Annotated in this window: 50 protein-coding genes, 1 tRNA gene and 1 pseudogene (1 of these 52 running past the window's edge); 27 read left to right on the top strand and 25 right to left on the bottom strand. The window is 33.7% G+C overall.

The genetic code is table 11. From position 1 onward, the window contains the following. Positions 1–807: 807 nt before the first annotated feature. Entirely contained in the window at positions 808–1,485 is a 678-nt protein-coding gene (locus AAC069_RS15255; protein ID WP_339921297.1) for a DUF4294 domain-containing protein, read from the bottom strand. A gap of 81 nt (positions 1,486–1,566) precedes the next feature. On the opposite strand from AAC069_RS15255, the gene AAC069_RS15260 reads away from it, so the two are divergent. From AAC069_RS15260 to AAC069_RS15270, 3 genes are all read left to right on the top strand, one after another. Beyond that, complete coding sequence (locus AAC069_RS15260; RefSeq protein ID WP_339921298.1) at positions 1,567–2,655, top strand: M42 family metallopeptidase; 1,089 nt, start codon at positions 1,567–1,569, stop codon at positions 2,653–2,655. Between the two features lie 154 nt (positions 2,656–2,809). Beyond that, the gene (locus AAC069_RS15265; RefSeq protein ID WP_339921299.1) at positions 2,810–3,271 is read left to right on the top strand and encodes a DUF1801 domain-containing protein; all 462 of its coding nucleotides are present in this window, start codon (positions 2,810–2,812) and stop codon (positions 3,269–3,271) included. Between the two features lie 17 nt (positions 3,272–3,288). Then, complete coding sequence (locus AAC069_RS15270) at positions 3,289–3,828, top strand: SRPBCC family protein (protein WP_339921300.1); 540 nt, start codon at positions 3,289–3,291, stop codon at positions 3,826–3,828. 75 nt (positions 3,829–3,903) lie between these two features. Here the strand turns inward: AAC069_RS15270 and AAC069_RS15275 are convergent, their stop codons facing one another. The 3 genes from AAC069_RS15275 to AAC069_RS15285 all read right to left on the bottom strand — a co-directional run bounded on the left by AAC069_RS15275 (position 3,904) and on the right by AAC069_RS15285 (position 8,231). After that, positions 3,904–4,857: a phosphoribosylaminoimidazolesuccinocarboxamide synthase gene (locus AAC069_RS15275; RefSeq protein ID WP_339921301.1), complete on the bottom strand. Its 954-nt coding sequence runs from the start codon at positions 4,855–4,857 to the stop codon at positions 3,904–3,906. Positions 4,858–4,949: 92 nt separating this feature from the next. Beyond that, positions 4,950–7,298: a prolyl oligopeptidase family serine peptidase gene (locus AAC069_RS15280; protein ID WP_339921302.1), complete on the bottom strand. Its 2,349-nt coding sequence runs from the start codon at positions 7,296–7,298 to the stop codon at positions 4,950–4,952. 72 nt (positions 7,299–7,370) lie between these two features. Continuing rightward, on the bottom strand, positions 7,371–8,231 hold the full coding sequence (locus AAC069_RS15285) for a Cof-type HAD-IIB family hydrolase (RefSeq protein ID WP_339921304.1): 861 nt from the start codon (positions 8,229–8,231) through the stop codon (positions 7,371–7,373). Positions 8,232–8,449: 218 nt separating this feature from the next. On the opposite strand from AAC069_RS15285, the gene hmpA reads away from it, so the two are divergent. Together hmpA and AAC069_RS15295 are read left to right on the top strand one after the other, a co-directional pair. Beyond that, the gene (gene hmpA, locus AAC069_RS15290; protein WP_339921305.1) at positions 8,450–9,649 is read left to right on the top strand and encodes an NO-inducible flavohemoprotein; all 1,200 of its coding nucleotides are present in this window, start codon (positions 8,450–8,452) and stop codon (positions 9,647–9,649) included. Between the two features lie 9 nt (positions 9,650–9,658). Then, a complete protein-coding gene (locus AAC069_RS15295) occupies positions 9,659–10,108 on the top strand; it encodes an Rrf2 family transcriptional regulator (protein WP_339921307.1) in 450 nt (149 codons plus the stop codon). 234 nt (positions 10,109–10,342) lie between these two features. Here the strand turns inward: AAC069_RS15295 and AAC069_RS15300 are convergent, their stop codons facing one another. Together AAC069_RS15300 and AAC069_RS15305 are read right to left on the bottom strand one after the other, a co-directional pair. Further along, positions 10,343–11,161, bottom strand: coding sequence for an SDR family NAD(P)-dependent oxidoreductase (locus AAC069_RS15300; protein WP_339921308.1), 819 nt, complete (start codon positions 11,159–11,161; stop codon positions 10,343–10,345). A 155-nt stretch (positions 11,162–11,316) separates the two neighbouring features. After that, a complete protein-coding gene (locus tag AAC069_RS15305; RefSeq protein ID WP_339921309.1) occupies positions 11,317–12,267 on the bottom strand; it encodes a PhoH family protein in 951 nt (316 codons plus the stop codon). Between the two features lie 195 nt (positions 12,268–12,462). Between AAC069_RS15305 and AAC069_RS15310 the strand changes: the two genes are divergently transcribed. The 5 genes from AAC069_RS15310 (at position 12,463) to dnaN (ending at position 17,342) form a co-directional block, all read left to right on the top strand. Further along, positions 12,463–13,293, top strand: coding sequence for an SAM-dependent chlorinase/fluorinase (locus tag AAC069_RS15310; protein ID WP_339921310.1), 831 nt, complete (start codon positions 12,463–12,465; stop codon positions 13,291–13,293). Between the two features lie 54 nt (positions 13,294–13,347). Then, positions 13,348–13,644, top strand: coding sequence for an antibiotic biosynthesis monooxygenase family protein (locus AAC069_RS15315; protein WP_339921311.1), 297 nt, complete (start codon positions 13,348–13,350; stop codon positions 13,642–13,644). A gap of 58 nt (positions 13,645–13,702) precedes the next feature. Next, entirely contained in the window at positions 13,703–14,428 is a 726-nt protein-coding gene (gene gldF / locus AAC069_RS15320) for a gliding motility-associated ABC transporter permease subunit GldF (RefSeq protein WP_339921312.1), read from the top strand. Then, positions 14,428–16,113 (top strand): gliding motility-associated ABC transporter substrate-binding protein GldG, encoded by a 1,686-nt coding sequence (gene gldG, locus AAC069_RS15325; RefSeq protein WP_339921313.1) that lies wholly within the window; start codon positions 14,428–14,430, stop codon positions 16,111–16,113. The genes gldF and gldG overlap by 1 nt, the downstream gene beginning before the upstream one ends. A 110-nt stretch (positions 16,114–16,223) precedes the next feature. Then, on the top strand, positions 16,224–17,342 hold the full coding sequence (gene dnaN / locus AAC069_RS15330) for a DNA polymerase III subunit beta (protein ID WP_339921314.1): 1,119 nt from the start codon (positions 16,224–16,226) through the stop codon (positions 17,340–17,342). A 248-nt stretch (positions 17,343–17,590) separates the two neighbouring features. Here the strand turns inward: dnaN and AAC069_RS15335 are convergent, their stop codons facing one another. The 3 genes from AAC069_RS15335 to AAC069_RS15345 all read right to left on the bottom strand — a co-directional run bounded on the left by AAC069_RS15335 (position 17,591) and on the right by AAC069_RS15345 (position 21,332). After that, positions 17,591–19,363, bottom strand: coding sequence for a DNA mismatch repair protein (locus AAC069_RS15335; protein ID WP_339921315.1), 1,773 nt, complete (start codon positions 19,361–19,363; stop codon positions 17,591–17,593). Positions 19,364–19,448: 85 nt separating this feature from the next. Then, positions 19,449–20,285 (bottom strand): universal stress protein, encoded by an 837-nt coding sequence (locus AAC069_RS15340; RefSeq protein WP_339921316.1) that lies wholly within the window; start codon positions 20,283–20,285, stop codon positions 19,449–19,451. Between the two features lie 213 nt (positions 20,286–20,498). Beyond that, positions 20,499–21,332 (bottom strand): universal stress protein, encoded by an 834-nt coding sequence (locus AAC069_RS15345; protein WP_339921317.1) that lies wholly within the window; start codon positions 21,330–21,332, stop codon positions 20,499–20,501. A gap of 170 nt (positions 21,333–21,502) precedes the next feature. Between AAC069_RS15345 and mnmE the strand changes: the two genes are divergently transcribed. The 5 genes from mnmE to AAC069_RS15370 all read left to right on the top strand — a co-directional run bounded on the left by mnmE (position 21,503) and on the right by AAC069_RS15370 (position 26,650). After that, positions 21,503–22,903: a tRNA uridine-5-carboxymethylaminomethyl(34) synthesis GTPase MnmE gene (mnmE, locus tag AAC069_RS15350; RefSeq protein ID WP_339921318.1), complete on the top strand. Its 1,401-nt coding sequence runs from the start codon at positions 21,503–21,505 to the stop codon at positions 22,901–22,903. Positions 22,904–23,130: 227 nt separating this feature from the next. Further along, positions 23,131–23,307: a histone H1 gene (locus AAC069_RS15355; protein ID WP_074723847.1), complete on the top strand. Its 177-nt coding sequence runs from the start codon at positions 23,131–23,133 to the stop codon at positions 23,305–23,307. Positions 23,308–23,820: 513 nt separating this feature from the next. Beyond that, on the top strand, positions 23,821–24,381 hold the full coding sequence (locus tag AAC069_RS15360) for a DUF6642 family protein (RefSeq protein ID WP_339921319.1): 561 nt from the start codon (positions 23,821–23,823) through the stop codon (positions 24,379–24,381). 314 nt (positions 24,382–24,695) lie between these two features. Continuing rightward, a complete protein-coding gene (locus tag AAC069_RS15365) occupies positions 24,696–25,838 on the top strand; it encodes a saccharopine dehydrogenase C-terminal domain-containing protein (protein ID WP_339921320.1) in 1,143 nt (380 codons plus the stop codon). Between the two features lie 101 nt (positions 25,839–25,939). Continuing rightward, positions 25,940–26,650, top strand: coding sequence for a GYF domain-containing protein (locus AAC069_RS15370; RefSeq protein WP_339921321.1), 711 nt, complete (start codon positions 25,940–25,942; stop codon positions 26,648–26,650). Positions 26,651–26,843: 193 nt separating this feature from the next. Here the strand turns inward: AAC069_RS15370 and AAC069_RS15375 are convergent, their stop codons facing one another. The 3 genes from AAC069_RS15375 to AAC069_RS15385 form a co-directional block, all read right to left on the bottom strand. Further along, entirely contained in the window at positions 26,844–27,437 is a 594-nt protein-coding gene (locus AAC069_RS15375) for a 2OG-Fe(II) oxygenase (protein WP_339921322.1), read from the bottom strand. A 169-nt stretch (positions 27,438–27,606) separates the two neighbouring features. Continuing rightward, positions 27,607–29,070, bottom strand: a complete 1,464-nt coding sequence (locus AAC069_RS15380) for an AAA family ATPase (protein ID WP_339921323.1) — start codon at positions 29,068–29,070, stop codon at positions 27,607–27,609. A 167-nt stretch (positions 29,071–29,237) separates the two neighbouring features. Continuing rightward, on the bottom strand, positions 29,238–30,356 hold the full coding sequence (locus tag AAC069_RS15385; protein ID WP_091093442.1) for a VWA domain-containing protein: 1,119 nt from the start codon (positions 30,354–30,356) through the stop codon (positions 29,238–29,240). Positions 30,357–30,501: 145 nt separating this feature from the next. On the opposite strand from AAC069_RS15385, the gene AAC069_RS15390 reads away from it, so the two are divergent. Beyond that, positions 30,502–31,737: an ATP-binding cassette domain-containing protein gene (locus AAC069_RS15390; protein ID WP_339921324.1), complete on the top strand. Its 1,236-nt coding sequence runs from the start codon at positions 30,502–30,504 to the stop codon at positions 31,735–31,737. A 143-nt stretch (positions 31,738–31,880) separates the two neighbouring features. Here the strand turns inward: AAC069_RS15390 and AAC069_RS15395 are convergent, their stop codons facing one another. Genes AAC069_RS15395 through AAC069_RS15405 form a run of 3 tightly spaced genes read right to left on the bottom strand, consistent with a single transcriptional unit; the run spans position 31,881 to position 32,661 of the window. Beyond that, a complete protein-coding gene (locus AAC069_RS15395; protein WP_339921325.1) occupies positions 31,881–32,261 on the bottom strand; it encodes a YchJ family metal-binding protein in 381 nt (126 codons plus the stop codon). A 5-nt stretch (positions 32,262–32,266) separates the two neighbouring features. Next, on the bottom strand, positions 32,267–32,497 hold the full coding sequence (locus AAC069_RS15400; RefSeq protein ID WP_339921326.1) for a hypothetical protein: 231 nt from the start codon (positions 32,495–32,497) through the stop codon (positions 32,267–32,269). 11 nt (positions 32,498–32,508) lie between these two features. Continuing rightward, positions 32,509–32,661, bottom strand: a complete 153-nt coding sequence (locus tag AAC069_RS15405; RefSeq protein WP_339921327.1) for a hypothetical protein — start codon at positions 32,659–32,661, stop codon at positions 32,509–32,511. A gap of 488 nt (positions 32,662–33,149) precedes the next feature. Between AAC069_RS15405 and AAC069_RS15410 the strand changes: the two genes are divergently transcribed. After that, complete coding sequence (locus tag AAC069_RS15410) at positions 33,150–35,993, top strand: PAS domain S-box protein (RefSeq protein ID WP_339921328.1); 2,844 nt, start codon at positions 33,150–33,152, stop codon at positions 35,991–35,993. Further along, positions 35,990–36,385 (top strand): response regulator, encoded by a 396-nt coding sequence (locus AAC069_RS15415; protein ID WP_339921329.1) that lies wholly within the window; start codon positions 35,990–35,992, stop codon positions 36,383–36,385. Before AAC069_RS15410 ends, AAC069_RS15415 begins: the two co-directional genes overlap by 4 nt. 32 nt (positions 36,386–36,417) lie before the next feature. Here AAC069_RS15415 and AAC069_RS15420 read toward each other — a convergent pair whose 3' ends face one another. Continuing rightward, positions 36,418–36,963, bottom strand: a complete 546-nt coding sequence (locus AAC069_RS15420) for a hypothetical protein (RefSeq protein WP_339921330.1) — start codon at positions 36,961–36,963, stop codon at positions 36,418–36,420. A gap of 94 nt (positions 36,964–37,057) precedes the next feature. Here AAC069_RS15420 and AAC069_RS15425 point away from each other — a divergent pair, with 94 nt between their 5' ends. The 6 genes from AAC069_RS15425 (at position 37,058) to AAC069_RS15450 (ending at position 41,770) form a co-directional block, all read left to right on the top strand. Then, complete coding sequence (locus AAC069_RS15425) at positions 37,058–37,306, top strand: hypothetical protein (protein WP_339921331.1); 249 nt, start codon at positions 37,058–37,060, stop codon at positions 37,304–37,306. A 175-nt stretch (positions 37,307–37,481) separates the two neighbouring features. Next, the gene (locus tag AAC069_RS15430; protein WP_339921332.1) at positions 37,482–37,922 is read left to right on the top strand and encodes a KTSC domain-containing protein; all 441 of its coding nucleotides are present in this window, start codon (positions 37,482–37,484) and stop codon (positions 37,920–37,922) included. A gap of 183 nt (positions 37,923–38,105) precedes the next feature. Then, complete coding sequence (locus tag AAC069_RS15435; RefSeq protein WP_339921334.1) at positions 38,106–38,339, top strand: hypothetical protein; 234 nt, start codon at positions 38,106–38,108, stop codon at positions 38,337–38,339. A 394-nt stretch (positions 38,340–38,733) separates the two neighbouring features. Next, positions 38,734–39,510, top strand: coding sequence for a DUF4369 domain-containing protein (locus AAC069_RS15440; RefSeq protein ID WP_091093468.1), 777 nt, complete (start codon positions 38,734–38,736; stop codon positions 39,508–39,510). A 581-nt stretch (positions 39,511–40,091) separates the two neighbouring features. Beyond that, positions 40,092–40,173 (top strand) — tRNA-Tyr (locus tag AAC069_RS15445). Positions 40,174–40,465: 292 nt separating this feature from the next. Continuing rightward, on the top strand, positions 40,466–41,770 hold the full coding sequence (locus AAC069_RS15450) for a site-specific integrase (protein ID WP_339921336.1): 1,305 nt from the start codon (positions 40,466–40,468) through the stop codon (positions 41,768–41,770). Positions 41,771–42,080: 310 nt separating this feature from the next. Here AAC069_RS15450 and AAC069_RS15455 read toward each other — a convergent pair whose 3' ends face one another. The 6 genes from AAC069_RS15455 to AAC069_RS15480 all read right to left on the bottom strand — a co-directional run bounded on the left by AAC069_RS15455 (position 42,081) and on the right by AAC069_RS15480 (position 52,194). Continuing rightward, positions 42,081–44,147, bottom strand: coding sequence for a glycoside hydrolase domain-containing protein (locus AAC069_RS15455; RefSeq protein ID WP_339921337.1), 2,067 nt, complete (start codon positions 44,145–44,147; stop codon positions 42,081–42,083). 9 nt (positions 44,148–44,156) lie between these two features. After that, entirely contained in the window at positions 44,157–45,419 is a 1,263-nt protein-coding gene (locus AAC069_RS15460; protein WP_339921338.1) for a YdcF family protein, read from the bottom strand. A 54-nt stretch (positions 45,420–45,473) separates the two neighbouring features. Then, complete coding sequence (locus AAC069_RS15465) at positions 45,474–47,141, bottom strand: RagB/SusD family nutrient uptake outer membrane protein (protein ID WP_339921339.1); 1,668 nt, start codon at positions 47,139–47,141, stop codon at positions 45,474–45,476. A gap of 8 nt (positions 47,142–47,149) precedes the next feature. Then, positions 47,150–50,542 carry a SusC/RagA family TonB-linked outer membrane protein gene (locus tag AAC069_RS15470; RefSeq protein ID WP_339921340.1) on the bottom strand — a complete coding sequence of 1,131 codons (3,393 nt, stop codon included), beginning with the start codon at positions 50,540–50,542 and terminating at the stop codon, positions 47,150–47,152. Positions 50,543–50,627: 85 nt separating this feature from the next. Then, a complete protein-coding gene (locus AAC069_RS15475; RefSeq protein WP_339921341.1) occupies positions 50,628–51,227 on the bottom strand; it encodes a sigma-70 family RNA polymerase sigma factor in 600 nt (199 codons plus the stop codon). Then, the gene (locus AAC069_RS15480; protein WP_339921342.1) at positions 51,217–52,194 is read right to left on the bottom strand and encodes a FecR domain-containing protein; all 978 of its coding nucleotides are present in this window, start codon (positions 52,192–52,194) and stop codon (positions 51,217–51,219) included. The genes AAC069_RS15475 and AAC069_RS15480 overlap by 11 nt, the downstream gene beginning before the upstream one ends. Positions 52,195–53,193: 999 nt before the next feature. On the opposite strand from AAC069_RS15480, the pseudogene AAC069_RS15485 reads away from it, so the two are divergent. Further along, positions 53,194–53,622: pseudogene (locus tag AAC069_RS15485) on the top strand (tyrosine-type recombinase/integrase); the annotation flags it as partial. 399 nt (positions 53,623–54,021) lie between these two features. On the opposite strand, the gene AAC069_RS15490 reads toward AAC069_RS15485, so the two are convergent. Beyond that, complete coding sequence (locus AAC069_RS15490; RefSeq protein ID WP_339921343.1) at positions 54,022–54,300, bottom strand: DNA-binding protein; 279 nt, start codon at positions 54,298–54,300, stop codon at positions 54,022–54,024. Between the two features lie 905 nt (positions 54,301–55,205). Here AAC069_RS15490 and AAC069_RS15495 point away from each other — a divergent pair. Both AAC069_RS15495 and AAC069_RS15500 read left to right on the top strand, forming a co-directional pair. Continuing rightward, positions 55,206–55,598, top strand: coding sequence for a single-stranded DNA-binding protein (locus AAC069_RS15495; protein ID WP_339921344.1), 393 nt, complete (start codon positions 55,206–55,208; stop codon positions 55,596–55,598). Between the two features lie 45 nt (positions 55,599–55,643). Continuing rightward, positions 55,644–56,711: a DUF932 domain-containing protein gene (locus AAC069_RS15500; protein ID WP_339921345.1), complete on the top strand. Its 1,068-nt coding sequence runs from the start codon at positions 55,644–55,646 to the stop codon at positions 56,709–56,711. 324 nt (positions 56,712–57,035) lie between these two features. Here the strand turns inward: AAC069_RS15500 and AAC069_RS15505 are convergent, their stop codons facing one another. Both AAC069_RS15505 and traN read right to left on the bottom strand, forming a co-directional pair. Further along, on the bottom strand, positions 57,036–57,311 hold the full coding sequence (locus tag AAC069_RS15505; protein ID WP_339921346.1) for a molybdenum ABC transporter permease: 276 nt from the start codon (positions 57,309–57,311) through the stop codon (positions 57,036–57,038). A gap of 167 nt (positions 57,312–57,478) precedes the next feature. Continuing rightward, positions 57,479–57,671: the 3' portion of a conjugative transposon protein TraN gene (gene traN, locus AAC069_RS15510; RefSeq protein ID WP_339921347.1), read on the bottom strand. It continues 692 nt past the right edge of the window; the window shows 193 of its 885 coding nt (coding positions 693–885); its start codon lies beyond the right edge, outside the window; its stop codon occupies positions 57,479–57,481.

Genomic DNA, 57,671 nt, shown 5'->3' on the forward strand with positions numbered 1-57,671 from the left:
TTTTCTATCGCCTCGATATTCACTTTTCGTGTTTCTCGAAGCGGGTGCAAAAGTACAACTTCTTTTGTTTCTCGCAAGAAAAATTTAAAGTTTTTTTTGAAGACCTAAATCCTCAATTTCTTTATGTTTTCTTACCAGTATATCAACGAACTTTGCATGTTTTGCGGGGTGCAAAAGTAATAAGCAAAATCAAATCTCACAAGCTTTTTTTGATTTATTTTCAGAAATGATTTCTAATCCTAAACCCCTTAATCACCTGTCAATCTTTTAATGAACTTATTCGCTGTTGCGGGTGCAAAAGTAGCACCTTTATACACTACTTCAAGCTTTTTTATTGACTATTTTTTAATGTTTTCCCAACACAACGTTTAACTCGCTGGAAATACGCTTTTTGAAGACGAAAGTTTTTTCCTCTCCCCGGTCCTCTCCGAAGGAGAGGGGGACTTTGCGGACCTGGTTTGTGGGGTTTACTGGCAAATACAGCGTTTTTGCTATGGCTTCGCCATGTGGCAACTGGATTACCAACCTTCCTTTTTACACGATATAAAGGATCCGCCGAGATGTCTTTATATTCAAAGACATCTAACTGTTCTTTTTTTAACTGTGTTTTTCACTTCTAACTTAAAACCACGTCCTTCTAACTTTCTTTAGTTTGCGTTAGGGATAGTAGTGGAAAGCCCACAGTCTCGTCTTTTGGGACGAGACGAGGACTTGTAGCGGATAGCCCGGCCCATTATAAAAAAAAGAGGCTACTCCTTATATATAGGTATAGCCTCTTTTTTATAATGGGGAACGCCCAAATAGTATTTATAGTTTTAGTTTCTGTGCTTTCGCTTCCCAAAAATCATTCAGATTATCGATATCTACCGGATGTGCCGGTGGTTGGTTTTGCAATCTCCCAGATTCAAAGGCTCTTGTAAGTATAGTTTCTATCAAAAAGTCTTCATTAGATACGTAGGGCGCATATTCTGTTTTTAAATTAATATCAAACATGCTGGCTGCAGTGTTAGACCAAAAAGCTTTCCAGCCGCTTTTGAGTGTTTTTACCAATTCAAAGGTTGTTGTTCCCGTTTGGCGATGGATTAACTTTACTAATATTCGTCCTTGACTGCGTGACAATTTTTTAAGCTTTGCCTCAAATTCATCATTAAGATAACTTTCTACTATCTTGAAATACTTCTTCTTTTCTTTATTGGTAGAAAGCCTTTCCATTCCTTTATTCAAAAGCGTTAATCTTTCAGAAGCCAATTTAGCATAAGGATAAGTTCTATAGACTCTACTTTGCAAAATCAGAAACTGCTTCTTAGCATCGGGGTCCAATCTTTCTTTTGAAACAATAATTTCTTCCAGTTGAATGGTGTCATTAAGCGCTTCGTCTGTATCCCTCAAAACATAACCCATTTTTGTTGTGTCTTTAGAAATAACCTGTCCATGGGAAACTACCGTTAAAAAAAGAAAGAAAATTGAAAATCTAATAAACTGCATACAGAAAAAATTTAATGTAAAATTATACATTATATACGCAAGTGTAATGCCAATTCTATAATTTAGCAAAAAATATATTTTATGAGCACAAAATCGATATTAAAAGAATCCTCTATCACTTTTTTAGAGCAATATTTAAACAACGCCTCCCCTACTGGATTTGAAGCTGAAGGACAGAAACTATGGATGGAATACTTAAAACCATATGTTGACACATTTATAACAGACACTTACGGAACAGCAGTAGGGATTATTAATCCTGACGCTCCTTATAAGGTGGTAATTGAAGGTCATGCAGACGAAATTGCATGGTATGTAAACTACATTACTGATGAAGGAATGGTTTATGTAATTAGAAACGGTGGATCAGATCACCAAATTGCACCTTCTAAACGTGTAAATATTCATACTAAAAAAGGAATTGTAAAAGGAGTATTTGGCTGGCCCGCTATTCATACTCGTAATAGAGACAAAGAAGAAAATGCTAAAATAAGTAATATTTTCATTGACCTAGGTTGCGAGACTAAAGAAGAAGTTGAAAAACTAGGGGTTCATGTAGGTTGCGTAATCACTTACCCTGATGAATTCATGGTTTTGAATGAAAATAAATTCGTTTGCCGTGCAATTGATAACCGCATGGGTGGTTTTATGATTGCCGAAGTTGCGCGTTTATTGCATGAAAACAAAGTAAAGTTACCTTTCGGTTTGTACATCACTAATTCTGTTCAAGAAGAGGTGGGTTTACGTGGTGCTGAAATGATTACTCAAACCATTAAACCAAACGTAGCTATTGTTACTGATGTATGTCACGATTCTACTACTCCTATGATTGACAAAAAGATTGAAGGAGATACTAAAATAGGAAAAGGCCCAGTGGTGACTTATGCGCCTGCCGTTCAAAATAACCTGAGAGAACTAATTATAAATACTGCCGAAGAAAAGAAAATTCCTTTCCAACGTTTAGCTTCTTCAAGAGTTACTGGAACAGACACAGATGCATTTGCGTATAGCAATGGTGGTGTTGCTTCGGCATTGATTTCACTTCCTTTGCGCTACATGCATACGACTGTCGAAATGGTACACCGTGATGATGTTGAAAATGTTATTAAATTAATATATGAAACGCTATTGAAGATAGAGAACAACGAAACATTTTCTTATTTTAAATAATAGTTTCAGGAGCTAATCCCGCTATCCGCTATATCTTTTGTCCCGAAAACCTGGACAAAAGGATACCGCTACTATCGGGGCTACAATAAAAAGCCGTAATTCTACAATTGAATTACGGCTTTTTTATTAAATTTACTTACCAAAAAACCTATAAATGCAGTCAAAAGCTCAAAACGTCGAAGACTATATAAACGAACTTCCCGAAGATCGAAAAATACCAATGAACAAACTTCGAGAAACCATTCTTGCCAATATCCCGAAAGGTTTTACGGAAGAGATGAGTTATGGAATGATTGGGTACGTTGTACCACATTCGATTTATCCAAACGGCTATCATTGCAATCCAAAACTTGCGTTGCCATTTATCAACCTTGCATCCCAAAAAAAATTTATCGCCTTATATCATATGGGGATCTATGCCAATCCAGAATTGTTAAAATGGTTCACCGACGAGTTCCCAAAACACAGTAGTCAAAAACTAGACATGGGAAAAAGTTGCATTCGATTCAAAAAAGCAGACCAAATTCCTTTTGATTTGATTGCTGAGCTAGTTCAAAAAATGTCAGTTGCGGAATGGATCGCAATTTATGAATCACAGATGAAAAAATCAAAATAACCTTAAAATTTACAACTATGAAAATTATCAAAGGAATTCTCTTTACCATCCTAGGAATCATCGCTCTGGCGTTAATTGTCGCCCTATTTATGCCTAAACAATATGCCGTAGAGAGGGAAGTGGTTATCAACCAACCAAAAGATACCGTTTTCAATTATGTGAAGTACTTGAAGAATCAAGATAATTTCAGCGTCTGGTCAAAGACTGACCCAAACATGAAGAAAACTTTTACAGGAGTAGATGGCACTATCGGTGCGATTGCCGCATGGGAAAGTGATAATGAAGAGGTAGGTGTTGGCGAACAAGAGATAATAAATATCGCGGAGGGAAAACAAATTGATTTTGAATTGCGTTTTAAAGTTCCATTTGAATCCACTGCAAAAGCCTATATGATTACAGAAGTAATTTCACCAAATGAAACTAAAACAAAATGGGGATTTAGCGGCGCTATGGATTACCCAATGAATTTGATGCTTCCCATTTTACAAATGGAGAAGCTAATTGGTAATGACTTGCAGACGGGATTAGAAAACCTAAAAATCCTTTTAGAAAAATAAAAGTATAGCTATCATAAAAAGAAAGCCGCAATTCCTTACAGAATTGCGGCTTTCTCTTTTACTATGTTTAACTTACTATCTATTCTCTAAATAAGCCAAGACGTTTTTTTCAATTCTTTCATTGATATTTGAAATATCGGCTTTTATGAATTTTTCACCAAGAATCTTTTCATATAATTCAATATATCTTTCAGAAACGGTTTCGATATATTCATCAGACATATCTGGAATTGATTGTCCTTCTAAACCTTGAAAACCATTTTGAATCAACCAACGACGAACAAACTCTTTAGATAATTGTTTTTGCTCTTCTCCTTTGTCTTGTCTATCTTGATATCCTTCAGAGTAAAAATAGCGAGAAGAATCTGGCGTGTGGATTTCGTCAATTAAAACAATCACTCCCTCTTTAGTCTTACCAAATTCGTATTTAGTATCCACCAAAATCAAACCACGACCGGCGGCAATTTCAGTTCCTCTTTCGAATAAAGCTCTAGTATACTTTTCTAAAACTAAATAATCGGCTTCTGTAACAATTCCTTTTGCTAAAATGTCCTCACGAGAAATATCTGCATCGTGTTCTCCGTTATCCGCTTTTGTAGTTGGCGTTATAATTGGATTTGGGAATTTATCATTCTCTTTTAATCCTTCTGGCATTGGAACACCACAAATCGTTCTTTTACCAAGAGCATATTCGCGAGCAGCGTGACCTGACAAATAACCACGAATTACCATTTCAACTTTAAAAGGAGTACATAAATGCCCAACAGCTACACTAGGATCCGGAGTTGCAATCAACCAATTCGGAACAATATCTTGTGTTAATTCCATGAATTTAGTAGCAATTTGGTTCAAAATCTGACCTTTGTAAGGGATTCCTTTTGGCAAAACCACATCAAAAGCGGAGAGCCTGTCTGTCGCTACCATGACTAATAGATCGTCATTGATATTGTACACTTCCCTTACTTTACCTCGGTAAACCGATTTTTGATTTGGGAAATTAAAATTGGTAGTTGTAATTGTATTACTCATTATGATTAGTGTTGCGTTGTTGTTTTGCAAAAATAGGTTGTTTCACAGAGATACACAAAATTGTTGAAACATTATTAAGGTAATAGAACGTACTATTTTTCAAGAAGCGTAGTATTAAATAAATTCAATATTCGGCTATACTCATCAACCCATGAATAGGTTTCTTTAAAGCCATGGGCTTCAACAGGAAATGAGGACAGGCTCCAGTTTTTCTTTCCGAGTTCTATAAAACGTTGTGACAAACGCACCACGTCTTTGTACTCCACATTATTATCCACCATTCCATGAAGCATCAACAAGTTTCCTTGTAAATTATCAGCAAAATAAATTGGAGAACTTTTTTTGTAAGCATCAGGATCAGTTTCCGAGAAATTAAGAATATTACCAGTATATCCATGATTATAATGTGCCCAGTCTGTTACTGAGCGTAATGCTGCTCCGGACTTGAACTCAGTAGGTTTTGTCAACATTGCCATTAGGGTAATGAAGCCACCATATGATCCACCATACATCCCTACTTTTTCAGGATTAATTCCTAATTTTTCTACCAAGTACTTTTTTCCATCAATTTGGTCTAACAAATCATTACCGCCCATAAATCGGTAAATACCTGTTCTGAAATCTCGTCCATAACCATCGCTGCCTCTGTAATCGATATCCAGAACGGTGTAACCTAAGTCAGTCAATAAATTATGAAACATATATTCTCTATGATAACTACTCCAATAATTATGGGCGTTTTGCAAATAACCAGCACCATGAACAAAGACAATAGCTGCTTTATTTGTATTGCTTGATTCAGGTTTGTATAGTCTTGCATTTACATTAATACCATCTTGTGCTGTGAAAGTGATTACTTCAGGAGCTCGCCAAGAATAAGATTCAAATTCTTTAGAGGTTGAATGTGTTATCGGATTTAAAACAGCCTCTTTTTTGTTTACCGCTGTATAAAATTCCCAAGGTTTATTTTTATATGAATAACGAACAAGCAAAGTACTTCCATCAGGAGAAAGAATTACCTCATGCGCTCCATCTTTAGTCAGAATTGGTTGAAGTTCCCCGCCAGAAACTCCCAACTTATAAAACCCTCGATTTCCTGGATGTGTAGTATTTGTAGTTAAATAAAAAGCCTTCTTATCCTTCGAAAGTGTCACTTCTCTTACTTCCCAATTTCCCTTTGTGAGTTGGATTTTCTTATTTGACTTTAAATTATAACTGTACAAATGTGAATATCCTGATACTTCCGACTGAAAATAAATTGTTTCATTATCGCCCAAAAATTCTAAAACTCCTGAACTATTAGCATAAGGTGGAATACCTGGTCCGCCAATCCAAGCTTCATCGTGCTGATAATCGATTTCTTTAAAAGTAGCATTATCTAAATTTAATTGTATAATCCATCGGTCTTTATTGTCCAGACTTCTAATCTCTGTAATGGCATAAACGCCATCTTCACTATAAGTAGGTTCATCAACAAAAAGCAACTTATCTTCCTTTTCTTTATTTTTTAAATTCTCGTATTCGTTGTAGTAGGTAGGTTTGTCTTGAATATGACTTAATGAAGAAAAATTGACAAAACAAACTGAATCTTTAGCCACCGAATAAATTCCGAATTTTGATTTATTTAAATTTGCTACCGATACTTTTCTCTTTGTATCTACGGATTGATTGTAACCGTCTTTTGTAATGAAATTTTCCATTATTTCGCTTTTACTCTCAGCAGCATCTACTAATCTAAAAGTGGCGTAATTCCCTTTTGGAGCCATCTTCAGACTTTCAAAAGAACTCTTTCCGTAATAATATGTTTTAGGAAAGTCCGATTTATTTTCATCAGCTTTTGCTTTATTCCATTTTTTCTTCGCTTCTTGATCACGAATAAATTGAAACAATTCTTTTTGCTGGGTATTTAAAAAACTGTCTTTCTCCTCTTCTTTTTCCTTTTCTTTTCCTTGTTTAAAATTAGTGACTTGAACAAGTGTCCCTTGTTTCGTATCAAATTTAAGGATGTTTTCATTTTGCACAAAAAACAAAACTCCATCATCCTTTCCTAATTGTAAATTAGAAATTGAATTAGATTGTTGTAATAATTTTTTCTTAGTTTTATTCGGGATAGAATACGAAAACAAAGCCCCTTTATTAATATAATATACGATATCTGCATTCGGTTTACCTTTAAAATCTAATTTAGAGAACGCAGCTTCTGGCGCAGCAACTAATAAAGGTTTTGTCATTCCTTTTTCCCAAGAATAAGTACTGGCTCCCAACTCATTATTAGGATTCCATTCAAAATATACTTTTTTGCTATCTAAAGACCATCTACCATAAAAAGGCTGCTCTCCAATGAAAGTATCTCCTTTCATGATGTCTTCAAGCTGAAGAACTTGACTTTGGGAAGTAAAGGAGAAAAATATAAATGCTACGATAAAAATAGTTCTGATCATTTTTGTACGGTTTGTTTCACACAAAAATACAATTTGAATCGTATTTAAAAAAATATCGTGACTTTAGAATCCTTAAATACTCAATATAGTTTGCTTCAACAGTTTTTCAGATAAATAAGCAGCTACGCCATTGTCGTAATTAGTTGCTATTACTTCAAGGTGAGAAAGCTTGTTCTTTAAACTATCAGGAGCATTTCCCATCAGTAATCCTTTGGCTGTAGCATTTAACATATTTTCATCGTTGTATCCATCACCAAAAGAAATAGTCTCATGAAAACTTAGATTTTCTATTTCTAGAATCTTGGCAATAGCCACACTTTTATCGACCGTCTTGTCCATAAACTCCAAACAAAGCGGTAAACTAAAGGCGTGACTAAAAACATCTGAATGCTTTTCTACTATTTTATCTCTTAGCTCCATTAATCTCGAATGACGCTCATGAGTAAAAAACATTTTTATGGCACTCAAGTCTTTTACCATATCAAAATTCACAAGCTCAGGCAAATAAGTCAATTCCGTCTGAAAACTGTTTAAAGCCTCATTATGTTTATTAGTCAACCAAACATCCTCCTTAAATACTACTGTGGTAAATTCTTCATCTATTCCCAGTGATAAAACTGATTTTATTGCCTCGCTACTAATATTATGAGAAAAAAGAAGTTCATTTTCTGGCGAGTGAATTCTAGCTCCATTTGATGTTACTAAATAGACCGGACACCCTAAGCCTTTAACAATAGGCAAAGCATCAAGATGATGACGGCCTGTAGCCACAATAATTAGGTATCCTTGATTGTGCAGTTCTCCAAAAACTGCTTTGGTATATTCTGATATTCGGTGTTCTTGATTTAATAGCGTTCCATCTAAATCACTTATTACTACTTTTATTTTCTCTTGTAACATTTTAATTTTCATATTCATTTGTAATCTTTTCAAAAATATCGAATTTTAAAGAGACTTCCAATAACAAAACAATACTTAACAACTTCTTTACATTTAAATGTAGTCCAGCACTTACACCGTAAAATAGCCTAACTATCTGTATTTTAAATGACTTATAAAATCCAAATTATTCTTAAATATTTATTGTTGCATTTTAAATACAACAATAAGTATTTAACACTACCTTTGTGAAAAATTTAAATACAAAAATCATGAATACTGCACAAAAAGAATTAGTCAAAGCCACCGTACCCATTTTAAAATCAAGTGGTAATGCCTTGGTGACTTATTTTTATCAAAGAATGTTAGCAAACAATCCTGAACTAAAGAACATATTTAATATGGCTAACCAAGCCAATGGAAAACAACAAAATGCATTAACTGGAGCTGTATTGGCTTATGCCGAAAATATTGACGACCCAACAGTTTTAATAAATGTTTTGAAGTCCATAGGGAATAAACATGTTAGCTTACACATACTTCCTGAGCAATACGATATTGTGGGACATAACTTAATCGAATCTATAAAAGAAGTTTTAGGAGAATTAGCTACTGATGAATTAGTGGATGCATGGACCTGCGCCTATACAGAATTGGCTCAAATAATGATTTCTATTGAAGCCGAAATGTATCAAAAAACAGCAGATCTTAAAGGCGGTTGGGTTGGCTGGAGAACGTTTGTAATCGATAAAATAGTAACAGAAAGTGATGAAATTAAATCTTTCTATCTAAAACCTAAAGATGGCAATGCAATTGCGACTTTTTTCCCAGGACAATATATTTCTGTTAAAACATTTATACCTGAATTAGGACATGAACAACCTAGACAATATAGCTTATCTAGCAGTTTTCATGAAGAGTATTACCGTATATCAGTTAAAAGCGAAAAAGGACGTACCACTCCTGATGGTTTTGTTTCGAATGTGCTACATACTAAAAAAGTCGGAGAAACTATTGATGTTACTGCTCCTGCGGGAGTTTTCTATGCTGATCCCGAATCTGTAAATCCATTAGTATTAATCAGTGGAGGTGTTGGAGTAACTCCTTTGATGAGTATGGTTGAGGCCAATAGTCATTCGCTTCAAAAAAATAAAACGATTTGGATTCATAGCTGTCGTAATGAAAATGTACACGCATTTAAAGATGCAATCGAAGATTTGAACAGCAAGGAAAATTGGCTAACTTCATTCGTTTTTTATGAAACACTACCCGAATATGAAACTAATGCTATCGAAGGAAGAGCAGAACTGCATCAATACAAAGAAGAAATAATTATTAATGATGCAAAATATTATATTTGCGGACCTGAATTGTTTATCAAGAAACAATATCAATCTTTAATTGAACTTGGCGTTACAAAAGATGCTATCTTTTACGAAGAGTTCGGACCCCAATTATTAGCTTTAAATTAAAAAAAAATTATGAAATTAAACCACTTTACCGATTTTAGTATGCGTGTTTTGATGTATTTAAATCAAAAAAAAGACAGCCCTCAAAGTTCTTTGGATGATTTAGCTAATGCTTTCAAAATCTCACGAAACCATCTCGTTAAAGTGGTTCAATTTTTAGCGGCAAATCAATTGGTACTAACAAAAAGAGGGAAAAACGGTGGTATATCAATTTCCGAAACAGCGAAACAGATTCCTTTGGGAGATTTAATCCATTTATTAGAACAGGATGATTCCCCTATTGTTAATTGTGATGCTAAACCCTGTATTTTCAAATCCCATAATTGCAAATTAAAATCATTATTCAATAAAGCTTACCTACTGTTTATTGAGAGTTTAAATGAATCTAATTTGGCTGATCTTGAATTCAATGATTGGAATTCCATTTTTGAAAATAATCCAAATGCGCAAAACAATTCTTAATAGCGTCATCGTAACTTGTTTTATCACATTCACACTGACATCAATTAATACAAATACCAAAAATAGTATTGATTTCATTTTACTATGGACTCAATCTTGGTTAATCGCCGCTTCGATTTCCAGTATCTTCAACATCTATATTATTCCTTATTTATATAAGAAAAAAGTAAAGCTGGTTCTCAAAAATATTTTTTTGAAGGATCAAGCTCTTTAATTTGGCAAAACAGCTGTTGTTTATTTAAAAACAGATTGTCTGATTATCCTACCGAATAAACGATAACCAATTCCAGATCTAAGGAAACTTAGACTATTGGCGTCAAAACCAATCGTATACCTCTTGAAGTTTTTAGGCGGGTTTTCAGCTATCTTTAAAATCTCCCGAATAATTTGCGGTTTTAAGTCCGTATTTTTCTTGGTTTTATTTTCCAATATCAGACTTATTTTTTCCATTAAATTATTATACGAAGGTAAAGTCGATCGACAAGATTTAACTACATTTTTTTGAAAATTAGAGGGTGTGTTTCCAAATTGAACTGTAGAAACACTGATATTAAAATCAATTAATTCATAAGCCATACATTCAGAAAAACTCTCAACGGCATGTTTCGTCGAATGGTAAAAACTACCTAAGGGTAAGTTAACTAAACCCGCAATGGAGGTTATATTTATAAAGTGTCCCTTCTGTTGCGCTCTAAATTCAGGAATAAATGCCCTGCATACTTTTACCACTCCAAGCCAGTTTACATCAACAATAGTATCGATTTCAGTATCCTCAGCTAATTCCACAAAACTACGGTAGCCCACTCCGGCATTATTTATTACAACGTCGACTGTTTTAAAATCTTCAATTATTTTTTTCTTAGCAAGGGCTATACTTTCGGTTGAAGTCACATCAAGCAAATAACAGCTGATGTTTTCTACTCCTTGCAGCTCTTTACCATGATCTAGATGAATCATAGTAGCTATAACATTCCATCCATTTTTAGCAAAATGTAATGCTATATCTTTCCCAATACCTCCGGAAGCTCCGGTTATAAGTACGTTCTTCAACATTTATATTTTTATTCTATTATTATTGTAATACAAACAAACTGCTGCTTTTTGAACTTGTTTCAACAAAAAAAAAATTTTCATTTAAAAAGTACGACCCCATACGGGGTCGTAAATAGTACTGATTTCACTACTTGTCAAAAATACAGTTTTTATTTTTAGTCTGGATTCTCTGTATATTTATAAGCATCTAATACTTTTTTCACTAATCGGTGTCTTACAATGTCTTTATCATCCAAATACACGATTCCAATTCCTTCAATATCTTTTAAAACCAACAATGCCTCTTTAAGACCTGAAATAGTTCTTCGCGGCAAATCAACTTGTCCTGGATCTCCAGTTACCATAAATTTCGCACTTTTCCCCATACGGGTTAGGAACATTTTCATTTGGGAATGTGTTGTATTTTGCGCCTCGTCCAAAATCACAAAAGCATGATCCAGCGTTCGTCCCCGCATAAAAGCTAGAGGAGCAATTTGTATAATCCCTTTCAAAATATAATCTTCTAGTTTCTCATTTGGTATCATGTCACGCAAAGCATCGTACAAAGGCTGCATATAGGGATCCAGTTTTTCTTTCATGTCTCCAGGAAGAAACCCCAGATTTTCCCCTGCTTCTACAGCTGGTCGAGTAAGAATAATACGTTTTACCTGTTTTTCTTTCAGTGCTTTTACAGCCATCGCGACGCCGGTATACGTTTTCCCGGTTCCAGCTGGACCTACGGCAAAAACCATATCGTTTTTATTTATAGCGTCAACCAGTAATTGCTGATTGGGTGTCATCGCTTTAATGATTTTACCGCCTACACCGTGTACCAGAATTTTATCATTAACTAAGGTTCTTCTATCGTCTTGGTTCTCGCCTAAAATCACACGTTCAATTACATTATTATCTATGTTATTGTAACGGGTAAAATGAAGCATTAACCTTTGAAAACGTCTTTCGAACTCGTCTAAGATTTCTTTTTCTCCAAATGCCTTTAAAGTAGTTCCACGAGCAACAATCTTAAGCTTTGGGTAATATTTTTTAATAGTTTCAAGATGAGTGTCTTGAGCGCCCCAAAATTCTTTTGGAGCGATGTCTATGAGCTCGATTATTCTTTCGTTCAAAAGTTGTAGTTTTATATTAAAATTAATCAATTAATGAATCTAATCCGTTTTAGTTTTAAACCTCAGTATTATTTGTCTTATTATTTGGAATTTGTTTTTCGTTTTTTGCTTTTTTGAATTTACTATTATTAGATTTGCATTTCTCAAATTTAATGAAAATTAGTTTTAGAATCCACCAATATTTATAAAAAATATATGTCAATAATTACCCTTACTACCGATTACGGCTTGAAAGACCACTTTGTAGGTGCGTTGAAAGGGAAAATATTATCTGAGTATTCTGAAGCTTCCATTATAGACATCTCGCATCACATTGACCCATTCAACACAGTTGAAGCAAGTTACATTATTAGCGCAGCCTATTCGAGTTTCCCAAAAGGTACCGTTCACTTGATAGGAGTGGATATGGAATTGAATAAAGAGAACCAACATATTGTAATGCAATGGAACGATTCTTATTTTATTGCTGCCGATAATGGCATTCTCAGCATGCTTTCGCAAAAAATTGTTCCGCAAAAAATGGTTGCCATCAACATTCACGATCGACTGTCTAGTGAAGCAACCGGCATGGATGTTTTTGTTATGGTCGCCTGTCATATCGCCAAAGGCGGATTATTGAATGTTATTGGGAAAGAAATCAATAGTATCAAGCAGATAACCGAATTAAAAGCTGCTATTTCCGATGACAATAACATATTGAAAGGACATGTTATCTATATAGATCATTTTGGTAACGTCGTGACCAACATTAGCAAAAGACAGTTCGTAGAAGTTGCCAAAGGCAGGCCTTATGAGATTATTATGAAAACTAAAAATATAAAAACCATTTTGCCAAATTATTCCGCAATAGCCAGTTCTGATAAATATCCGATTAAGAATTATGAAGGAGAAAAATTGGCGATTTTTAATGAAGCTGGTTTCCTCGAAATTGCCATTTTTAGGAGCAACCCCTCCAAAGTTGGCTCAGCAAATAGCTTGTTGGGATTAAATTATAGAGATGTGGTTTCAATCCAATTTAAGAATTAGAAGATTATCATAAATAGAAAAATCTAAAATCATCAATCGTTAAATATAAATCACATGTTTGTACGAATAGTAAAATTGAGTTTTCACGAAGAAAACATACCTGCATTTCTAGAAAATTTCGAATCGATTAAGAAACGTATTCGTAGTGCTCCTGGAAATCGTTTATTGGAGTTATATCAGGACAAAGACAACAAAAGTATATTTTTTACGTATAGCTATTGGGAAACCGAAGAAGACTTGGAAAATTACAGAAATTCTGAGTTTTTTAATGAAGTATGGAGTTTTACCAAAAAATTATTCAATGCTAAAGCTGAGGCTTGGAGTGTGGATAAATTAGCTTCTTTAGTTTAACGTTTTTTAGTCTCAATTTAGGCCACTTTAAACCTTAAACTTTTTAAATAAAAAATTAATGAAAGCCATATTATTACGAGAAATTAAATCTTTTTTTGGTTCGCCCATAGGTTACTTGGTTATCGCTTTATTCCTTATTCTCAACGGATTATTTCTTTGGGTTTTCGAAGGAGACTACAATATTCTAAATACCGGATTTGCCGATATGGCCCCGTTTTTCACTTTAGCGCCATGGATTTTGATTTTCCTGATTCCTGCCGTAACCATGCGCAGTTTTTCCGATGAGAAAAAGCAAGGAACTCTTGAATTGCTTTTAACAAAACCGTTGAGTTTGTGGCAAATTGTGAACGGAAAATTTCTTGGCGCAGTACTACTGATTGTAATGGCTATTATTCCAACTTTCATTTATGTCGAAGTAATCTCCAGTCTGGGAATGCCAGAGGGAAATCTTGACATGGGAAGCACCATCGGTTCTTATGTTGGGCTGTTATTCTTGATTAGTGCCTATTCTTCCATTGGCGTTTTCACTTCTACCCTGTCCGATAATCAAATCGTAGCTTTTATAGTTGCTGTGTTTTTATGTTTCTTTTTCTATTTTGGTTTCGAAGGCCTCGCATCATTAACACCGTCTTTTTCGACATTTATTTCTGCTTTTGGAATGCAAGACCACTTTAAAAGTATGGGGCGTGGCGTGATAGATACTAGAGATGTACTCTATTTTGTGAGTGTAACGGTATTATTTCTTTCGTTTACTGTTTATAAACTTAAATCTTTTAAATTGTAATGGTACCAATTAAAAAAAGCAACCTGAAGTCAGTATTGATTACAATCGTAATTTTGCTGTTTGTAAATAGTATTGGGAATCGGTTTTTTCATCGTTTTGATTTAACAAAGGATAAAAGGTACACACTTTCTACCACTTCTTTGAATATAATCGAAGAAGTAAAAGAACCGCTGTACATCAAAATATACCTGCAAGGGGATTTGCCTTCTGAGTTCAAAAGGTTGCAACAAGAAACGCAGCAGCTACTGGAGGAATTTCAAGCATATAATAAAAATATAGTTTTCGAATTCATCGATCCATTGGAAAACGAAGATACCAGTATGGATAATATCAAAGAGTTGTATCGAAAGGGGTTGACGCCTATAAATATAACAGTTGATGACAAAGGGAAACAATCACAAGCTATGGTATTTCCATGGGCTATCGCAGTTTACCAAAACAAAGAAGTTAATATTCCGTTGTTAAAAAATAGAATGGGCGCTTCGACTACCGAAATGGTCATTGGCTCAGTGCAGCATCTTGAATATTCAATTTCGGATGCCTTACACAAAATCACAACAGCCAAACAAAAAACGGTTGCCGTAATAAAAGGTAACGGTGAGCTTCAGGATGTATTAATGGCTAAATTCTTGTTACAAATAAGAGAAAGTTATCACATAGGCCCTTTTACGTTAGATTCGGTTGCAAAAGACCCTACAGGCAGCCTAAACGCCTTAGAAAAATACGATTTAGCTATTATCGCTAAACCTACCGAAACGTTCTCTGATGCCGAAAAACAGGTCTTAGATCAGTTTATCATTAACGGAGGAAAGACACTGTGGCTTGTTGATCAGGTAAATGTGGAGATGGACAGTCTTTACAATGAAACAGGGGCGACATTAGCTTTTCCGAGGGATTTGAATTTAAACGATATGTTCTTTAAATATGGTTTTCGTATTAACCCAGACATTGTTAAAGACGAACAAGGAAGTCCTATAAAACTGGCTACGGGAGAACAGGGAAGCGCAACACAATTTCAAGAATTTAATTGGAAATTTGCTCCATTAGTCTATCCAGAAAGTGCTCATCCGATCGTGAAAAATTTAGGTGGAATTAAATTTGATTTTGCAAATCCTATCGACACTCTGAAAAACGGAATTAAGAAAACAGTACTGCTACAATCGTCTCGTTATTCAAAAAAAATAGGTGCTCCAGTAGAAGTAAATTTGGATATTGTTGCTGAAGAAACTAGCCCGAATCATTATATAAAAACCGGAAATATCCCGCTTGCTGTATTACTCGAAGGATCCTTCCATTCTATGTTTGAAAATAGAGTTTTACCTTTTGAACAAGCCACATTTGAAGCTGCAGGAAAGAAGAATAAAATGATTGTAATTTCTGATGGAGATATAATAAAAAACCAATTGGATAAAAACTATCAACCTGTAGAACTAGGTTATGATCAACGTTCCGGAAATTTGTACGACAATAAAGATTTCCTGCTGAATTGTGTCAATTATCTATTAGATGATACTGGACTTATTAACATTCGAAGCAAGGATTTAGATTTGCCTTTATTGGACAAAGAAAAAGTTTTTGAAAACTACACTAAGACGCAAGTCATAACTATCGGGCTGCCACTCCTAATCTTAGTGTTATTTGGCGCTTTATTTACCTACCTCCGAAAAAGGAAATACGGTCAATAGATGTTAATAAAAAAGTTTCAATACTAGCATAGTTTACGATATATTTGTAAAATGTATTGTATTTTAAAAATCAAACTAAAATAGATACCAAAAAAAATAAAATAAAACAGATGAAATTTATAGTATCGAGTTCGTACTTATTAAAACAATTACAAGTTTTAGGTAATGTTATCAATAGTAGCAATACTTTGCCCATTTTGGACAACTTCCTATTTGAATTAGACAATAACGAATTAACGGTTTCGGCAAGTGATTTAGAGACTACCATGTCTGCTAATTTAGCTATTGATTCCACGAGTAAAGGAAGTGTGGCTGTACCAGCAAAATTACTATTGGAGATCCTTAAAACTTTCCCAGAGCAACCTCTAACTTTTACTGTTGAAGAAAACAGCACGATAGAGATCAGTTCAAATTCTGGTAAATATGCGTTAGCGTATGCTCCTGGTGATGAATTTCCAAAATCTGTTAACCTAGAAGAGCCTTCTGTAACTTTAGTTCCTGCTGATGTATTGGCAACAGCTATTAGCAAAACAATCTTTGCTGCTGGAAATGATGATTTGCGTCCAGTAATGTCTGGTGTATTTTTTCAGTTCTCTCCAGAAGGATTAACTTTTGTAGCAACTGACGCACACAAACTAGTAAAATATGCACGTACGGATGTAAAAGCGTCTCAAGTAGCTGATTTTATCATGCCAAAGAAACCTTTGACTATTCTAAAAAATATTCTTACTACTTCAGATGCTGAAGTGAAAATTGAGTACAACGATTCGAATGCTACTTTTTCTTTTGACAATTATATTTTAATGTGTCGTTTAATAGATGGGAAATATCCAAACTATGAAGCGGTTATACCAAAAGAGAATCCAAATAAATTAATGATTGACCGTTCTCAATTTTTGAGTTCAGTACGTCGTGTTGCTATTTTCTCTAATAAAACAACGCACCAAATTCGTTTGAAAATTGCAGGTGCCGAGTTAAATGTTTCTGCAGAAGATATTGATTACTCTAACAAAGCAGAGGAAAGATTAACTTGTGATTATCAAGGGGACGATATGCAAATAGGATACAACTCTCGTTTTCTTACTGAAATGTTGACTAATCTGCAATCAGATATGATTATGCTTGAAATGTCATTACCTAATAGAGCTGGGATTCTTACTCCTGTTGATGGACTGGAAGAAGGTGAAACTGTAACGATGCTGGTTATGCCAGTAATGCTGAACAGTTAACAATAAATTCTGATTTTGTTGTATTTAATTTTTAAGATTCAAATATAATACCTATCATTGTGAAACGATTACGCTATTAACCAAACCATTTTTTATATTTAAAAAAACCGCTATTTCCTAACCAGGATATGCGGTTTTTTTTTGTTCCTCCGTCTCCCAAAGAGGGGGAGACGAAATGGAATTTTTCGAGTTTTTTACTTCCTGTTTTTTACTTCTCAATTCTAACCTTCCTCCTCTCACCTCTTCCCTTAAATAACTCCCATCTTTTTCATTAGGAACGTAGCACTTTTATTTTTACAGATACCGTCACGAAGTTTATAATCAAAATGTAATTCATCATTTACAATTTCGACTTCAAAACATTTGTTGGTTAGAATATCCGGATATTCATTTGTGGTCAAGCAAACTTCGATATCATGAGTTGCAATAGCACCAATCGCTTTATGAGCAATTACTTTCTTTACGACTTCTATGGTTCCGTTTCTTTTATCATCAGAATTAGTTCCTCTAAGGATTTCATCCAGTAATACAAAAGCAGCATTACCTTCTAATTCATCCATAATTTGTTTTAAGCGCTTTATTTCCGCAAAAAAATAAGATTCACTGTCAGATAAGGAATCCGACAAACGCATCGAAACTAACACCGGCAAAGGATGTACATTCGCTTCTTTCGCACAAACTACCGATCCCATGCCTGATAATACCATGTTTATTCCCAAACTACGCAGAAAAGTACTTTTACCTGACATATTTGATCCAGTCAATATCATAAACGACTGGGGATGGAAAGCTACCTCATTCCCTACTCTAGTTTTGGCATTCAGTAAAGGGTGGCTCAGGTCTGAGAAGTCGATTTTAAATTCCGTGTTTAACGTAGGATAAACAAAATCAGTGTTATTATAAGCAAAATTAGCCAAGCTATTCAACATTTCGAATTCGCCGATTACATCTAACCATTCTTCCATTGCCGTAGCATGCTCTTTTTTCCAATTCAGTAATTTTTTTAATACATGAAGATTAAAAAGGAAGGTACCATTGAATAAAGAAGCCGTCAACAGATTTCCAATCGTATCCATATTAGAAAACAACTCTGATAATTTTTTGATATGAAGACTTGCGTTTTCTGCTTTAAATTTCAGTTTCTGTTGTAAATCGATCAGCTTCTCAGAATGGAAAGATTCCTCCTCTATTTTTTTAAGTAATAAACCATATTGACTAATCACCTTATCGATATCTTCCGCATTAGCAATTTCGATTTGGATTCGTTTAAAAAAGGCACCCATAATTACCAAATTTAATATAAACACATAAGACAGGTAGGATAGTAAAATTGCCTCACTAGTAATGATATACGAAACAAGAATGCCTAGAAATAACAAAGGCGTAATATAAGAAAGCACGATTGACCCTTTAGATAATGATGCACTCTGAAATTTACTCCATTTCATTAATCCTTCATAACTCGCTTTTGAATCCTTGCTTATTATGGCTAAAGCCAAGAAATTCTGGCGCCAGTCTAACTTTTCAGACAGCTCCTTGACAGCTGTCTGATTCCTAATGATTTCTTCATTGGGGGATAATGTGAGTAGTTGATTGGCTAACTTCTTCTTTCCTATAAAAGTGGCCGTTCTATTTAAGTTTTGGAACAGGGAATGCTCACCAAAAATATCCAGATCATATGCATAGGGATGATGAAAATCATTAAACTCTTGTCCGTTTTCAAATGGAATTGCTTTTTTCTCTAAATAAGAGATTTCATTTTCATTGATTCCCACTAGAGCCGAGTTTATCTTTTTTTCGAAAAGTAACTTAGAATGAATTCGCATTAAGATGATAAAGGCAGCAAAAAAGAAAACAGCTGAAATTAAAAAAATAATTTCGCTGTTTTGTATGTAATAATAAAGAGACCCTAAAAAAACAACAATAGACAACAGTCTAAGTAAACTGATTGTATTGTATTTTTTATTTATTTTACTTAATTCCTGCGAATAGCTTTTACTCTTAGTACTGTATGAATCCATATTTCGATTTAATTGAAATACAAATATAGGTGTACCGCAATAAATAAGCTATTAGAATAAGGAACAATATAGCAACACTGTAAACTTAGTCTTCCATAGGAATTGCCAAAATGGGAACGTCAAAATTATTTGCAAATTTCTTAGTCAGGCTGGGATGGAATAGGCCTTCAAAAAACGTTCTTTTATAGGTCACCATCGTTAAAACATTAATTTCTTGGTATAAAATAAAATCTAAAATAGTTTCCTTTACTTCATCACTATCAATCACAAAAAATTCAATAGGTTCATTCTCAAAATTCTCCTCCCAATTCTTAATTGTTGCTCGATCAACATCAGATTTGCTAGTTTTTACATAAAGACATTTTACAACTGCATTAGCCATTTTTGCCAATTTTATAGTGTTTTTAAGCGCTTTTTTATCCTTAGCTCTAAATCGTGTTGTAAAACCTATGGTTTCTGTTTTTTTGAATTTAGCATCAATAGGAACACATAGCATCGGTACATCGATATCAGCCAAAACATTACCCGTATTGGTCCCAGAAAAAAATTCTGACCATCCGGAAGCTCCTTCAGTCCCCATAACCACATAATCTATTTTATCATCCTTGATTGATTTGTTTATATTATACAGCAAATTACCATCCATAAGGCGATGCGTCATTCTAATTTTACCCAGATTTCGCTCTTCTGCTATCGCACGAAGTTTTGGAATCTCCTCTTTAAACATTTCGAATTGTGACAATTCTACTGATTCATAGATAATCATATAATTTTCCGGAAAAAACTGATTGTCGAATACTGGCAAATCAAAGGCGTGTAATAACACCAATTCACCCTGTACTATTTTTGCAAATTCTAAAGCATGTACAAATGCATTAGTCGCGGCTTCAGAAAAATCGGTAGGGAATAATATACGTTTCATTTTAAATGGTTTAAAGTTGTAGAATAATCAAATTTACACCTAAAGTTACAATTATAATATGATAAATATCAGTCAGTTTCATTTATTTTAACAAATAAACTTCTGCATAATTCAGATTGCTTATTTTAATATTATTACAATTTTAAGGTTACATCGATTTACAATTTGTTACGATTTGCAAAGCTAATTTAGAACGTCGCAAACCCTTATTCTTTAATCGATGTGAATGGCTAAAATTGGGATGTGAAATTCTGGATGTGACTTTTTAGTATAGCTAGGTTGAAACAATCCTTTAAAAAAACCTCTTTTATAGATTAACATGGTCAAGACATCCACGTTTTCATTGGTAATAAAGTCTAAAACTACTTCATTGATTTCATCGCTTTCGACAACAACGAATTCAATAGGTTCTTTTTCAAACTCCACTTTCCATTCTGCAATAGTTTCTTTAGAAACATCAGAATCACTAGTTTTTACATAGAGGCATTTCACATTGGCATTTATAATCTTTGCCAAATTTAAAACTGCATTAAGTGCTATCTTATCTTTGGCTCGATAACGAGTCGTAAACCCAATCGTTTTAATGGTTTTATGTTTAGCTTCTAAGGGTATGCATAAAACAGCAACCGCTATCCCAATAATAACATCTCCTGAATTAGAACCAACAAAAACGGCATCCCAATCTGTTACACCGGAGGTTCCCATAACAACATAGTCAATTTTATCCGTATCAACAATCTTTTTAATATTAGCTATTAAATCGCCTTCCATTAACCGATGCGACATCTTTATGTTCTCTAAATTACAAGCTTCTGCAATAACACGAAGTTTTGGAATTTCCTCTTTAAACATATCGAACTCCGTTAACTCTACTGTGTCATAAACCATATTAAAATTCTCTGGAAAAAATTGGTCATCAATCGGCAGCAGCGGGTAAGAATGTAATACAATAAGTTCTCCTTGTATTATTTTTGCAAATGCTAAGGCGTGAACAAAAGCATTAGTTGCTACATTAGAAAAATCGGTTGGAAATAGAATACGTTTCATATTTTATCAGTTTAAAGTGAATTATAGCAACGAAGACAATTTTAAAGTTACGGAATTAAAATCAGAAACATAGCTTAACAACACTTTACTTCAGTCTGCAAAAAGGCAGCTGCTTAAATAAATAGATACTTACTTAGATTTAGTACCTTTGCAACTTATAAAATACAACTATGTTATATAACGATTCGATAGTAGCCTTAGCGACACCTTCTGGAGCTGGAGCTATTGCAGTCATCCGAATTTCAGGCGCTGAAGCAATTACTATTGGTAATAGTGTTTTTAAATCCATTAAAAACAAAGATTTAACCAAGCAAAAAACACATACCCTCCATCTGGGGCATATTATCGACGATCAAAAAACGCTCGACGAAGTATTAGTGTCACTTTTTAAAGGACCCAACTCTTATACAGGCGAAAACACGATTGAAATATCCTGTCATGGTTCTACATATATCCAACAACAGATTATACAACTACTACTGCGTAAAGGCTGTCGCATGGCTGATCCGGGAGAATTCACACTACGTGCTTTCCTAAACGGCAAACTTGATTTGTCACAAGCAGAAGCCGTTGCAGATTTAATATCTTCTGATAATGAAGCATCACACCAAATCGCTATGCAGCAAATGCGTGGTGGTTTCTCTAATGAAATAGCTAAATTAAGGGAAGAACTGTTGAATTTTGCTTCACTCATCGAACTCGAACTCGACTTTGCTGAGGAGGATGTGGAATTTGCAGATCGTACCCAATTCCATGAATTGCTGAATAGAATCGAATTTGTTTTAAAGAGGTTGATTGACTCTTTTGCAGTAGGAAACGTAATCAAAAACGGAATTCCGGTCGCCATTGTGGGTGAACCCAATGTGGGAAAATCAACACTGTTAAATGCTTTACTAAACGAAGAACGCGCCATTGTTTCGGAGATTGCCGGAACAACCCGCGACACCATTGAAGACGAACTAGTCATTGGCGGAATCGGATTTCGATTTATAGACACGGCAGGAATCCGCGAGACACAAGATGTTGTGGAAAGCATCGGAATACGCAAAACATTCGAAAAAATAGAACAGTCACAGGTGGTATTATATCTATTTGATAGTTTGAAGTTTAAAGTTCAAAGTTCTGAATATATCGTAGAAATTGAGAAAATAAAGAATCAATTTCCTTTAAAACCCTTGGTCGTTGTTATCAATAAATTGGATTTACTAACAGATCAAGAAATTACAAGCATTCGTCAAGAACTTGAAACCTTAAACATTAAACTAATTTTCTTAAGTGCCAAACAAAACATAGGTGTTGATGAATTAAAAAACCAGCTGCTGTCTTTTGTTAATACTGGAGCATTAAGAAATAACGAAACGATTATCACGAACACTAGACATTATGACTCCTTGCTGAAAGCATTGGAGGAGATAACTAAAGTAAAATACGGGCTAGAAACAAATCTACCGAGCGACTTAATGGCTATCGATATCAAGGAAGCCTTGTATCATTTTGGAACGATTACGGGTCAGGTTACAAATGATGAATTGCTAGGTAATATTTTTGCTAACTTCTGCATCGGAAAGTAAGAATATTTAGCCGTTGACAGTTTTTAAAGTTCAACACAACTTTAAATTACAAAGAAAATAACAACCTTCATTTTACGACCGAATTAGCTAATTGTAATTAAATGAACATTGCTTTTTGGCACTGATTTAGCAAATAAATTAAGTCTTAAATTATTTTTAACATAATATTACTAGGCTATCTTTCGCAAAATTCTATTTTTGTGATCTTAACTATAATAAAAAAAATCATGAAAGAATTAGTAGCAAAGATTAACGCTGAGTTTGAAGCATTTACTGCAGAAACAGAATCTCTAATTGAAAAAGGAGTAAAAGCTGCTGGAGCAAGAGCACGTAAGTCAACTTTAGAAATGGAAAAAATGCTAAAAGAATTTAGAAAACTTTCTATCGAAGAGTCTAAAAAATAATTGCCTTTTACACAAAAGTCCTTAGTCAATCTAAGGACTTTCGTTTTTTTAATTAATTAAGTCGTATTCAAACGGAACTTACTTAGTGAACAGTTTTACAATAACACTCATTAGGCTGCCATTTCAGGCTATTCACTGCAAGTCCGCGGGAATCTCCCTTAAAAACATAAACCCAAAACGAGCTTCCTACGGTTGCTGTTTTGGGTTTTGTTTTATACGGGCTTTTCCCTTGCGTGCTTTTCGTTGCTATCCTGGGCAGAATGTAACCCTCGGATAAAATCTATTTATCCCCATCACGCCCAGTCGGTCGAACTGCTCCTTGCGGATTAAACAAACTCCATTCATGCCAAATGTGGCAGAGATTGCCAATCCTATTTTCCACAAAAAATACGCAGAATAATTAAAAACACCTTCTAAATAAAAATTAACAATAATTTCGGTACCAAGAACTAAAAAGAATCCCTTTAAATATTTTAATTTAGCCTAAAATTTAAGAATACAAAACATATTTTCATGGACAATGAAACCTTTATCTTCTGCCTCGAAGGTGTTCCTGACGTAGATACCATTACAACTACTGAGGTGGTAAAAAACTTAGAAAATTTTGCCCTTGAGCATAATATCGCTAGTATTTACAAAACCTGCGATACCATTGAAGGACTAGAAGAAAGCTTAGGTGCTTTGCTCTATGATGATCATAATTTCAAAGATTATGTCATCATTTATTTGGTAATGCCTGGACAAGAAAACAATATTTGCTTACATGATTATTACTATAGCTTAGAAGAAATTGCCGAGTTATTTGAAGGGAAATTAAGAGGGAAAATTGTTCATTTTTCGAATAAAAAAATTTTAGACTTAACGGCAGAGGAAGCGCAATACTTTCTAGACATCACTAATGCCCGTGCCATTTCAGGTTATGGAGAGTCACTGCATACCTTGAGTAGTATTCACCTAGACAAAGCTTTTTTTAGCTTATGTGAAGAACAAGATGACCTTGTTGAAATAGTTGAAGAATTACATCAAAAACATTATGCACTTTGTAAACTCCTCGACTTTAGAATGTATTACTAGAAAACAACATCCAAGTGCATTCACTTTTAATTTTCCATAAAAAAAATTGCCGCGAATTTCACAAATTGACACAAATTTTTAAACTTAAAAAAGACTAATTCCACAAATTTTGGTCGCGCTAAATGTTTATTATTATTTTAATAATACCTGTACTATTTATAAAACAGTCCAATTGTCAGTTCGAGAGGAGTCGAGAACCACTATTGCATCTTGACTGCGCTCGAACTGACAAAGATTAGTTTGGACTTTATTGCATTTGTAATTGGTATGGATTATATATCAACCATTTACATAAAATTCACTAACTTTAGTAGATGAAAAAACATTTCAATATTATTATAGCAGGAGCTGGAGGTATTGCTGAGGCTGTTAGTTTAATTTTAGCCGAATGGAGTGATGTCACCCCAACACTTTTTATTGGAGATAGGACATTTTTAAAAGCTAAAAAAGTAGCCAATTGGGTCGAAGAAGGAACTACAAAACCTTGTGCCGTTAAAGCGTTTGATCTTAGCGAAACAGGAATTACTGACGAAATGAAAGACATCTTTCTACAGGGAGATATTATTCTCGATTGCCTTCCGGGAAGTGTAGCCCCTAGAATTGCCCAATTTGCAAAAGATTTCAACCTTCACTATGCAAATCTTACTGAATATGTTGCCGAAACGGAAGAAATTATAGCTTTGTCTAAAAATACTGATACTGGTTTTCTATTGCAAACGGGCTTAGCCCCAGGATATATCGATTTACTGGCCCATGAATTATTTCAACAATTTCGAAATGACTACAAGGTAAACTCTGTCCACACGCTAGAATTTAAAGTTGGTGCCTTAACTAAACATGCCGTAGCGCCCCACTTTTACGGATTTACTTGGAGTCCTGTAGGTGTGGCAACCGAATATCTGAAAGATACCATTGTACTGAGAGATTATGTAAAAACCACGCTACCCTCCTTATCAGAAAGAGCTAACATAATTATTGATGGCATTACTTATGAAGAAGATCTTACCTCTGGAGGTGCCGCCGATCTACCCGATGCCTTGTCTGGAAAAGTGTGTAGCCTCGATTATAAAACGCTGCGTTATCCCGGTCATTATGCTTGGGTCGACAAGCAAATTAAAAAAAGAGGCACTACAGAAGCTGCAATTAAAACGCTTCAACAAAAAATGCAAGAGGCAATTCCGCATATTGAGGACGACCAAATTATATTGTATGCCGCCGTAGAAGGCAAAGATATCGAAGGAATTTTACGCCGTCGCGAAATAGCCAAAACCATATTTCCACAAAAAATAGGGAATCACCAATTAAGAGCCATTCAAACTACTACCGCAGCCCCTTTGGCGCAAGCCGCACAATTACTGCTCGAAGGTAAGTACAAAGGTGCTCTTCTACAAAGCCAAATTGACTCAGCAGCATTCCTTAATGGGAATTTTGTTTCTAGAGTATATGGAAAAATATAACGTTCAATTTGTGTAAAACAAACTTTCATTTTCAATACAAACAAAATGCATTTTTTTTGTAATATTACGCTCTATTAAAGCATAGCAAATATTCGCAAATAATGAGAGCCTACTACATCAATAATGGAAAGGAAAATGGTGGTCCTTTTACCTTAGACGAATTAAAAAACGAACACCTAAATAAAGCTACTTTAGTTTGGTACCAAGGAATGGACGAATGGAAACATGCCCATGAGATAGAAGAACTTAACTCTTTTTTTAAAGTAATTCCTCCACCTATAAAACAAGTTATTGCTACTCCCGAAATAGAACAACAAGAAACTTCTGCAACCATTTTAGGATTAAAGAAAAGTCACTTTTTTTTAGCAATATCATTTTTAGCCATTTTTACAGTCGTATTTGTTCTCAATGTCCTTCAAAATAATAAAAGAAGCGAATTAGATTTGAAAAACAAACAAACAGAATTTAGTAACGAAAAAATTACACTGGAACAAAACGAATTTAATGAGCAGCGGATTCAAGACGAAATTAGAAAAAGAATAGCATTAGAAAATAATAACCTTAGAAGAAGAGATTCAATTAACAGTCGCATTACTGAAATAAAGACCTTACTTATTGACAATAAAAATCAATTAGAAAAGGCAAAAAGTGACTTAATTGATGCCGAAAAATTTAAATTCTTTCGATCTGAAAATGAAAAAATGGAAGAAATGGGTTTATTACAAAATGATCTTCAAAACCTAAAAACTCAAATAAACCAATTAGAAAATGAATCGGACAGATTGTATTTACAACTTGAAACGATTCATTAATAACCCATTCCTTAAAACAGACACTTAAATAACACCCTTTTAAAAGTATACTGAACAGACTAAATTACAATAATAGCGCAGATACAGCAGATTTAAGACGGTACAGATTTTTTAATCCTAAAATATCAATCTGTCGAAATCTGTTTTATCTGTGTGCCAATTATTATACTTGGTATAAAAAGATATTATAAAATCAATCACATTTTAGCCAACCTGTAATACTCATTCTAGTATTTTGAGTCACTAAAACTTCATGAAGTAATTCATCACTTTTAAAGAAAACAGTCTTTCCTTGTGTAGGCGCAATTTTCTGGTTATTATTTTCTTGATGAATTAGTAATTCTCCTCCATCAGCCGGTTGCCAATTGTCATTTAAATAACTAATCATCGAATATTTCCGACTAGGGTTATTATGAAATTGATCAAAATGCTCGAGGTAAAAATCCCCTTTTTCATACAAAGAATAATGGAATTCATAGCCCGTAATTCCAGTATAACAACTCTCATTTAAGTAGGCAATAAAAGCTTCGATTTGTTCAAAAAAAGCATTTTCAAATTCATTATTGTGCTTTTTATCCAACCAATAAATAGAATCACTGCGCACTGCGTTATCATAAGTAATCACTTCTGAATTTCCTGTTCCTGCGACAATTAGTAAATTTTGTTGATTTAAGGCGAGTAAATTTTGCTTTAAGCTATTGGCCAAGTCATCGCTTAAAAAATGTTCAGATATACCTACTTTATTCTCAATATAGGAGGTAATTAAAGCTTCAAAGCTATTTTCCATTGTAGTACATTGACCGAAAGTGATGCCAACGGAGCAAGGTAGCCTAAAAAGAAATAGCAATAGGTTTTTATAAACTAAACTTGATATCCAATAAAATGCAAGAACAAAAAAAAGGATCCAGAAGTGAATCTGAATCCATTTTTATATTTAATAAATGTTCTATTATAGATTACAATTTACTGATATAGCTTCCATACATATCCTTAAACTGATAGCCATCCGTTATTCTGTCTTTGCTCAGTTTTTTATATTCTACCATTGCCCATAAAATAAATTCTTTCATGAAGAATTTGTCTTCGCTATCTAATTGGGGTTGGTATTTCTTAACTAATATTTCCAGAGGAACTATTGATCCCAGAATTCTTTGATACTCCTCGTCCGTTGCGTCGTCCAATAATTCAAAACCGCTTTCGGCAAAAAACCATTCTATTAAATCTGTATAGGCCGTTTTTTCATCTGGTTTCTCTAATTTTTCAATTTTAGGAAAATATCCTGGGAAAAAAGTATGAATTGCTGAACCAATCAGGTTTTGAGCTACATAAGCTGCTCCCTCCTGCTCTCCTTCATAAACCAACTCTACCTTACCGGTAATCGATGGAATAATCCCCATAAAGTCAGACAAGCGCAAGGTCGTTTTATCAACTCCTGCTCTGAGCGCGCGACGTTCTGCCGTACTTAACAAGTTCTCATAAGCGGTTATACTCATACGGGCACTTACCCCACTTTTATTGTCAATATATTCACTTTCTCTGGCTTCAAAACTGATTTGTTCTAATAAATCTTTGGCCAAAGAGGGAACGTGAACCATATCGCTCTGAACAACATCCAGATTTGCTTCCTGTTCTGTAATAGTTCTGGCAATCTGTACCGTTTCAGGATAGTGCGTCAATATTTGGGAACCAATTCTATCTTTCAACGGAGTTACAATATTCCCACGATTGGTATAATCTTCAGGGTTTGCAGTGAATACGAACTGCATATCCAATGGCATTCTCAATTTGAATCCTCTAATTTGAATATCACCTTCTTGCAAAATATTAAACAAGGCCACTTGAATTCTAGCCTGTAAATCTGGTAATTCATTTATCACGAAAATGCAACGGTTAGCACGCGGAATCATCCCAAAATGAATAACACGATCATCAGCATAAGACAGTTTTAAATTTGCTGCTTTTATAGGGTCAATATCACCTATTAAATCGGCAACAGTTACGTCTGGTGTAGCTAATTTTTCAAAGAAGCGATCACTTCTATGCAGCCATGAAATAGCAGTTGCATCTCCGTTTATCGCAATTAAATCTTTGGCATAACGCGAAATCGGTTTCAAAGGATCGTCATTGATTTCTGAACCGGTCACAAACGGAATATACTCATCCAATAATTCAACCATTTTTCTGGCTAAACGCGTTTTGGCTTGACCACGAAGTCCTAATAAATTGATGTTATGACGCGATAATATAGCACGTTCTAACTCTGGAATCACCGTATTCTCAAAACCGTGAACACCATCAAATGTTGGTTTTCCTGATTTTATTTTCTCACGAAGATTAGTACGCAATTCTTCTTTTATACTTTTACTTTGATATCCTGAAGCTTTTAATTCGCCTAATGTATTTATGTTTTCTATTTTCATTTTTTTAATATGTTTAACCGCTAAATGCGGGAAGTCTTTATTCTAATTTTTAAACTTAATTTATTGAATCTAACTACAAAGGCCGAAGCAAAGTTAATTAAGCCTTTTTTATTCTTATACTCTATTTTCAACAGCTCGACTGAGCACTAAAAACTGAACACTGAATACTACTTAATTCTCTTCTTACGATTGGTCTCATAATCTTCGAAGATCATTTCTCCCAGTCCTTTCAGTCCGGTGTAAAAGGCTTTTCCTTGATTGGCTTCCGTGAACTTGTTGACAAATTGCTGCAAATACGGATCATTTGCAATCATGAACGTCGTGATGGGAATATGTAATTTTCGGGCTTGTTGTGCCTGACTATAGCATTTATCGACAATATATTCGTCAAGGCCATTACTGTTCATATAGTAACTACCATCTTTTTCGCGAACACAGCTCGGTTTTCCGTCCGTGATCATAAAAATTTGTTTGTTGGTATTTCGCTTTCTTCGCAGTAAATCCATTGCCAATTGCAATCCCGCTACCGTATTCGTATGAAAAGGACCTACCTTCAAGTACGGCAAATCTTTGATGGCAATCGTCCATGCATCATTTCCAAACACTAATATGTCTAAAGTGTCTTTTGGATAACGCGTGGTAATCAGCTCAGCCAGCGCCATCGCCACTTTTTTAGCAGGCGTGATTCGGTCTTCACCATACAAAATCATACTGTGGCTTATGTCAATCATCAGCACGGTACTCATCTGGGATTTGTACTGAGTATCTTCAACAACCAAATCATTTTCGGTAAGCATAAAGTCCTCCACTCCGTTATTGATTTGGGCGTTTCGCAAACTCTCGGTCAAGGAAATTCGTTCCAGGCCGTCGCCAAAATGAAACTCCCTAAATTCTCCCGTATGCTCATCCCCATTGCCGGAATGTTTTGTTTTGTGATTTCCGTTTCCAGAGCGTTTCAAGTTTCCAAAAATCTGGTCTAAAGCTTGTTGCCTGATCGCTCGTTCTGTTTTAGCCGTTATTCCAATACCAGAAGTTCCATCGTCCTTTAATTCGTCTCTGATGTATCCTTTTTTCTTTAAATCTTCTATAAAATCGTCGATGGTATAGTGCTCATCTGTTAGTTTATATTCCTTATCAAGTTCCCGCAACCAGTCAATTGCTTCGTCAAAATCTCCTGAAGTATGAGTGATTAATTCCTTGAAAATTCCAAAGAGTTTATCAAACGGAGACTGATTTGGTGCCTCATATTGCTTGAAGTAGAAACCTTTTTTATTATCATTTTTCATAGACTTTAAAATTACATCATTTTGAAACAGCGCCTTGGCAAACGATTATTAATTTTTAGTTAAAAAAGAGTTTGTTGTTACATTCCTTACTAATCAGTTTGTGCTACAATAAATAAGTTTAATTTTATCGTTTTAAAAAATTAAAATGGAACCACTAGAACATTGGGGAATCTTTCTATCCAATCAGGTCGATAAAAATGCCTTTATAGAAACCATTCTTTCTGGAAAATCCAGGGCAGAACTAAGTACTTTCAATACTAAAACAGGAATCCTTTTTTCGGACATAGCCATAGACAATTTCATTAAAAAGGAATACCAATATGACACCGTTGGAAGCTCATTTGATACCTCAAGAAAATTAAGAACATTTTCATCTGGCGAACGAAAAAAAGTTTTTCTAAACTATTGTATCAACCAAGAACCTCATTATATCATTGTAGATAACCCGCTAGACCATTTAGACCAAAACTCCAGAGATGAAATTACGCTCACATTACAGCAATTAGCTCAAAAAACGCATTTGATTCTAATAGTAAACCGTCAAAGTGATTTACTTCCCTTTCAAGTAAAAAAAGCGCACATTAAAGACAATTCATTCGTATTAAACGAAATAAATTCAATACGTAAGGAGCAAAAAATATTTAAAGCGAATAGCATTCCTACTCCTATCATAAACATTATTTTCGAGGAAGAAATTCTAATACAGATGAATAACCTTAGTGTGACTTATCATGAAAAACCTATTTTAAAAAATATTGATTGGACGATTAAAAAAGGAGATTTTTGGCACTTATTAGGCCCTAATGGTTCTGGAAAAAGCACTTTGCTCTCCTTAATAACTGGAGATAATACAAAAGGCTACGGACAGGATTTATATCTCTTTGGTATAAAGAAAGGAAGCGGAGAAAACATCTGGGATATAAAAAAGAATATTGGCTACTTTTCGACTGCAATGACTGATTTATTTCAAAAAAATGATAGCCTCGAACAAATGATTCTATCTGGTTTTTTTGACTCCATTGGCTTGTACACCCAGCCCTCAATTTTACAAAAAAATATAGTGTCTCATTGGCTTGAATTGATTCATTTAAGTCCACTTAAAAATAAACCTTTCAAAACACTTTCCATAGGACAACAAAGACTTGCCCTCATTGTGCGTGCGGTGCTCAAACATCCTCCTCTATTAATTTTGGACGAAGCCGTCGAAGGCTTAGATGATGAAAATGTGGCTTTGGTGGCACAGCTTATTACCCTTTTATCACAAGAAACAAATATGGCAATTTTATACGTTTCTCATAGAATTGAGCCTAATATCACTCCTAAAACAATTTACGAACTAACGCCTAATACAACCGGTTCAACCGGCAAAATTAGAACTTAAATGACGAATTCTTTTTTGGGCGTGACCACAAGGGTCGTTCTTTACGCTCTCAATCTCTCTCTTCCCGTTCTAGAAACGAGAATAGAGAGGATTTCCGCTGCAATCTCTCACGCAGTTAAGCGGTCTAATAAAATTCAGAATAATTAATAAAACTCTCCGTCAACATAGAACCAACTTCCGTCTTCTAATTTAAAAGTAGAATGTTCATGATGAATTTGTGGCTGAAGTTCGCTATCAAGATAAAATGCTTTAAAAGTCACGGTATAAACAGTAGCCGCTACAACTGCTAATTTAATCCACTTATTGCTTTGAGACCATTCTAGAATATCCTCTTTTTTATGCTGTTTTCTAGTAGAAAAGTGAGTGGTAACAACTAAATAATCTGCTTTTTGGGTAGCAAATGCCGAATAACGTGAGCGCATTAAAGCTTCTGCCGTGGGTGCTTTTTTGATTCCGTTAATGTAAACTTCACAACATTGACTAAACTCCTTTAGGGAACCGCAATAGCATTTTAATGTTGTCATATAAATTATGCCTGTCCGTTAAGAGCGACTATCTTTTGGTGCAATTGATTTAACAGTACTTGGTATTTACTGATTTCAATCAAATCCTCGTCCTCATCTGAAAAATCAAGAAAATCGTCTAATTGCTCACTTACTTCCGCTAATCTATTATTTGCTTCTTTTCCGTTCTTAGCTGCAATCAAATCAATTATTTCCTGAACATTTTTGTTCAATAAAATGAATTTTTCGTTTTCCATTATTTCTTTAATTATATCGTATCTGAATTTTTAGTGTCGTGGAATTTTTTTACAATTTGTTTTAATTTTTCCTTGCGAAGAATTTCTGCATTTTTAACCCTATCCTGTGCTTTATGCAGCTTATCGTTGTGCTTTTTGATATTCTTTTCGTTATTCCTGCTCATAATAATTTGTTTTTCAATCCGTTTCTATACTACCAGTTCTTGACGAACAACGTCAATAATGAATCACTAAAAAAAATAACATGGGTATTTATCTTAAATGGAAGATTCTCGTACTACAGAATTCTTCGGCAAAGTTCGGCATTTTAATTGAAACTGATAGTACGCTCATGTAACTAAACATAATCTTTATACCAATGGTTTGATCAAAAAACTCAAATCAACTACTGATTAATAGACATTAAAGCAATGAAAATTAATAATTTAATAACATTAGTTATTGGTTTATAAAAAATAAAAGAGATAATTTAGTTGGTAATTTTGTTTACTTGCTATTTAGAACAATGACCAGACACTAAACTTACTTATTCAATAGTATAATTAAGTTTCTATAAATTTACGGTTTTCCGTAATTTCTTATATATTTATAAAATCTTTGTAATTTAAATTGTAAAACATTGAAAGTTTCCGAAATTTATCAAATAGCATAAATGAAATCTGAAAATAATAGATTAAAATTTTACAGTTTATTTATAACAAAGCCCAGAACAACAGGCTTCGTTACGTTCCTATTATTGAGTATTGTTGTTGGTTTTATTGGCTTTCAGCAATATAAAATAGTTAAAGAAGATGAACATCGTGCAATGAGGAATAAGCTTCAAGTTATTAATCAAAACATTGAACAGTCGCTTAAAAACTCTTACACCACTACACTAACACTAGCCCTTACCCTAAATGATCAGGGAATTCCTGAAAATTTTGACAGTATTGGAAAGAAATTAGTAGCTTCAAATCAAACCATCTCTGCAGTACAATTAGTACCTAATGGAGTAATTCGATTTACCTATCCCGCAAAAGGCAACGAAGCCGCAATGGGTTTAAACATTTTAAAGTCAGTATACCTTAGAGAAGAAGCCTTAAAATCAATTCAAAGTCAGAAAATGTACTTTGCCGGACCCATTAATTTAAAGCAAGGTGGAGTTGGGATTGTAGGACGCCTTCCTGTATTCCAGAATAATAAATTTTGGGGTTTTTCAGCAGTTATCATTAAATTAGAAGACTTATTGAAGTCCTCGGGGGCATATAACATAAACCGTTCTAAATATTACTTTCAGTTTTCAAAGGTAGATCCTACTACTCAAAAAGAGGTCTTTTACCTACCCAAAGAGAACGAATTTTCAAAAAACTATAGGGTATCAATTGCTATTCCTGACGGTGATTGGGAAATACATCTTACTGCTAAACATCAAAACTATTTATATAGCCAAATTGTAGTACCGGCCATTTTCGGTTTGCTTTTAGCTGCATTATTTGCCTTTTTAGTAACCATAATGTTAAAAAAACCGGCAGAATTACAGCTGTTAGTCGAAAAACAGGCAGCGAACCTTATTAAAAGCGAAATAAAATTCAAATCTATCTTTGACCAAGCTGCTGTGGGTATAGGCTATATAGATTCCTTAGGTGGCTATTTCCTGGAGATTAATGAAAAATATTGCAAATTATTGGAATATTCAGAGCTAGAATTACAAAATAGAACTTTTCAATCCGTAACGCATCCCGACGACTTAAACGAAGATCTATCCAATTTGGAAAAGCTGAAGCAAGGCACGATCAGAGAGTATTCAATGGAAAAACGATATATAACCAAGTCCGGAAAGATTATTTGGACTAATATTACCGTTTCTCCACTTTGGAATATTGATGAAAAACCATCCAAACACATTGCGATTGTTGAAGATATTTCATTAAAAAAAGAAGCAGAAAAGTTAATTAAAAAAACTGAAAATCATTTTAAAAGTCTTTTTGAAGACTCTCCTTTACCGTTAAGAGAAGAGGATTTCTCTATGGTCAAATCTTATCTTAAAGAACTTAATTTAATGAATCAAAAAAAGGAGACTGTAGAACATTACCTCCTTAGTAATCCAAAAGAAACCAATAAACTACACTCCTTAATCAAATTAGTAAATGTCAATAAAGCTTGTCTAAAATTATATAAAGTAAACTCGAAAGAAGAATTGCTAAAGGTCAAATCTGAATTATTCAATCGTAGCTCTTATGAAGATTTTACGAAACAACTTATCGCCACCACTCAAAACCATGGAGAAGTTGTTTTAGATACTATTATCAAAAATTCAAAAGAAGAATTACGCTTCATTAATTTAAGATGGAATGTAATAAGAGGATATGAAACATCATTAGACCGAATTATTGTTTCTAATGAAGATATAACAGAACGGAAAACGGCGGAGAAAATCATTATTGATTCACAAAGAAGAACTGAATCTTTAATCAATACGATTGATGGAATTGTCTGGGAATGCGATATTGAAACCTTTTCTTTTTCTTTTATCAGTAAAAAAGTAGAAAACATACTGGGCTATACAGATGAAGAATGGTTAGCAAGTCCTACCTTTTGGGCTGACCATATTTATCATGAGGATCAGGAATCGGTAATCAATTATTGCATTTTAAAAACAAGCCAGAATTTAAACCATGATTTTGAGTATCGAATGATTGCCAAAAATGGTTCAGTTGTTTGGCTGAGGGACATTGTGACTATTGTTTTTGAAAATGACAAGCCCTTCGGCTTGCGCGGAATTATGATTGATATTACCAAAAATAAAGAAGCAGAGAAAGATTTAAAGAATTCTTTTGACCTCGTAACAGAACAAAATAAAAGGTTATTGAATTTCTCTTATATCGTCTCTCATAATTTAAGATCGCATACCAGCAATATTGCATCAATTATGTCCTTAATTGAAACTTCTGAATCTGAAGAGGAAAAAGACGAGATGTTACTATTATTAAAATCAGTATCTAATTCATTAAACGAAACGATGTTGCATCTTAATGAGGTTATAAACATTAGAAATAACATCGGCTTAATATCGGAGTCTTTAAACTTAAAAAACTATTTAGAGACAACCCAAAATGTTCTTTCTGAACAAATAACTGCCAAACAAGTAACAATCGTAACAGACGTTCCAAGCGATGTAATGGTGAATTACAACCCTGCTTATTTAGAGAGTATATTACATAACATAATATCTAATTCCATTCGCTATAGTCATCCAGATAGGGAACCTCTTATTGGTATTAAATGGTTAATTGAAGACGAAATGAACGTGCTCCAAATTTCGGACAACGGAGTTGGAATTGATCTTGTGAAAAATGCCGACAAAATTTTTGGGATGTACAAAACATTCAGTAATAATCCCGAGTCAAAAGGAATTGGATTATTTATTACAAAAAACCAAATCGACGCTATGAACGGAAATATTACAGTAGAAAGTAAACCAAACATTGGTACCATATTTAAAATCTACATCCGATGACAAAAAAGAAAATATGGGTGATTGACGATGATACCATTTACCAAATTATCGTCACTAAAATTATTCAAAAAACAAATTTATTCTCAGTTACTTCTTCTTTTTACGACGGTAAGGATGGAATAGAAGCTTTGATTCATGCAATAGAAAATAAGGAGCCACTTCCAGACATCATCTTATTAGATATCAATATGCCAGTTATGGACGGATGGGAATTTATGGAAGAAATGGAAAAACTAAAACCTTTACTAAACGAACACATTAGTGTCTATATCTCCAGTTCATCTATCGCCATTGAAGACAAAAATAAATCAAAAACCTATGCTTCAATTTTAGGCTATTTATCTAAACCTATTACTAATAACGACATCGAATTAATTGCTTCTAATGATTAAAATGCCATACAGCAATTAAGTTCTTGCACTAATCAGATAAATTCTCTCTTAATTTCCTCTAAAGTTTTAGTAGTGAAAATCAATTCGTCTATAATTTCTTTACGCAAAACATCTAAGTCATCATATTCATAATACTTAGCCCATGACGTTAAATTAAGTAGATTTCTAATTTGCTTAATTTTCTTAGTGGTTTCAAAACTTGTGCGAAGTACTGCTTTTCCATCATAATCAGGATTATTTTTATGCTGGTAATTAACCGTATTCTTGTCATAATTCATTTCTAAATAATACAATTCCTCAACTGCATTATCAGGGTAAAATTGAGGCCAAGGCGCAAAACCTAATTTGGTTTTTGAGTCAGACTCAGGTTCCATAGGTTCCAATCGCCATTTACTGTTGGCTAGTCTTCCCCAATGGTTTGACAAGCGATACATCCCCAATTCAGTATAATAATAACTACTCCCCGACTTACTTGCATATTGCACCGTTAGAGCATTGAGACTGCTTAATGGTAGCTCTTGAAAAACACAAAAAGTGTTCTTGAAAGATTTGGGACTGGGGCGAAATATTTTTTGCATTGTACAAAGGTAATCAGAAAGTCTAAAATGCGATAGTGGGAACTAAATATTTGCTTAACTTTGCAAATTAGAATTTTATAAAATTAAATTGATTATGACAAAGTCTTCACAAGAAAAAATGTTACAAAAAGGGGTTTATACCGGGATAATGGAAAAAGATGAAAACAACAATTTCTTTTGTGGTGAATATCTTTTAGATTATAAAATGGCTATTTCTAACCATACTCTAGGCGAGTATATTACAATTAAGTCGATTATTGAAAACCCTAGTGATATCAGCCACAATAAGTACCCTAAGAAGTCTAAAAACTTTGATAAAGCAAACAATAAACCGCAACAATAACATTTTTTAAAGTCTCTTTAATTGAGAAATAAGAACTGTTAGGAGCTCTTTTTTTGGAATATTTTTTAGTCTCAAACTAAAAATTAAAAAAAAAGTGTACTTTTGCAAAAAATTTGTCGGTTCTGAAACCAAATTATATTGATTTTATACTAAAAGACAAGTAGTTACCATATTTATGAAAAAAATAGTTGAATACCGCAAACTGCTAAATGTAGAAAAAACTGCAGAGCTAAAAGAGTTAAAAACCATCTACCGTAATTCTATGAAGGAATGCCATCCTGATAAATTTCAAGGTGATGAGGCAGGATTAAAAGCAGCAGAAGAAAAAAGTAAACAAGTAATTGAGGCTTACCACTTCTTAGTAAGTATCAATCCTGAAACTACAAAGTTGAACTTACCTGAATATACTGAAACAATTACAACCGCAACAATTACAGATTATAAATTTGTTGAAGGTAGATTGATTATCAATTTTTCAAACGGTAGTGTCTATGAGTACATTAGTGTACCAAAAGCAACTTACGTGAAAATGGTAAATGCAGCTTCTCCTGGAAGATTCGCAAAAAGACATATTCTTAGTTCTTTTACTTGGAGAAAAACATTAAACCAAGACTAGACCTATTCTATAATAGAAATACTAAAGCACCCTTAACGGGTGCTTTTTTTATACACGCCTTTTTTTACTTTAAAGTTTCACGACTACTGTATCCTAAAATTATTTAAAAAAAGAGCTGTTTTAGCATAATTAACTTGTTTTTATTACTTTAGACATCACTAAACCTATTTATACTATTTAATAATGACTAACCCCTGCAGTAAATACAAATCACAATATCAAAAGGCCGAAGAAACCTTGACTATTTTAAAAGCAACGAAAGCAGAAATTGAATTCAACCTGGAAACAGATTCCATTAGCGCTGTCTTACACAAAGAACTAAGAACGGTAAATCTGGAAATCAAGATTACTTTAAATGAATTAGAACAAGCTGAGTATGACATTCAACAATGTGAAGCACAACTTAAGTTAACTTAAAAGCTACCTTTATTATCGATCTGGAAAGCAAAAAATGCCACTCTTTTTTAAATTAAGGCATGATCTTTCATTGTATCAGTTGCTTTAAGGCAAATCCAATTTGCCTATATTACGGATATCAATACTACTTTAACCTATTGATAAACTAATGATTACTGCCTAAGTCAGAACCGCATTAACCTACGCATATACTAACAATATGAGTCGGTGAAACAATGTACTGGTTTCGTCCTCTCCTACAAGTACAGCCCTTTTATTAGACAATTTAACTACAATTCGCCGTAATTCATCATTTTGAATACTAAAAAAATAACAAAAATTTAGGTTATAAAATTAATTATACTTTAATAAATTTAAATACTTTTGCACTCTTAACTTAATTAACTAATTAATAATGAAAAAAATAATTTTATTACTTTCTGTTGCTGTTGTTTTATTTTCTTGCAACAAAGTTGGAAAAGACGAATTCCTTATCACTGGTACTGCAACTGGTATTGAAAATGGTAAAACTATAATCTTAGAAACTCAAGATCCTACCACCGGTGCTATTACAGCTTTAGATACCGTAAAAGTAGAAAACGGTAAATTCGAAATTAAAGGAAAAGTTACTGAACCTTCTTTTCATACTATTCAGTTAGAATCAGTAGCTGGAAAAGAACCGTATACAAAAATTCCTTTTATTTTAGAAAATGGAGAAATCACTATCGCTATCGATAAAGACAGTATTCAAAAATCTAAAGTTTCAGGTACTTACAGTAATGATGAGTATGTTAAATTCAATGAGGAAATTAAAGTAGTTCAAAAGAAACTAATGGATTTCCAAACACAAAACATGCAAGCAATGAATACAGCACAACAAGCAAAAGACACAGCTGTAATCAATAAATTGATGAAAGGTTATACAGAAATTCAAGCAGAAGTTGGTGCTGCCACCAAAACAAAATATACAACATATGCTGAATCACATCCTAAATCATATATCAGTGTTTTAATTGTACAAGGAATGGTTAACGATCCTAGTGCTGACATTAAAAAAACAGAAACGATTTTTAATAGCTTAGAAGAGCCTTTAAAAAAGACTAAAGCAGGTATAGCTGTAAAAGCTAAACTTACTGAGGTAAATTCTCCTGCTGTTGGTGCTACTGCTGCTCCAATGGGAGACGCTAAATGAACTTCTAATTTTTCTGCTCCAAACCCTGAAGGGAAAGTCATTTCTCTTAAAGAAAGTTTAGGAAAAGTTACAATTGTAGATTTCTGGGCATCATGGTGTGGTCCTTGTCGACAAGAAAATCCAAATGTTGTTGCGATCTATAAAGAGTTACACTCAAAAGGTCTTAATATCATTGGTGTTTCATTAGACAAAGATGCAGCTAAATGGAAAGAAGCGATCGCAAAAGATAAGTTAACCTGGAATCAGGTTTCTAATTTAAAATTTTGGGATGAACCAATTGCAGCTCAATATGGTGTTGAAGCTATTCCTGCGACTTTTATCCTTGATGCTTCCGGTAAAATTGTAGCAAGAGATTTAAGAGGCGCTGAACTTAGAGCAAAAATTCTTGAACTTTTAGCTAAATAATCGATTTTCAAGTACAAAATAAAAAAATCTCCCTAGTGGAGATTTTTTTATTTTATTCAATACCAATACGTTAAAAATAATACTTAAATTAAGTTCAAATTTAGTTTGCAGAAACGAAAAGTGTTACTATATTTGCCACCGCTAACAACAACATAAGTGTTGTACTCAAAGGCTTCGGGGAGATACTCAAGCGGCCAACGAGGGCAGACTGTAAATCTGCTGACTACGTCTTCGTAGGTTCGAATCCTACTCTCCCCACGAAAAGGGATTAAGATAGATAAATTAAAGTTTTTCAATCTTTTCAAAAGTCCACAAAAAACGTGTTAAGCCTGCAAATCCAACGATTTGCAGGCTTTTTTCATTTTCTGCACTTTGTCAAAATTTATAATAATGATCAAAGTTTCTATGGCAGAATCGTGGCACATTTGCATTTTTTAAAAATGTGCCACAGAATACCAGCTAAACCCTCATAGATACAGGGGTTAACGTGCTTAACGACTTGATTTTTTGAAGTTATAATTCTACATTTATTAACCCTAAAAGTTGAATTATGTTAGAAAGCAGTTTTGGGCTGGTTTTCTTTTTGAAAATCCCCCGCAATGAAAGTAAAATTAGAACCATTTATCTTAGAATTACCGTAGATGGGATACCTAAAGAAACGTCTACAAAACGCAAATGGGATATCTCGCGTTGGGATCAAAAATTAGAAAGAGCAATCGGAACTAAAGAAGATGCGAAATCTATTAATTTTTTCTTAGAGTCTCTTACTCTTAAAATCAATGAATACAAAACCGAGAACATGTATAGCGGAAAGCTTATTACTTCTCAGAAAGTTATGGATTATATTTTAGGGAAAAATGCTGCAAGAGCAAAAGTACTTGAAGAGTTCCAAAAACATAATGATGAAATGACGGCTCTACTGGGTAAAGGATACGCAAAAGGAACTCTAGATCGTTTCACTATCACTATTAATCATTTAAGAGCCTTTATTCGACTTAAATTTAATACAGAAGATCTCGAATTTTCTGATTTGAATCTCGAATTTATAAAAGACTTTCAATTTTACTTACGGTCTGTTCGCAATTGTAGTAATAATACAACCCTGAAATATATCGCTAACTTTAAAAAGATAGTACTACGTGCTATTGACAACGAAGTTATCTTGAAAGATCCATTTAAGAACTTTAAAAGTAAAAAATCAAAAATTATAAAAAAACCCCTTTCTACTCAGGAATTATATGAGTTAGAACGACATTACTTTAGTACTGATCGACTCAATGTAGTTAGAGACGTGTTCGTCTTTCAATGCCACACAGGATTAGCTTATATCGATGTATATCAATTAAAAAAAACTGATATTAAAGTGGGTGTCGATAAACTATCGTGGATCATGTCTGAAAGACAAAAAACAGGATCTTCAACTAATGTCCCGCTCCTACCACAAGCTCTTGAAATAATTAAAAAATATAAAGAACATCCTCTCTGTTTACAACGTGGCACTGTTTTACCTGTAGCTTCAAATCAAAAGATGAACGAATACCTAAAGGAGATTGCGATCCTATGTGCTTTTCCGTTTACTCTTAATACGCATATGGCTCGTAGAACATTTGGAAGTACTGTAACGTTACAAAACAATGTCCCAATCAACGTAGTAAAAGAAATGCTTGGACATTCATCCGTTAAGCAGACAGAAGCCTATGCTATTACAGAGCAGGTTACAGTTGGACGGGAAATGGCGCTATTAAATAAACGTTTAAATAAAGCTAATCCAATAATGTGTGAATCTGATCTTGCCATCCTCTCTAGATTAGAGAAAGAAATAAAAGATATCAAGCAAAAATATAATGTGTCTTAACCAATATTTCATAATAAAATAATAAGTTAACAGATAAGAAATATTACATTTCTCTAAAAAAGTAGTTGCTATTAGCACCACATATAAAAGAGGTTGCTACCGTCATGGAGCAACCTCTTTATCTTTCAAGCAGACTTCACTTCTAACACCGGGATGGTAGGATGGTAAATATTCAACGTATCCTAAATTCTGTAGTTCATTAAAATATTTATGATAAATCGGTATTGAATTAACTAAGTTTCTCGCTCCATATGACAAAAGATCTCAAGTAATAAAAGCAATCAATACTTACCCCTTAATCATTTATAAACTAATCAGTCTTTGAAATCCACTGACCCTCAATTCCCCATTTTTTATTTGGTAATGCAGCGGTTTCGATTATTAGGTTTCCACCGTTACTAATTTCTTCCTGAGTCAACCAATTTCTTAATAAAGGCTCACCGTTTAACCAAACCGACTGAATATAATAGTGATCTTTATTATAATTGCGAACTTCAATATCAAATGATTTACCGTTTTCCCAATTTAAATCTACGTTTTTAAAGATAGGAGCGGTCAAATAATAAATGGGACTACCAATATTTGCTGGTGACAGCCCTATACTTCGCATCACAAACCAAGAGGACATTGTGCCTGCATCATCATCCATAGTGCGAACATAAGCTTGGGGTTCATTCTTATAAATCCTTCCGATATAGGAATCTACCCCTTTACTATTGTCATTAAAATAAGCCTGCACCACGGTATCTAGCATAATATTGCGGAACAATTTCTGTGATTTCCAAGGTTGTGAACTCGCATTATACAAACCAGGAACTTGAAGGTCTGGTTGATTCGCATGGTTGTAATTGTCCTCTGCAAAAAATTGATCTAATTGCTTTAAAAATGAATCTTCGCCTCCTATCAAGTTTTTTAAACCCAACACATCAAAAGGAACAAACCAGCGATACTGCCAAACGGTCCCTTGATACATTCCACGAGCTGGCATTTTATCGAGATCTCCCTTGGATAAATCGGCAAAATCTTTTTTCCAATAGTTTTTATATTTTAAGGCCTTATTCAAATATTGGTTACTTAACAAAGAATCTTTCGTGATTTTCAGAATTTCAGAAAGTGCCCAACTGTCATAAGAGGATTCCAAAGCCTTGTCAGGCGAATTGTATTCCAATCGGTCTACTTCTGCAATTAAAGAATCCTTAATAGTACTAAAATCTACTGGATATCCTTTTTTATATCCATCCAATAAAACGACAATCGCATGTTCCGTGCGGACTGTAGGCGAGGATTCGTGTTTCGTAGCCCAATTATTCTTCCCATACGGATATAAATTAGCAATAGACTTCACGATGGGGCCAAAACGTTCTGGATAAGCTAACGAAAGCATGGGTAATTGCTCACGATAATTATCCCAAATGGCCCAACCGTTGTATATCGAACTACTCGATTTTTGAATCGAACCGTCGATGGCTTTGTAGCTTCCATCCGATTCCGAAACTAAAAATGGCGCTTGTAATCCTCGGTATAAAAGCGAATAGAATAAATCTTCTCTATCTTTTTCGCCAGTTACTTCTATTCTATTTAAAAGATGATTCCATTTTTCCGTTGTTTGCGCCGTTAACTCTTCCAAGGGCATTACCTCTATTCTAGCTTTGGCGTAAGCCGTACTCACGGAGGAAAAACCAACACGAACTTCCATTTCTGTAGCATCAGCAAGCCCAGAAACAAGGTACTTATGTTCCTTAATTGGTTTTATAGTAGCGAAATTTGAGAACTCCAGAATATAATAAATACGATAAATTCCCTTATCACAAGTGGTTTGAGTATCGATCCAACCACTAATGGTATTGCTGTTAACTTCATGCTCTTCAGCAACAAATCGATTAACAAAAGCATGGGATAAATCAATAAAAAGCCCTGCTCCCTTTCTCGTAAATTCATAATGATGAATTCCAAAATTGTGTTTTACACTCATTTGAGCTTTAATCCCATTCTCAAATGCTACTTCATAAAAACCCGGTGAAGCAGATTCTTGTTTTTTGATTAATGGCGTACTCACATCACCATCAAAAATAGGTTTAATAAGCAGATTCCCTCCCGTTCCCAAACAGCCTACTCCTTCAATACGGCTGTGGGTAAATCCCAAAAATTCCTTTGCCAAATGCTCGTATCCTGAATGAATATGAGGATAGGTTTGAGGGCCAATACTCATCATATTGAATGGAGAAGAAGCGGATGGCGACATTTGCCCGTGATCTCTTGATGTACCTAAAAAAACATTTACTTTTTCTACTGGTGATGCTAATTTGGCGTCATTCTTTTGTAAAGATTGGCAAGCTACTGCAAAGATTGCAAGTCCTAAAACTAGTGTTTTTTTCATCTTATAAATTTACGGATCTAAAGGATCGATTGGATTTTGATGCAAAGATTCTATTTTTGGCATAAATTCTATTGCAGTCGAATTTAGTCTTTTTAGAATAATTACAGGCAAATAACCCAATTCTTCTCTACAACGGGCATTAAAATTGGGACTTCCTACATAATCGCTATGGCTGACATTTGTAACTACTATACTTTTTTTATCAATTGGCACTTGATAAGTAATCATCAACCGACTGGCATTTCTTAAATTAGTTGTGGTATGTCTGGCAAAAGGATCAATAAGAATGTTTTCTTCAGGAATATGATACACATCCATCAATTCTTTTTTCATTTCAATAGCCTCACAGTACGGCGCTCTAAAAGGATGGGCATGACCTCCAGAAACAATAATTAAAGGGGCTTTCTTAGCTTCATATTCTAATACTCCTAATTGTATATTTAGTTTTCCAATTGAGGACAATCTGTCTTGATAATTCTCTGGTCCATTTCCCAAAATTAAAATAGAAGCATAATCAAAAGCATTAAAATTTATTTGCTTTATATGATCAATTGCTTTTTTGTTCTCCTTTTCCTCTAACGGTTCGTAGCGCGTCACTTCATCTCGATGGTTCATGTACAAAAGAGACAAACTGAAATCCAGACTTTCTTGAAAAAATAAAGTATTCACTTTAGGTTTTTTATTGTGAAGCAGGTCAGACCACATAAAAACAGATCCTTTATAAAATTTAGACTTTACATCATAAGAAACGGAATCTATTGCAGCATACTGAGGTGCTTCTCCAATACCATAAACCTTCATAATCCGATTCATTCCTTGAGCGCAAACTTGCCACGCTTTGAGCAGTAATTCAGTATCTGTATAACTTTTAAAATTTTCGTGTTTTCCTGAAGGACGCAAATTATTTTTCACAAAATCTTGTAGTTCCTTTTTACTTTTCATCAAAAGTTGAAGTTCATTTTCAATACTTTTGAGTTCTATTTCTTTGAATTGATAGCCACTAATCAAGCAGGAAAGGCTGTCTTTGCAAGAGTTCAGCTTGGAACCAATCTCTTGTTGCTGTTTATTAAAAATACTTTTTAAAACACTATTATTTTCTAAAAGTTGACGAACTGCTTTATCGTTTTGAATCGCTGTCAGCAAATAGAAATTCTTATCCTGTACCACCGAAGATGATATAGATGATTTGGACTTCAAATCAAATCCTTTGCCTTCTTGGCTATAACCTGAAATACATGCAAGCGTAATTAATATGTAAATTAGTTTTTTCATCTTTTTTATATAAAAATTAGGCAATCGATAAGATTACCTAATTTTATTTAGTTTTTAATACCCCTTATTCTGAGTAACCATTCCTATAGGTAATCCATCTATATACCTTTGTGGTATTGGGAAATATTCGTTTTTACCTTTGATAAACACCGCATTAGTTAGATGTGTTCTTCTGGTTTTTTCAATCAAAAGATAAGCATTTAAAACAGTATCCGCCTCTCCCCAACGAACTAGGTTAAAGAAACGATGACCTTCCATTGCTGTTTCCAAACGAGTTTCTAAATGTACTGCAGATTTAGCCACAACTTTACTTGTCCAGACTGTACTGTACGGCGCTATTGTATAATTAGCAGCATTGGCACTTCCATCTAAAGTTTTTACAAAGGCAGTATGAGCTGCACGATTTCGAATTTGATTTACTAACGTTCTCGCTTCTTCTAATTTCCCAATTTCCACTGCTGCCTCTGCCCTCCATAAAACAACCTCTGCATAACGGATAATATAATAATTTAAAGCATTAACATAGGGCCAAACCTTTACATAATACGCTGATTTTGCAGAAACTATACGTTTTTTTGGGGAGAAGGCACCGTATGTAGCCAAATCTCTAGCCCAAGTATCTTGGTATAAAACACCTAAATCTTTATAAGGTATTCCTGGTCGACCAATGGTAATGTCCAAACGAGGATCTACATTATCACTAGCAACAACGTTTACATTATTTTCTAAGGGCAAACCTGACGCATCTGTTTTAAAGGCATTAACAAGGTTCTGTGAAGGACGATGAAAACCATATTGGGAATAAAATGGGCCTCCTGGAGCAGTCAATCTATCGCCTATACTTCCATTATAATTACTAGGTTGTCCGTCATTTATCGAATGTTGAACCGCAAAAATAATTTCCTTATTATTATCATTCTCTGGTAAAAACACTTGTTGAAAATCGGCCAATAAACCATAATTACTACTCATTATTTCAGTAGTTGCGTCATAAGCCAGCTGCCATTTACTTTCAAATAAATAACATTTTGCCAAATAAGCTTTAGCAGCGATTTTAGTTGGTCGTCCCAGTTCACTTTGCGTCTCCGGAAGATTGGTATAAGCTTCCTGAAAATCTGTTTCAATTTTAGTCCAAATCTCATCTGAAGAAAAGGTCGTATTTGATTTTGCATAATCAGCAACGGTTGTAGCCGTTTCATCGATATAAGGAATGTGATTGTATATCTTTTTTAATTCAAAATAAAAGTGGCCTCTCAAAAAACGTAATTCAGCCATTCTCTTCACTTTTAAAGAAGCTTCAAAATCAGTCGAAGCGTTTAACAATCGCATGGCTTCATTAGAACGCTTTACTCCTTCATAAAGTGCCATCCATTTGCGTTCAATATCTACAGTAGTTGCATTTTCATTGTAAATCTCCATTTGGTGAATGTTATTCTGATCCCCTGTTCCACCACCACCTTTATAACTATCATCAGACGTTATGTCTCCAAAACTAAAATTAGAGTCGGGAGAATTATAAGCATTACTGGCCCCATCTATTTGACCATTCAGAACACTATAGGCTGATATTATGGCACGTTCTACATTTGCCGGTTTTGTCATTTCAGAAGGATCAACTTCACCGTAGGTAACTTCCTCTAAAAAATCATTGGAACATGAACTCATCTGTAGGCTTAAAGCCAATAGGAAAACTGTTTTTATTGTGTTTTTTATTCGCATCATTTTTTAATTTAAAAGTTTAAATTACAACCAAAAGTAAATGTTCTTGAAGGTGGATATATCCCTCTATCAATCCCTATATCAAGGTTCCTATTACTTGAAGAATAACTTTGTAGACCTATTTGAGGGGTCATTCCACTATATTTTGTTATAGTAAAAACATTACTAGCCTGTCCATAGAAACGCAATTTCATTCCAGCTAAAGCTTGCGAAGGAAAAGTATAGCCTAATTGTAAATTGTTTAATTTAAAATAAGAACCGTCTTCAACATAATAGGAAGAAGCACGGATGTTATTGTTTCTATCGTCTAATGACAATCTTGGGATAGTAGAATTTGGATTATCAACTGTCCAAGCATCTAATAAAGCGACATCTTTATTGTAAGCGGCCTGATTGAAAAAATGGGTTTTGTACTTGGTTAAATTGTAGATATCGTTTCCAAAACTTCCGTTAAAAAACATTCCTAAATCAAACTGTTTGTATTTAAGGTTGATATTGAAACCAAGCATCAAATCAGGATGTGGAGAACCAATAAAAGTCCTATCTTTACTATCAATTACTCCATCACCGTTAACATCTTTAAACTTAAGATCTCCAGCTTGTGCATTAGGTTGCAAACCATAATCTGAAACTTCTTGTTGACTTTGAAATAAGCCTTCAGAAACATATCCATAAAAAGATCCTATAGGTTCTCCAACTGCACTTCTAGATATTTCCTGATCAAAATTAACAGTATGCAAAGAGGAACTAGGAATTCCTAAATAAGCTACGCTATTTAAAGCCGTCAATTCATTTTTATAACCCGTCAAATTCAAAGCAAGGTCATAGGAGAAATCACTTATTTTATCAGCAAAATTTAAATCTAGTTCAAAACCATGATTTTTCATTTGCCCGTCATTAATCCATTGTCCATCATTAGTACCTCCATAGGTTAGTGGAACCACATTATAAACAAGAATATCATTTGTTTCCTTATTGTAATATTCTGCAGTAACATTTAATTTATCATTAAAAAAACCTAGATCAACTCCAATTGTTCTCTGAGTAGTTGTTTCCCATGATAAATCAGCATTAGAAACGCGTGTTTGTGTTAAACCTGTTGAAGTCACATTTTGACCACCAGCAATAGCATAATCAGAATAATTATTGTTATTTGAATAACTGTCTACAGTAGAATAAGAAGGCAATTGTTGATTTCCTGTTTGTCCCCAACTGGCACGTAATAAAAATGAAGTAAATACATCTCCAAAATCAAAGAATTCTTCCTTGTCAATTCTCCAGCCTCCAGAAACTGCTGGAAAAGTACCCCAATTATTATTGGCTAATCTTGAAGTCCCATCCCTTCTAACGGTGGCGCTTACTAGATATTTTTGATTAAAATTATAATTTACTCTACCAAAATAAGAGTTCAAAGCCCACTCGTTAGCAGTACCAGTGTTTAATTGATTTTCAGTACCGTAACTTAAATATCTGAAATTTGGATCTTCATAAAGGAAATTTTGACGAGAAGCACCAAACCCTTCGTAATAATACTTAATCGCTTCTTGCCCTAAAAGAACATCTAGATTATGATTCCCTATTTGTTTCTTATAATTTAAGGTGTTTGATACCGTTAATTGATAATTAAAACTGTTGTTAGTGGTTAACGAATTTTTTATATTTTGGGAAAGAATTTCATTATAAACCGGTGAAAAACCTCTGTAATTATAATTTTGAAAATCCAACCCCAAAGAGGTTTTAAAAGTAAAATCACTTATTTTTACACTGGCAAATACATTTCCTAAAGCCTGAATTCTTTTTTGCTTATTGTCTTTGGCCCGAGTTAAATTCCCAAGTGGATTTGCAATATCATTGATTGGATTTCCAGCAAAATCTCCATTATTATCATATACTGGAACAATAGAAGGAAATTGCAATGCATCATAAACGATACTTCCCAAAGCGCTATTCGTTCCTGTTGCTACTTGCTCCGTATATGAAGACGTAAAGTTTTCACCAATAGTCAAAAAGTCTTTAATGGTATAACTGGAATTAAATCGAGCCGAAAAACGTTCAAAACCGGTATGCTTTATAATTCCTTCCTGATTAAAATAGCCAAGAGAGAAAGCGTGTTGGCCTTTTTCATCCCCTTTTGACAGCGATAAATTATATGAATGAACAGCGGCGGGCTGCATAATTTCATTAATCCATTTTACATCGCCACTTGGAATGGTTTTACTAGAATTAAGATACTCGGGAATTGTTGGAGAATTAGGATTGCTTCCGTAGATCCCACTTGCTGGTACTTTCCCATCATTTTTTGTGGCTTGCCAAAGTAAATCACCATATTGTTGTGCATTCAGCATAGTAGGCAAATTAAAGGCCGATTGAACACCGGAATACCCATCAAATTGTATTTCAGTTTTACCACTTTTTCCACCTTTTTTTGTTGTTATAACGACAACTCCGTTAGCAGCACGAGAACCATAAATAGAAGAAGATGCGGCATCCTTTAATACTTGAAGAGTTTCAATGTCTGTTGGATTTATACCATTTAATCCATTTGAAGCCGGAACCCCATCTATAATTACTAATGGATCATTATTGTTAATGGTACTAAAGCCTCGTACACGAATAGAAGAACCTCCTCCTGGACTGTTATCACTCATGATTTGAACACCAGGTAAGCGACCTTCAAGCATTTCAACTACATTAGCCTTTGGTTGCGATTTAATATCTTTCATTTTTACAGTAGAAATAGAAGCGGTAACATTTCTTCTTTGTTCTGTACCATATCCCACAACTACAACCTCGTCTAACTGAGAAGTTGATTCAGAAAGAATTACTTTAATTTCTGTCTTATTCTCAATATTGATTATTTTAGTTTCAAATCCCATATAACTAATGGATAAACTGCTCGTGTTTTCAGGGACATTAATCATAAATTTCCCGTCAAAATCAGTGGTGGTGGTTATTGCAGTTCCTGCTACAAAAACAGATGCTCCAGGAATAGGCAAATTAGAATTATCTAAAACTACTCCAATAATTTTTCTGTTTTCTTGAGTCTTATTTTGATTTGAATTACCAAGTTCTTTTACTAAAATTCCGTTTTTAGTTATCTTAAAATCAAGACTCAACTTGGTTTTTAAAACAGCTAGTACTTGATTTAAATCTTGGTTATTTGTCGTAATAGAAATTTTTTCCTGAAGAAATTTCTGGTCTGACATATAAATGAACTTTTTGTCAATTTGCTGTTCTATGAGAGAAAATATTTGTTTTACGGAAACGTCTTTTAGATTTAAATTGATTTTCTCGTTTTCAGCTACATTTTCTACGGCTTCAATTTTCATTGGAGTATTAGAATAAATCGTTCCAATACCCAACTGAAGGCATAATGATAAGGTTAGAATAATTTTTTGTTTCATTTTATCTATGATTACTTAATGTTATTTTTAACAAACTAAGACTGATTTTAAAAAAGTTAGTTTTTCTACTAATTATTAAACAGAGTTAAATAACTCTATCTTTTTTATGAGATTCCAAAGCCTTACTAATATATTTGAGTGCAATAGCTATATGATTTTCAACCGTTTTAGGAGTGACGTTTAGAATTACCGAAATTTCTTTGTATTTTAATCCATCGATTCTACTGAGCTCAAAAGCTTGACGTGACTTTTTAGGAATAACATCTAATATTTCACGAATCAAATTGGTATTAATTTCCTTTTGTTCATTTTCAATAATCTCCTGCTCTCTACTGGGAGAAAACATTGTATTACTAGTTTTACTTTCATCGATTTGTTGATGAAACTGCTCTGATTTCCGTACTGTTTTTAAACTGTTTTTTACTACTACATAGATATAGGATTTAGGATTTTTAATTTTATCAATAATATTTCTATTGTTCCACAACTGAATAAAAATATCAGCTACTTTTTCTTCTACAAGACAAGAATTCGATTCATAGCTCAATCCAAAACGACACAAAGGAGTATAATACCTATTAAAGAAAAGTTCCATTGCTTCGTATTGACCATTTCGAATTTGCTGAAATAGGTAATTGTCCGAAAAGCAATCACTATTGCCCATTTTTATTTGGTTAATTTTCATGGTATTTTGCTATTTCGAAGTTGTTTTGAATAGTTTTTGTTATACTCACATCTAAAATAAATTCTAGAGAAGTTATAAATTCATCAATTGACTGATTCTTAAAAGCCCCTTTGATATGCCTATTTGCAATTACAGCATCCTTAATTACAAAATTCGCCCCATAGAATTGATTAATTTTAGGAAGAGCATCTTCAATTTTCACATCGTCGAGTAGAAGTATATTATCTTTCCAAGCTAAAATTTTATTGACATCAAAATTTCTTTTGATGACACACTTTGTTTTAGCATTCCAAACCAATTCTTCATTTGGCATTAGGTTAATTTCATCCTTACTTTCTTTCAGTAATACATTTACCTTTCCCTTTGCTAATGAAATTGTTTGGTTAATTACACTGCTATTAACATTAAATTCTGTTCCTAAAACTTTCACATCAAAATCAGTAGTATGGACAATAAAAGGGGAATTAATATTCTTTGTAACTTTGAAGAAAGCTTCTCCTTTTAACCAAATATCTCTCTGTTTTCCAAAATCATTAGAGTATTTAACTTCACTTCCCGAGTTTAAAACTACAGTACTGCTATCAGGTAGCATAAAAGTGAGCCGCTCTCCTTTAGAAGCAATTTTATGGTTGGTATATTCTAAATTTGGTATTGCAACAAAATAAAAGATCGTGCAAAAGACTAAAATTAAAGCAGTAGAAAGAAGCACCTTGTTTTTTAATGAACTCCTTACAAGGTTTTCCATTTCTGGTTTGTTGTGTTTTTTAATGATTTGTCCAAAAGAAGTAGTTGCTTTGGGTAATTCACTATTGGGATAACTAATCCAAATTGTTTTAAAATCTTCAAAATTAGCAAGTAGATCATCATCTAAAGACAATTCAATTTCAAATACAGATCGCTCTGCTTTTGACATTTCATTAGTAAGATACCTCACACACTTTTTTTCTTTCTGACTAATATTCAACATAAATAGTTCTCTTTACTAATAAGAGTCAAAATAAGAGAAATACCCCTAGTTTTCAATACCATCAAATCAGCACGATATTGTTAACTAATCGTTAATAGCTAATGTTTGTGGGAGACAAGTACACTTTTTTTAAATTTATAAATTAATCAAACTGCTAAATTTAAAAGAGTGGTTAAGAGGTACTATTTCTGCTTTACAAACAAACAAGTCGTTTCTCCAAAGAAACAGACATTACAAAACATATGAAAGGAGCTTAATAAGCTCCAAAATGAGTTTGTTTCAATCAAGGAATTCTGTCAATACACACCCTTAAAAACTGAACCAGTTGAGCCTTTGATTATTGGTTAAAAATTATAATTGAGGTGTTCAAAATTTAATCTTTAGCTGTTCAAATAGTCCACTTACTCCGTTCATTTTTTAGTGTCGTTTTTTCAATTTTATTATATAATTCGCAATATAAAAGTACTTTTCTAGAGCATTATTTTATAAAATCATTACGATAAAAAAAGGGTGAATTTGGTTACCTATATAAAATAAAGCAAATAACATGATGAAAAAAACACATTAAAAATAGAATCAACCCCTTATTTATTAACTACATACGTATTAAAAAAAAACTTTAAATACTAGTATTAGACTGATCCCAAAAGTTTGGACAAATTCATATTTAACTTTGATACTAATGAGCTCTATATTGTATCGGGCTCATTTTTTTTTAATTCGACTTGATTCAATCCTTATTTTAATATTTTATATCTTCATTTATTTCTTATTTTAATTGGTCTAATGAGATGTGTTTTTTAAGATAAAATAGTTCAGATTTTAATATTCCAAAGAAGTTTTAAAGTGTTGTATTGTCTAAACAATTTCCATTTCTTGACATACTTTGCACAATTCATTTTTATTTCAGCAAATATTGATATTGTTTCATTTGATATTGCCAACCTTGATCTGAGCGCAGTGTTGAATCAGTGTTATTTGGTGTTTTTTTAATGTAATGTCCCGCTCCTACCACAAGCGCTTGAAATAATTAAAAAATATAAAGAACATCCTCTCTGTTTACAACGTGGCACTGTTTTACCTGTAGCTTCAAACCAAAAAATGAATGAATACGTAAAGGAGATTGCGATTCTTTGTGCTTTTCCCTTCACCCTTAATACACATATGGCTCGCAGGACCTTTGGAAGCACAGTAACACTGCAAAACAATGTACCAATAAATGTAGTAAAAGAAATGCTTGGACATTCATCCGTAAAGCAGACTGAAGCTTATGCTATTACAGAACAAGTTACTGTTGGTAGGGAAATGGCATTGCTTAATAAACGGATAAATAAAACGGATCCAGTAATGTGTGAGTCAGACCTAGCTATCCTCTCTAGATTAGAGAAAGAAATAAAAAAGATCAAGCAAAAATACAATGTATCTTAACTACTATTTCATAACAAAATAACAAGTTATCAGATACGAAATATTATATTTCTGTAAAAGGTAGCTGCGATCAGCACCACAAATAAAAGAGGTTACTTCCATCACCGAGTAACCTCTATTACTTTTAGATTAACTTCACTCCTAACTCCTGGATGGTATGAAGGTAAATATTCAATGTATCCTAAACTTTGTAGTTCTTTAAAATATTTATGATAAGTCGGTATCGTATTTATATGCGAAAGTGCCATGATCTTGCTACGACTAACTTTAATATTTTGTTTTTGTCTCTGCTTATATCCTAGAGTAAGGATAGCTAGCAACAGCGCGAAGTGCCAAACGTTTAATCTTGGATCTTCCATATATATTTGCAAAGAATTCATTAACCGATCATCGGAAAGTTTATTTGTGCCTTTCATCTGTAAAAAGTTTTAGTAGATCAACTTTATTATAGTAGTACGAGCCGAGTATTTTTTTAAATCGTATCTTTTGGGTCACTCTTAAATTTTGAACAGATCCTGGGGACATATTCATTAATGTTCTTACTTGCTTGCTTTTTATCCATTCTTGGTCTACTATTTCACCTCGGACTTCCTTCGTCTGTGTCATTAAAGTACCAATATTACCTAATAACTCCAAACCAAACTGCCTCAAATCTTCTTTTGTTATCATGTCATTCATAATCTCCTTTTATTAAAAATTTAAACAATACATCTCTCCCTTTTAATTTGAATTAGCTCTTTATTTTACTTACAGTTTTTTAAAACAGAAAGCTATTCAATTTTACAAAGTGCAATTCAGCAAATAGTCTAGTGCTACTTCTTTTACTCTAAAGTATGCAAATAAAACAAGTCGTTTATATATCTGATTAGCAATGGTGTTATTTGTCCTCTAATGGCAGTTCACATAACCTTATAGTACTATTCTAATATCCCTTTTTCAAAATTAACTTTTAGAACAGTCAAATCTATACTTCGCTCAATTTCAACTTAACTCCAATCCTCAAAGCACATTTATACTTCCGCTCTGCTCCAGCATAAAAGAGCTTAGTCGGATAATAAATAAAAGAATCTTGAAAATTTAAGCCGCTACCTACCCATAATTTTCAAGATCCTTTTACATGGCTTATATAGCCATACCCTTATCTTGTATAAATAGTTGATTGATAACGTTATATAATACTTATTTGAAGAGTCGCTTTATTCTTTATAACCATAAACAATCCTCTTTACAACCTTGCTTCCAGTCTATTACTATTCAAAAACCAGTATGCTTAATTGTCCCAATTCAAGAGCAAAGGTATTCTAGTGTTTTTAACGCAAAAAAAAGGTCAAGCCCTACGGGTTTATCAAAAAATCTCCACCCATACGGGTAGTATTTATTTGATAAAACGTTGTTTTTACTAAACACTAACCTTTTATGCTCTCGAAACGAAACATAGCATACTCCGGCTCTTTGGACGAATAAAAAAAATGTCAACAATGAAATTTAATACTATTTATATTGGAATTAGAGTGAAACAAAACAGCACCTCCTCTCATTACCGAATAAATTAATTTAAAAAATAAATCTAAAAAGTAAAAATTATGAATATCATCGGAAGATTAACAAGGGATGCGGAAGTACACACAACACCGCAGGACAAAAAAGTGGTGAGTTTTTCAGTAGCTATCAATGATAGTTATCGAAATAGGCAAGGCGAACGCATAGAGCAAACCAGCTATTTTGATTGCTCCTACTGGATAAGTCCAAATGTAGCAAAAATACTCCTTAAAGGGGCTTTAGTAGAGCTAACAGGAAGAGTAAGTACAAGAGCCTGGACTGCTAATAACGGGGAGCTTAGATCTAGTTTAAATTTTCACACCTCTACTGTTAAATTACATGGAAGTTATAAGAAAATAGGGCAGGCACAGACTATCATAAAACAAGAAAAGACAAAGGTCATTATAGAGGAGCCTGCAGATGATCTACCATTTTAACACTAAATACTTAATCATTTTTTCAACTTTTAAAATTTTAATATCATGGCACACAATTTAAATTTCAACGAAAGAGCTGGACGCTATTCCTTTTTTAGCGTACGAGAAAAAGCTTGGCACGGTTTAGGTCAAATAGTAACAGACTATCCAACAAGCGCCGAAGCAATTAACCACGCAGGACTTGATTATGAAGTGATAAAAAGTCCTCTTTATACCAACGCATCAAACATAATTAATCCTACTGACAGTTTAGGAATAAGGGACAATGAAGTAAACGTTCCCGATTATTTTGCTACTATCCGTACAGATAACAATGCTGTTTTGGGTGTCGTCGGTAAAGAGTATCATATTGTACAAAATCGTGAAGCATTTAGTTTCTTTGATGCTATTGTAGGTGGTACTGATGGGATTTTGTACGAGACTGCAGGCGCTTTAGGAAATGGAGAACGTATCTTTATTACAGCTAAATTACCGGACTATATTCGTGTTGGCAATGGTGATGATGTTACAGAAAAATATATTTTCCTCACTACTTCACACGATGGTAGCGGAAGCATTACGGCAGCTTTTACACCCGTTAGAATAGTTTGCCAAAATACACTAAACGCATCACTTCGTAATATGAGTAATGTAGTACGCATACGCCATACTTCGGGAGCAAAACAACGTTTGGAAAATGCACACAAAGTAATGGGATTAGCAAACGAATTTAGTAATCAATTAGAGGACATTTTTAATAATTGGGCAAAAGTGAAAGTGCACGATCATGAGGTTAAAAAAATGATACAATTCGCACTATGCCCTAACAAAGAAACTTTACAACATCTAAAAGCTGGAAATGAGGACGAAATATCTACAGTATTTAAAAATACCGTTGAAGATGCTTTTGCCTATGCTATGACAAGTGACTCACAACAAATGAACACGACAAAAGGAACTTTGTTTGGAGCTTACAACGCTGTAACAGGCTACTACCAAAATGTACGTAGTTATAAGGATAGTGAAGCCAAATTGCAATCCATTATTATGGGAGGTACTGCTCAATTAAAATCTCAAAAAGCTTTTGAAATCTGTACTAATTTTCAAAAACTGGGTGTGAATTGCTTCAATTAATACATTCTAATTAAAATTATAGACGGCCACTTCGCGGGTGACCGTCTATTTTATACAATCTTAAAACTCTAATTTAGCATAGAGTATATACTACAATTTTGAACTTCAAAAAGACCTTCCCTTCGAAATGGTCGGGAAAGTCTTTTTGAAGAAACTAGTTGAACCACTTCAGAAAAAAGTAATCAGTACGCAATGCTTCCATCTATTTTTTCTGAAAAGGTTCGAGTAAAATGATAGGATATTCTTTATCCTATTTACTTATTTCCACCTTCTTTTCTTTCCACAAAAGCGTCAAAAGAAAAGAAGCAAAAGAATGCCGCTTTATTATCGCAAATTTTCTACTTTGATTGGAGCTGGCCTCTTTTCGTTTGACTCCTTTTTTGAATAACTCCATAACATAAGGAGTCCAAAAATAATTAATCCAACGGAAATCCACTTTGCGCTTCCTTCTAAGAAAGTAGTAATTACTGATTTTTCGTAACTCGAAAATCCCTCTACTCCCATTGGACTCCGTCTGTGAAATTTTCGCCTGTTGATCCAATATCGAAGGCTTACACCTATAATTAGAGCAATTATACTTAAAAACAATGCAGGATTCATAATCAAATATTTATAAATTTCACTTGATAAATTTACAAAAAAAGCAACAAAATAAAAACAAGTTACTCATTTAACGATAGTTACGTAGTTTGTTTATAATACTAAAAATCAAAGTGATTGCTAAACTAGATCTAGTAAAGCAATCACTTCATATTAAGTTTTAATTATTACTCTAAATCTTCCGCTGTATGTTGCTTCTTAACTAACTTGGATTTAAGTAAGTGGCTATTTTTAATCTCCAAAACTTGCAATCGGCTACCATTTTTTTCATGGAGTTCTATGCGAAGTACTTTGTCATCAGCGATCGTAAATTGATCCAAAACAAAGACATTTCTAGAAACCGTTTTTCCTTCTACCTCA

The sequence above is a fragment of the uncultured Flavobacterium sp. genome (assembly GCF_963974175.1).
GTDB lineage: Bacteria > Bacteroidota > Bacteroidia > Flavobacteriales > Flavobacteriaceae > Flavobacterium.

Coding starts and splice junctions, on each gene's coding strand:
- AAC069_RS15255 (WP_339921297.1), bottom strand. CDS start 1,485: ATGCAGTTTATTAGATTTTCAATTTTCTTTCTTTTTTTAACGGTAGTT.
- AAC069_RS15260 (WP_339921298.1), top strand. CDS start 1,567: ATGAGCACAAAATCGATATTAAAAGAATCCTCTATCACTTTTTTAGAG.
- AAC069_RS15265 (WP_339921299.1), top strand. CDS start 2,810: ATGCAGTCAAAAGCTCAAAACGTCGAAGACTATATAAACGAACTTCCC.
- AAC069_RS15270 (WP_339921300.1), top strand. CDS start 3,289: ATGAAAATTATCAAAGGAATTCTCTTTACCATCCTAGGAATCATCGCT.
- AAC069_RS15275 (WP_339921301.1), bottom strand. CDS start 4,857: ATGAGTAATACAATTACAACTACCAATTTTAATTTCCCAAATCAAAAA.
- AAC069_RS15280 (WP_339921302.1), bottom strand. CDS start 7,298: ATGATCAGAACTATTTTTATCGTAGCATTTATATTTTTCTCCTTTACT.
- hmpA (WP_339921305.1), top strand. CDS start 8,450: ATGAATACTGCACAAAAAGAATTAGTCAAAGCCACCGTACCCATTTTA.
- AAC069_RS15295 (WP_339921307.1), top strand. CDS start 9,659: ATGAAATTAAACCACTTTACCGATTTTAGTATGCGTGTTTTGATGTAT.
- AAC069_RS15300 (WP_339921308.1), bottom strand. CDS start 11,161: ATGTTGAAGAACGTACTTATAACCGGAGCTTCCGGAGGTATTGGGAAA.
- AAC069_RS15310 (WP_339921310.1), top strand. CDS start 12,463: ATGTCAATAATTACCCTTACTACCGATTACGGCTTGAAAGACCACTTT.
- AAC069_RS15315 (WP_339921311.1), top strand. CDS start 13,348: ATGTTTGTACGAATAGTAAAATTGAGTTTTCACGAAGAAAACATACCT.
- gldF (WP_339921312.1), top strand. CDS start 13,703: ATGAAAGCCATATTATTACGAGAAATTAAATCTTTTTTTGGTTCGCCC.
- gldG (WP_339921313.1), top strand. CDS start 14,428: ATGGTACCAATTAAAAAAAGCAACCTGAAGTCAGTATTGATTACAATC.
- dnaN (WP_339921314.1), top strand. CDS start 16,224: ATGAAATTTATAGTATCGAGTTCGTACTTATTAAAACAATTACAAGTT.
- AAC069_RS15335 (WP_339921315.1), bottom strand. CDS start 19,363: ATGGATTCATACAGTACTAAGAGTAAAAGCTATTCGCAGGAATTAAGT.
- AAC069_RS15340 (WP_339921316.1), bottom strand. CDS start 20,285: ATGAAACGTATATTATTCCCTACCGATTTTTCTGAAGCCGCGACTAAT.
- AAC069_RS15345 (WP_339921317.1), bottom strand. CDS start 21,332: ATGAAACGTATTCTATTTCCAACCGATTTTTCTAATGTAGCAACTAAT.
- mnmE (WP_339921318.1), top strand. CDS start 21,503: ATGTTATATAACGATTCGATAGTAGCCTTAGCGACACCTTCTGGAGCT.
- AAC069_RS15355 (WP_074723847.1), top strand. CDS start 23,131: ATGAAAGAATTAGTAGCAAAGATTAACGCTGAGTTTGAAGCATTTACT.
- AAC069_RS15360 (WP_339921319.1), top strand. CDS start 23,821: ATGGACAATGAAACCTTTATCTTCTGCCTCGAAGGTGTTCCTGACGTA.
- AAC069_RS15365 (WP_339921320.1), top strand. CDS start 24,696: ATGAAAAAACATTTCAATATTATTATAGCAGGAGCTGGAGGTATTGCT.
- AAC069_RS15370 (WP_339921321.1), top strand. CDS start 25,940: ATGAGAGCCTACTACATCAATAATGGAAAGGAAAATGGTGGTCCTTTT.
- AAC069_RS15375 (WP_339921322.1), bottom strand. CDS start 27,437: ATGGAAAATAGCTTTGAAGCTTTAATTACCTCCTATATTGAGAATAAA.
- AAC069_RS15380 (WP_339921323.1), bottom strand. CDS start 29,070: ATGAAAATAGAAAACATAAATACATTAGGCGAATTAAAAGCTTCAGGA.
- AAC069_RS15385 (WP_091093442.1), bottom strand. CDS start 30,356: ATGAAAAATGATAATAAAAAAGGTTTCTACTTCAAGCAATATGAGGCA.
- AAC069_RS15390 (WP_339921324.1), top strand. CDS start 30,502: ATGGAACCACTAGAACATTGGGGAATCTTTCTATCCAATCAGGTCGAT.
- AAC069_RS15395 (WP_339921325.1), bottom strand. CDS start 32,261: ATGACAACATTAAAATGCTATTGCGGTTCCCTAAAGGAGTTTAGTCAA.
- AAC069_RS15400 (WP_339921326.1), bottom strand. CDS start 32,497: ATGGAAAACGAAAAATTCATTTTATTGAACAAAAATGTTCAGGAAATA.
- AAC069_RS15405 (WP_339921327.1), bottom strand. CDS start 32,661: ATGAGCAGGAATAACGAAAAGAATATCAAAAAGCACAACGATAAGCTG.
- AAC069_RS15410 (WP_339921328.1), top strand. CDS start 33,150: ATGAAATCTGAAAATAATAGATTAAAATTTTACAGTTTATTTATAACA.
- AAC069_RS15415 (WP_339921329.1), top strand. CDS start 35,990: ATGACAAAAAAGAAAATATGGGTGATTGACGATGATACCATTTACCAA.
- AAC069_RS15420 (WP_339921330.1), bottom strand. CDS start 36,963: ATGCAAAAAATATTTCGCCCCAGTCCCAAATCTTTCAAGAACACTTTT.
- AAC069_RS15425 (WP_339921331.1), top strand. CDS start 37,058: ATGACAAAGTCTTCACAAGAAAAAATGTTACAAAAAGGGGTTTATACC.
- AAC069_RS15430 (WP_339921332.1), top strand. CDS start 37,482: ATGAAAAAAATAGTTGAATACCGCAAACTGCTAAATGTAGAAAAAACT.
- AAC069_RS15435 (WP_339921334.1), top strand. CDS start 38,106: ATGACTAACCCCTGCAGTAAATACAAATCACAATATCAAAAGGCCGAA.
- AAC069_RS15440 (WP_091093468.1), top strand. CDS start 38,734: ATGAAAAAAATAATTTTATTACTTTCTGTTGCTGTTGTTTTATTTTCT.
- AAC069_RS15450 (WP_339921336.1), top strand. CDS start 40,466: ATGTTAGAAAGCAGTTTTGGGCTGGTTTTCTTTTTGAAAATCCCCCGC.
- AAC069_RS15455 (WP_339921337.1), bottom strand. CDS start 44,147: ATGAAAAAAACACTAGTTTTAGGACTTGCAATCTTTGCAGTAGCTTGC.
- AAC069_RS15460 (WP_339921338.1), bottom strand. CDS start 45,419: ATGAAAAAACTAATTTACATATTAATTACGCTTGCATGTATTTCAGGT.
- AAC069_RS15465 (WP_339921339.1), bottom strand. CDS start 47,141: ATGATGCGAATAAAAAACACAATAAAAACAGTTTTCCTATTGGCTTTA.
- AAC069_RS15470 (WP_339921340.1), bottom strand. CDS start 50,542: ATGAAACAAAAAATTATTCTAACCTTATCATTATGCCTTCAGTTGGGT.
- AAC069_RS15475 (WP_339921341.1), bottom strand. CDS start 51,227: ATGAAAATTAACCAAATAAAAATGGGCAATAGTGATTGCTTTTCGGAC.
- AAC069_RS15480 (WP_339921342.1), bottom strand. CDS start 52,194: ATGTTGAATATTAGTCAGAAAGAAAAAAAGTGTGTGAGGTATCTTACT.
- AAC069_RS15490 (WP_339921343.1), bottom strand. CDS start 54,300: ATGAATGACATGATAACAAAAGAAGATTTGAGGCAGTTTGGTTTGGAG.
- AAC069_RS15495 (WP_339921344.1), top strand. CDS start 55,206: ATGAATATCATCGGAAGATTAACAAGGGATGCGGAAGTACACACAACA.
- AAC069_RS15500 (WP_339921345.1), top strand. CDS start 55,644: ATGGCACACAATTTAAATTTCAACGAAAGAGCTGGACGCTATTCCTTT.
- AAC069_RS15505 (WP_339921346.1), bottom strand. CDS start 57,311: ATGAATCCTGCATTGTTTTTAAGTATAATTGCTCTAATTATAGGTGTA.